Here is a 48,372-nt window from a genome sequence, read left to right on the forward strand (position 1 = left end):
GCCCATGGTCACTATGGAAAAATAAGTAAACCTGGTATAATAGAACTAGTTCCTAACATTATCTATTGACACTTTATTCAAGAAAAATTATACTAATGATGTCAACATAATTGTTAAACAATATTGATCATGTATTGGGTTTTGTAAATGAAAGGGGCTGGAGCGATGGGTTCTTTACGAATCGGATTTATTGGTTTTGGCGAAGCGGCGTTTCATATAAGTGAAGGATTGATCTCCGATGGAATCACATTCTTGAAAGCGTTTGATATTAATGCCGATAAACCCGACATCGGTGAAGTTATAAGAAGCAGAGCGAATGCTATTCGTGTTGCATTGACTTCAACCCTGGAGGAGCTCTTAGAAAACAGCGATATTGTTTTCTGCTCCACCAGCGCTAAATACGCTCTGAGTATCGCAGAACAAGTGAAAACGAACTTGAGAAAAGATCAAATTTATGTGGATCTGAATGCGGCGTCTCCCATGGTCAAAAAGGAAATCGCTTCCGTTCTCAAAAATTCGGATGCTTGGTTTGTAGATGCGGCTGTAATGGAGGCTGTACCGCCGCACCGTCATAAAGTGCCTATTTTGGTTAGCGGAAACGGAGCCGAGAAGTTTTCCGAGCTAATAGCTCCATACGGCATGAACATTACAGTTATTAGTGACGAACCGGGAAGCGCTTCCGCCATCAAAATGTTTAGAAGCATATTTATGAAAGGCTTTACGATGTTATTGCTGGAAACCTTATCAGCGAGTCATGAATTTGGTGTCGAGGACATGGTGCTGAATTCACTGGAGAGAACGCTGCGGAACAAAACCGTTAATGAACTGTCCGATTTGTTGATCACAAGGTCGGCTATCCATGCGGAACGCAGAATAGCTGAGATGAATGAGGTGGTCGATACATTGAACGATATACATATGGATCAAACCATGTCGATGGCTGCCAGGGACAAATTGCAATGGCTTGCCAATATGAAGCTGAATGAGCATTTTAATTATCAGGCCCCGGACCGCTTTATCGATGTCCTTGAGGTATTGAAGAAACCGAGCTCCGTTTGATCCATAGATTAAAGGATTTATTTTCAATAGATAAATACAAAGGCTCCGATGCAACCGCTTGCAAAAATGAACCGGGAGGGTAAAGCATGGCAAAACGATATGATTTGAAAAATGGCATAAATAAGGAAATGTTTAGTCAAGTGAAAGCGAAGCTTGAACAAGGATTATTCCCGCAGTGGATATTAACGGATCCGGATATTTATGATATGGAAGTGGATAAAATTTTCGGATACACCTGGCAATATTTAGGACATGAATCCGAATTAAAGAACACCGGTGATTATGTTACCAGATGGTTGATGGATGATCCCGTATTGCTGGTAAAAAACAAATTAGGTGAAATCAACGTCTTTTTAAATTCTTGTACGCATAGAGGAACCCATTTATGTACGGCCGATTTGGGAAATAAAAAGACGTTTACTTGTCCGTTTCACGGTTGGAGCTTTAATACGGAAGGAGATTTGATAGGCGTAGTTGCAGGCGACAAAGTCTTTGGCAAAAAATTAAATAAGGAAGAATGGTCGCTTCGCAAAATTCCTCGCGTTGAGACGTATAAAGGAATGATTTTCGGTAATTTGGATAAAAATGCCATGCCGTTGGAGGAGTATCTCGGAGAGCTCAAATGGTACTTGGATTTCTTTCTCGCACGCAGTGACGGCGGAATGGAAGTAATCGGCGAGCCACAGCGTTGGGTGGTGAACACCAACTGGAAGCTGACTGCGGAGAACTTTGGAGGGGACCCGTACCATGTAGCCACGACTCATAAATCTACGGTTGAACTGGGGATTAGTCCCAAAGATCCGTTATATTCCGGCTATGGTCATCAGGTTAAGCTGAATCACGGGCATTGTGTCAACGTGAATACGGCCTCGCCTGGCTCCAATATGCCGCCATATCAAGGATTGCCTGAAGAAATGTGGCCGATGTTTGAGAAAAATTTGTCCAAAGAACAATTGGAAATTTACAAGAATACGACCGTTGTGGTTGGTTCGTGCTTCCCTAATCTTTCTTTCCATTGTCCGGTACATGGAAGCGAAGGACACCTGCACAATTATTTGACTTTACGTTTATGGCGTCCAATGGGGCCTGATAAAATTGAAATCTGGTCCTGGTTCTTGATCGATAAGGCTGCGCCTGAGGATTATAAAACAAGCTCGCTCAAAGGCTACATCTCTTCTTTCGGTCCTTCAGGAACCTTAGAGATGGATGATACGGAAATATGGACGCGTGTGGCCCAAGCCAGCAAAGGAAAAATGGCCCGGGATAAGTACTTGAGCTATAATAACCTTCTTAATTATATGATGGGGATGGATGAGGTGCTTCCGGATGAATCATGGCCGGGGCCTGGTGTAGCCTATCCGACATGCTATGTAGATGCCGCATTAAGAGGAATGCATGACTATTGGTTAGAGTTAATGACGACGGAATATGAGGATGATATTTGACTTGTTTCGCGGATGACTACCGAACATGTACAGGAGGCTATTAGTATGAATATGGAATTGCAATACCAGATCACGAATTTCCTTAACCGGGAAGCGCTTTTGCTGGATAACAGGGAATTTGAGAGCTGGTTGGAGCTGTTATCGGACGATATTGTTTATCGAATGCCGGTTCGGGTAACGCGGGAAACCAAAGACGGGTTTGATAAAAATAATGAGATGAGCTATTTCGTAGAGAGCAAAAAATCGTTGACGACACGCGTCAAGCGGTTTAGAACCAGTTCGGCATGGGCCGAGGACCCTCCGCTGCGTACGCGTCACTTTGTAAGTAATATCATCATTGAAGAAGGTAATCCAGGCGAATGGAAAGTAAATAATTATTTTTCCGTCTATCGCAGCAGAGGCGTAGATCATACGGTGGAGCATATTTTTGGCGAACGTTGTGATGTCGTTCGTCAAGTCAACGGGGAATGGAAGCTTGTATCACGAACCATTTATCCGGATCAATCGGTGTTGACTATGATGAATCTCAGTACGTTCTTATGAGCAATCATTGATATGGTTATTTGTTGCAAGGAAGGACTGGCGGGTTTGCGTGCGGCGCAAAGCCGCTTTCCTTTTTACTTTAAGAAATCCATCGTTTGAGGCGTTCCAGGAAAGTTAATAATAAATAAAGGCATCTTGTCTTGACAATTTCATAAAAAAATAATAATTTGTATAATAGGATTGTTCAACTTTTTTGTATATCTAAACTTGAGAACATGGGTAAGAAATGGGGTAATCATATGGGTGGTCAAACTGACATTGCTTTTCAATATATTAAGGAGAAAATTTTAACCGGTTCCTATAAGCCATCTCAAAAATTAACGGAAAACCAGCTGGCGGAAGCCGTAGGCGTCAGCAGAAATACGATCAAAAAAGCGCTTATGATGCTGGAACGGGAAAATTTGGTTGAAGTTGAAAACAACAAAGGGGCCACCATTAAATCCTTTACGCTTGAGGAAGTCATCAATTATATGGAAATACGCGAGGTTCTTGAGGGACTAGTTGCCAAAAGCGCGGCTAAGAACATTAGTGAAAACGACATTAAACAGCTTGAAAGTATTCTTGAGACCATGAATTCACACATTAAAGAGAACCGATTTGAAGAATATTCCTTATTGAACCGTGAATTTCACAATATCATATATAAAGCATCGAAGAACGTTCAAGCGATTGCATTAATCAACACCATTAAAACACAATTAAACCGGATTCACTTCAAAACCATATTAGTTCCGGGAAGAAATCAACAATCGTATATAGAGCATGAGAGAATATTAAAGGCCCTCAAATCGCGTAATGAGAAGGAAGCTGAGGAAGCGATCAAGAACCATGTGGCCAATGTACGTAAAACCATTGCTGAAAACTATCAATATTTACTTTAAGTGCATTCTTCATTAGTTTAAACGCCCTGTTCCAGGGCGTTTTTTTCATGAGCGAAGAACATAACGTAGCGATGAAAAAATTTACCAAACGTAGGCATTGACATACGAAAGTGAAAAAACTATACTGAAAACGTAACCAAAATTGTAGATCAATAAAGAATGCATTTTTGAATTATTATTTTATTCATCTTAAAGGAGGAGAAAAAATGGCAGGAAATAGGGCAGTTGTTTATCAGGGTCCAGGGAAGGTTACGATCGAAGATATTCAATATCCGGATTTAATTCTTAGAGATGGACCAGGAGTAAACCCCAAAAACGTTGGACGCAAGTGTGAACATGGCGTTATCCTTAAGGTTGTCACAACAAATATTTGCGGCAGCGATCAGCACATGGTCCGCGGCCGTACAACAGCCCCTGCCGGTCTCGTCTTGGGACATGAAATCACGGGTGAAGTCATTGAGGCTGGCCGGGATGTAGAGTTTATCAAAAAAGGCGACTTGGTATCGGTTCCTTTTAATATTGCATGCGGTCGTTGCCGCGCTTGTAAAGAACAGCATACGCACGTCTGCTTGAATGTGAATCCGGATCGTCCTGGTTCTGCGTATGGGTACGTGGATATGGGAGGCTGGGTAGGAGGACAATCAGAGTATGTCATGGTGCCTTATGCGGATTTCCAGCTTTTAAAGTTTCCCGATAAAGATCAGGCCATGGATAAAATTCGTGATCTGACGATGCTTTCGGATATTTTTCCGACGGGCTATCATGGAGCGGTATCCGCAGGAGTAAGACCCGGCTCCACAGTTTACGTGGCGGGCGCGGGCCCTGTAGGATTAGCGGCAGCTCATTCAGCACAGCTGCTGGGGGCCGCGGTAGTGATTGTAGGGGACTTGAATTCGGAGCGATTGGAGCAAGCCAGAAGCTTTGGATGTGAGACGGTTGACCTAAGCAAGCATGATAATTTAGGGGAACAAATCGCACAGATTCTTGGTGAGCCGGAAGTTGATTGTGCGATTGATTGCGTAGGATTTGAAGCTCACGGACACGGACCTCAACATTCGGAGGCGCCGGCAACCGTTTTAAACTCGATCATGCAGGTGACGCGGGCAGGAGGTAAGTTGGGAATCCCGGGCTTATATGTGACGGGCGATCCCGGAGCTCAGGATGATGATGCTAAGATAGGAACCCTTAAGATTCGATTTGGATTGGGATGGGCGAAAGCGCATACATTTGTGACAGGGCAAACTCCCGTTATGAGGTACCATCGTGAATTAATGATGTCGATTCTTCATGGCAGGGCGCAAATCGCCAAGGCAGTGAATGCGACGATCATATCGTTGGAGGAAGCCCCTCAAGCCTATGCGGCATTTGATAAGGGAGCAGCAAGGAAATACGTCATTGATCCTCATGGAATTCTTAAGAAATAAAAGAGAAGTGAATTCGTCGTAATGACCTGAAGGTCCTTAACGTCAGCATGGTAGTTTACCAGGCTGACGTTAAACAATATTATGCCGGAAACAGATTCGTGAAAGGGATGAACCCGATCAAAAATTTATGAGCTATTGTATTGACACTTTAAATATGACAATCTATACTTTATTTAAACAATATTGTTAAACAATATTGCATACATACTTTAGGGGTGAATAAGGATGGATTCGTATAATGAGCCGATTAGAGATATCGCGCATCTAGGTCATGTAGAGCTTTTGACACCCAAACCGGAGGAAAGCCTCAAATTTTTTAAGGATATCCTGGGTATGGAAGAAGCGGCGCGTGCGGGACAGTCTGTCTATCTTCGCGGATGGGGACAATACGAAATGTATTGTATGAAATTAACGGAATCGAAACAGCCGGGCATTGGTCATACGGCATTGCGGACTTATTCGCCGCAAGCTCTGGAACGCCGATATGCCGCAATTGAGAAAAGCGGATATGGAATAGGATGGACGGATGGCGATATCGGCCACGGCAGGTCGTATCAGTTTATGGATCCGGATGGTCACAAGTTCGAAATTTATTTTGAATCTGAAAGGTACCAAGCCCCTGAGCATTTACGCCCGGCGTTGAAAAATCAACCGCAAAGATACACGGGTAAGGGTGTAGGCGTGCGTCAGTTGGACCATATCAATTATTTGGCTCAGAAAGTGGAGCCCAACAGTCAGTTTTTGCAGGATGCATTAGGGCTAAGGGTTAGTGAACAAATTGTTTTGGATAATGGCACTCATGCGGGCTCTTGGTTGTATGCCGGACATAAATCCTATGAATTGGTTTATACGCTGGATGCGACTAACAGCAGGGGAAGACTCCATCATATTACGTTTTGTGTGGATTCATGGGATGATCTCATGCGTGCAGCAAATATTTATATGGAGAACGATCTTGTTATTGAAGGCGGTCCGGCCAAGCATGCAATCCAGCAAACTTTATTCTTATATTGCTTTGAACCGGGCGGCAATCGGATAGAGCTGGCCGCTGGCGGATATTTTATTTTTGCCCCGGACCACGAAACGATCACATGGACGCAAGCCGAAAGGGCAAAAGGTCAAGCGTGGAAGACGCCCACCATCCCAAGCTTCCATACCTATGGAACGCCCGTAGTTGAAGAATAGCTTGCCATTCCGTAAGCCTAAGCTGATGAGGATCAATTCTTATTTATCGATAAAGTGAGGTTGAAGAAATGATGGAAATCTATAGTGTTCTCGAGGGTGCCTACGATCTTCATGTGCACACAGGTCCGGACGTATTACCCAGAAAACTGGATGACCTGGAAATGACAGAGCGTATACAGAAGCTGGGTATGAAAGGCTACGGGATCAAATCACATTATTTTTGTACGGCGGAAAGAGCAAAATTAGTGAACAAAGCCTTTCCGGGTATGAACGTTGTAGGTGCCCTGTGTCTGAATAATACGGTTGGGGGATTAAACCCTATCGCTGTCGAGATGGCTGCACTTGACGGAGCAAAGATTATATGGATGCCGACCTTTGATGCTGAGAATGAACAAAAACATTTTCGCACCAGCAAACCGGAAAAATTACCGCATTGGGCCAAGCTTCGGCAGGAATTTGAGCAGCAAGGCAAACCATTGCCCACCATTAACATATTGCAGGATTCCAAATTAAAAAACGAAGTGCACGAAATATTAGACATTATTGCTGCTCATGATTTAATTTTAGCTACGGGTCATTTGGGAAAAGATGAAACCTTCGCTTTAATCAAAGAAGCCAAAAATCATCATGTGAAAAAATTTGTAGTCACTCATCCTAATTTTCCTTCAATTCATTTCTCCAAAGAGGAGCAAAAAGAGCTTGTAGAGCAAGGGGCCATCATGGAGCATTGCTTTACAACGCCTCATTCCAATAAAACAACCTGGGAAGCTGTGTATGAACAAATAAGATACGTAGGCATAGAAAACTGTATTTTATCTACGGATTTAGGTCAGCAAAAAGGGATATATCCGGACGAGGGTTTGCAGATCTTCGTTACGAATTTGGCGAATAATGGGTTTTCCAAGGAAGAAATCAGAAAAATGACAGTGGACAACACCAATTATTTAGTGGAAGGCTAGAAAGGAAGGGCTCAGATGATAGATCACAATGTGAATTTGTTGGTCGTCAGTGCACACGCAGCGGACTTTGTTTGGCGGGGAGGCGGAACCATAGCCAAGTATGTTAAGGGCGGCGCCAATGTCTCCTTGGTCATATTAAGTTATGGTGCAAGAGGTGAATCGAACGATTTATGGGATATGGAAGGTCAGACGATGGACAATGTAAAAGCGGTCCGGCGCAATGAAATTGAGGCTGCGGCTCAATGTCTCGGAGTAGAACAAATCGAAATATGGGATTTCATGGATTATCATATGGAACTCACTTCCGAACGCATGGATCGCATGGTTCAAAAGATCAGGGAGGTTAAGCCTCAGCTTATTTTGACGCATGGACCAAGGGATGCTTTTAACCCTGATCATGAGGCCGTTTCAAAGTTCGTCTTTGATGCCAGCGTCCTCTCCACCTCCAATGGGGTCAGAATGGATGGTTATCCGACCGCAAAGCAAGCAAAGCTATTCGGATTTGAACCTCATCAATCCGAAATCAGCGATTTTAAGCCGGAAGTTATTCTGGATATCACAGACACCTATGAACAAAAAGAGGCGGCAATGAATTGTTTTAAGGCACAGAAGCATTTGATTGATTATTATGGCTGGAAGGCTAAGCTGCGCGGAAACCATGCGCGAAGATGTTCAGGAAATAAAGAGTACAAGGTTGCCGAAGCTTTCAGCCGTTTCTTCCCTTATGTTGGGAGTGAATTTGTATAATGGAGAAATATGTTGTAAAAAACATCAATCGACCGGAACAGCAATGGATAGAGCAATTTAAAAAATTCGATGTTTCAACGGTGTATGAAGCCCAAGGAAGAATAGGCTTGATGAGTCACGATTTGAGGCCCGTTATCCAGGGCGCTTCGATTTGTGGACCCGCTGTTACGGCCGTATGTTATGCCGGGGATAATCTCATGATCCATGCAGCCATTGAAGTATGTCAGCCCGGGGATGTTCTGGTGATTACGACCATCGGTGAAAGCGTATCCGGGATGATCGGTGAACTCATTGTTACAGCTCTACAGAAACGCGGTGTGCAGGGTGTTGTGATCGACGCGGGAATACGGGATGCAGCCCAAATTAGAGCACTCGGCTTTCCTGTTTGGTCTAAAGCCATACACCCGGAAGGAACGACGAAAACACGGGGCGGATGGGTAAACGCTCCTGCCGTTTGCGGCGGGACGATAGTAAATCCAGGGGATCTCGTAATGGCGGATGATGATGGTGTTGTGGTTGTAAAAAATGAAGATGTACAATTCGCGTTAGAAGCCTCTACTCAAAGAATGAAAAAGGAAGAAGTCACCCGAGCTAAAATTGCTAATGGTGAGCTTAGTCTCGATTTTTACTCTTTAAGGGAAACACTGCAACGAGAAAAAGTAGTTTACTACGAGAATGCTGAAAAATTAGCGAAAGATGAATAATATTATATTTTGGGATCAGTAGCCGGCCTCGTTTAGAGGCCTTTTTAAATGCCATGAAAAGTCCCTCCATAAGCACTATTTAGCAGATGGAGCAACCGGCTTCTCTTTAAGGCGGCAGCCCACACGGTTCAAGTCTGGATTCATAACCTGTAAGAAAGCTTGAAGCTTTTTCGTTCCATTAACATATAAATGGGTGAATACTAGTTAAGTAACATACAAAGGTCAGTTTGCCTCAACGGACTGACATTTTCTTATATCGCTTGCTGTAAGCGTGAGGAGCTAACCTGGCGATGAGATGAAAAAGAGATGGCTTTGTGATATAGTTATATCTTACATTCCAGCATGATGATCAGAAATGAATTGAAAGGAGAATTTATATTTATGAAACGATATCATTTTGAATATGAAATTCCTTCAGCTAATAAAAAAGGCACATTCAGTTGGGTGGCAAATACAGAGGATGAGGCAAGAAAAGGTGTTCAAGCTAAAGTAGCTGATTTCGAGTTCATCGAAACGAATGATGTTGTCGTAGGAAAATTGATTGAAGTAAAGGACACCACCGGAAACCAGTATTATGAATGCGAAGGCTGCAGCGCGTGAGATTGAAATAGACGTACTCACGGGTTCAATTTGTTTAAGTAAGAAAAGCAAGGTTCAGTTGTGCTGAGAAAAACTGATCTTGCTTTTCTTTGCCTATGAAGATGAAAGAGGGTTGTGGATGCGAATTAAAGTACAATTGTCTATTGAAGGCGAAGCGGTAAAGGAAGACGAGCTTATTATCCAGGAAAGCAAGCTTGGAGAACTCACAGACGAAGAGATCGAACAAGCTATCGAGATCAATATCCGCAGTTGGGCAGACAAGATGATTAGCATTCATTGGGAAGTACTGGAGGAAGACACAGCCAAGTGACTCTTTACGATAACCCCGGAGACAGAGCTGTTGTCGGGTGAACGTTTCGCTCATCCTGATGCGGGTACGGCCTTACTCAACAACGGCTAAGCAAGAAAAAATGAAATGCCATTCGCTACAGCGCCGCCAGAGGATAATTTTGTAAACTTGAGTGGCTGCGTGCGGAAAGATGACGTTTTTATCTGGGGAGACCTGTGGAATATGCGAAGTAACTTCGTAACCGCAGCCGGAAGGCTGCGCTGAATCCGCAGGAGTCAGCAGACGCCATAGTACGGGAGTCCGGGACGCCGGAAACCGGAAGGGCTGAACTTAAAGGAGAGAAAGAAACCGTTGCGTTCGCACGAAGAGCAAGAATCGGTCATTGGCTTTGTAGATGGGAAGCTTAGACTGAGAGTAAATAGGGATAAGAGCGCGGTAGACTGCCCTTGGAAACGGAAATTTCTCGGCTTTAGTTTTGTAAGCAACAAAGAAGCAACCATTCGCATCGCTCTCAAGAAGATCGAACCGTTCAAGGATCGTATCAAAGAGATCACCTCTAGGACTAGAGGTGTCACGATGGTAAACCGAATTAAGGAACTCAATCGCTACCTGATGGGCTGGATTGGATACTATCGCCTAGCATCTGCTAAGACTCACTGCGTGAGACTCGATGAATGGATCCGCCGTGACTCCGTATGTGTACGTAAAAGCAGTGGAAACTGCCACGCACTAGATTGAGAAACCTGAGAGCCCTAGGCGTTCCGGATTGGGCAGCGAGAATGATGGCCAATTCACGCCGCGGTTACTAGGAGATGTCTCGAAACATTAATAACGCCTTCAACCTTTCCTACTGGAAAGATCAAGGGCTTCTTAGTCTAACATCTCGTTATCTAGAAATTCGTTAACCTTTAGGAACCGCCGTATGCGGACCCGCATGTACGGTGGTGTGAGAGGTCAGGGGCTAGCCGCCCCTATCTACTCGATTAGTATCGGTTATGAGGTTTACTGCCAATCAAGTAACGACAGTGGATTCTAAGCGCTGTCCTGAACTAATTGGTGGAGTTTGCCGCCGCGGGCAAAACGACGGGATCGGCACCGTCGGCGGAGTAGATATCTATAGTGTCCAGGATCACAGGGCAATGATCGCTGCCTGTTATATGGGCATCAATCTGTGCATCTACTAATGAGGAAGCAAGTCTTGATGAAGCGAGAAAGTAATCGATCCGCCACCCGATGTTCCGCTCTCTCACCTTAGGCATTTGAGACCACCAGGTATAGGCATCTATCCGGTCGGGATAGAAATGTCTGAAGGTATCGATAAACCCCGCCGCTAATAATTGGGTCATTTTGGATCGTTCCTCCGGAGTAAATCCGGAGTTGTTACGATTGGATTTGGCATTTTTGAGGTCAATCTCTTGATGCGCCACATTGAGATCTCCGCAGACAATAACAGGCTTATGGGCATCCAGCCGCTGAAGGTAGACTCGAAACCGGTCTTCCCATTCCAGTCTATAATCCAGCCTAGACAGATCACGTTTTGCATTTGGAGTGTATACATTGACAAGATAGAAAGCGTCGAACTCCAAAGTAATGATCCGCCCCTCAGGCTCTTGTTCTTCTTCTAAGCCGTACCGTACGGAAATTGGTTTGATTTTTGTAAATACGGCGGTTCCGGAATACCCTTTTTTAATGGCATAATTCCAATATTGAAAATATTCCGGCCCATAGTCCAGACGAATTTGTCCTTCTTGCAATTTCGTTTCCTGAATACAGAAAATATCTGCGTTTGTTTGTGCGAAATAGTCGTTAAATCCTTTATTTACACATGCTCTTAAACCGTTAACATTCCACGATACCAGCTTCAATGTCATACCTCTCCTTGGTGCATTCGATAGTTTCTTTTATTTCATAGTAGTATATCCTATTTATCCTTGTCATCTTTTTATGAGCAAATCCAATGATTTTCTTCATTTTGTCTATTTCTAAATGTTTTTGTAATATACTTAAGGAAATGGTTGATTAAGGAGTAGCAGAGGAACATGAGATATAACTACTGTCCTAAGTGTGGAGGAATGTTAGGTCTAAATAAAAAAAGGGAAGTATCCAAACCGTACTGTACTTCATGCGGCTTTATCTTTTATCAAAATCCGGCGGTAGGTGTTGCTGCCATTATCATCAGGGATAAAAAAGTATTGCTGGGTCAGCGAAAGGGAAGTTATGAGGGACAGTGGTGTATTCCTTGCGGTTACGTCGAGTGGGATGAGGATGTGTATGAGGCTGCTCAAAGGGAATTCTTAGAAGAAACGGGCTTAAAAATAGAAATTACATCGGTTTACACCGTTCTCTCCAACTTCCATAACCCCAATCAACAAAGCGTTGGTATTTGGTTTCGGGCCAATGAGGTGGAGGGTGAGCTTGCTGCGGGAGATGATCTGAAGGAAGTGGGATTTTTTTCTTACGATGAACGGCCGGCATCAGCCTTTCCTGCAGATCAAAAGGTATTGAAAAAATTAAAGAACGAGCAATTGATTTTTTAAGAAAAATCAATTATGTTTGTTTACAAACAATAAATATATAAAGTATTTATTATATAAATACATTGTTATATACTTATTATAAGAGGCCAAAAGAAGGAGGGGTGTTGACCATATGACGATGACAAAGAGTACGGCTTTGGAACAAATCCAGGCAATATCCGAGGTGTTGAAGCTGCTTGGCGATAAAACAAGGCTGATGATCTTAGCGCTTTTAAAGGAAAGGGAGCTTTGTGTTTGCGAGATCGTCGATGCCATAGGCATGTCACAGCCCGGGATCAGCCAGCATTTGCGAAAATTAAAAGATGGCGGACTGGTCAATGAAAGAAGAAAAGGTCAATGGATTTATTATTCTTTAAAAATGGAAGACAGGCCTTATATTAGAGAGTTATTAAGTTATACTCCCTCATTAAAAGAAATGCTCGAAAAGAAAAATAACTGCTGCGAATAGTCCGGAGGATAACCTATGGCAACGATTTCTCTTATTATTTTTGTACTGACATTAACGTTTGTGATATGGCAGCCGAGAGGCTTAAATATCGGATGGTCTGCAGCCGGCGGCGCCATTCTTGCCTTACTGTTTGGTGTCGTGAGCTTCACCGATGTCGGGACTGTAACGGGGATTGTGTGGAACGCTACCTTAGCCTTTGTCGCCATTATCCTGATTTCACTGGTGCTTGATGAAATTGGTTTTTTTGAATGGGCCGCATTGCATATGGCGCGGCTGGCCCGCGGGAATGGGCTGCTCATGTTTGTGCTTATCATTCTGCTTGGAGCGGCGGTCGCAGCCCTGTTTGCCAATGATGGAGCAGCCCTAATTATTACGCCGATTGTACTGTCAATGGTCCGGGCGCTTCAATTCGATGAAAAAAGGGTGCTGCCATTTATTATGGCAAGTGGTTTCATTGCCGATACGGCATCCCTTCCGCTAGTTGTAAGCAACCTGGTGAATATCGTATCTGCCGATTATTTCGGGATAGGCTTTGCTGAATATGCAAGCCGTATGATCATCCCTAATTTCTTTTCGATTCTCGCAAGTCTTATCGTTTTGTTTCTGTTTTTCCGAAGCAGCATTCCCAAGGCGTACAATCTTACTCAGTTAAAAAAACCTAATGAAGCCATTAAGGATATGAGGCTGTTTAAACTATCTTGGGTAATTTTGGCAGCGCTGCTTGTCGCGTATTTCATCAGTGAGTTTCTCTCCATCCCCGTATCCCTCATTGCCGGAGCTGCAGCCGTTGCGTTTCTTATCTCCGCGAGAAGAAGCCCGGTGATTCATACCTGGAAACTTGTGAAGGGTGCTCCGTGGGCGGTTGTTATTTTTTCCATCGGGATGTATGTGGTTGTTTACGGATTAAGGAACGCAGGGCTTACGGATACATTGGGCAGCGTGATTCAGGCGGTAGCCGACAGGGGGTTATTCGCGGCTGCGATTGGCATGGGATTTATTGCTGCAATATTGTCGTCTGTTATGAATAATATGCCGACAGTCATGATAGATGCGCTCGCAATCCAAGGAACACAAGCACAAGGGGTGATTCGTGAGGCGCTGATCTATGCCAATGTCATTGGTTCGGATTTAGGGCCCAAAATCACACCGATCGGTTCTCTGGCCACTCTGCTTTGGCTGCATGTGCTGGCCCGGAAAGATGTTAACATCTCATGGGGCTATTATTTTAAAATCGGCATCCTATTAACGGTACCGACCTTATTCATTACACTGACGGGTCTTTGTTTATGGCTCTATTTTATTGAGACGGTTCGTGTTAATGAATGGCTGGTTATTGCGGCCTTTACGTTGTTGACTGCTGTTACGGTTATGCTGATGGTCAAGGCGATGTTAAGAAATACACAAGAAAATAGAGGGAGTCAAGGCGCTTGATTGCTTCCTGCACTTGATATCCCAAAGGAGAATTGTACCGTGGAGAAAAAACCATTAGTCTATTTTTTATGTACAGGAAACTCTTGTAGAAGCCAAATGGCAGACGGTTTTTTAAAAGCATTGGGCAGCGATAAATTCGAAGTAAGGAGCGCCGGGCTGGAAGCTCACGGCTTGAATCCCCGCGCGGTTCAGGTGATGAAGGAAGCTGGTGTGGATATCGGCAAACATACCTCTGATGTTATTGATCAAGAGCTTCTAAACCGCGCGGACTACGTTATTACGCTCTGCGGTCATGCCGATGAGCACTGCCCTGTGATCTCAAACCAACATGTTGTCAAGTGGCACTGGGGTTTTGAGGATCCGGCGAAGGCGGCAGGACCTGAAGACGAAATCATGAGCAAGTTCCGCGAAGTCCGCGATTCTATTAAACAGCGCATCGAGCAGTTTGTAAACGAAGGAGAATAGGGAGGACCTTATGCAAAAAAACTACCATAACCTGATTGACGAACAAATCTTCTTTGGCGGTGCAGCGGATGTCAAAGACATGGTGAGCAACGAAGGCGTTGAAGTAATTGTTGATCTGCGCGGGGAGGCCACCGAATGCGCGGATCCTGAGGCCAATGTTGAATGGATTCAAGTACCTCTTGGAGATCAGGCCGAAGCTCCGCAGGAGGAGCTTTTCGATCAGGCGATAAATCACGTTGTCGAGGCTTATAAAAGCGGTAAAAAGGTTGGATTCCACTGCGGCGGGGGCGGCGGACGGGCGGGGGCTGTTGCTGCTGGAACATTAATTAAATTAGGTAAATGCCCAACCCTTGCTGAAGCGGAAGCGATGGCCAAGAGCATTCGTCCGAAAGTAAATATCAAGCCTCCTCAACGTGAGGCGCTTGAGAAAATCTTTAAGAAGTAAATTGGTAATAAAGCAATAAAGGGGGAAGCACTGTTTAAAATATCAGTTCTTCTTTGGTATTTTCACCTAGTAAAAAAATTTTGAACCCCGAGAAATCCTTTGGATAAGGAAGTCGTCAAAGGAATGATCCTTATGACCCCATTCTATATCGAACCGAATAAATCCGATGCCATGAGGCAGACGATGGACCGATACGGACAAGCCGTCAAAGTGCTCGCGGAAAACATGGAACGCTTTTTGCAGATACGAAGGCGGCGTTCGACGGTATTTTGAGCATATCTATCCCGCGGCACTGGCTTGGGACCGCGTACACCCCAACACATCATCGGCCATACGACAATTGCCAGAGCCTTCTTACATACCATAGGATTCGAATTGGAACAAATAAATGAAATCATGTTAATAGAAATGGACCGCCCCTTCCTTTTGAGGGGACGTTTTTTTGCTTTTGCCAAATGAGCAAAAATAGCAAAGTTTTATCGAGAATGACAAAATCCGTTCAAGATTTCATCTGCGATTTGATCTACAATGCAATGGAAACGAAAAACAAGACGAACGGGAGATGAGCCGGTTGAAAAGGTACGTCATTTGCGGAGTAAGCGGCAGGGCGATGAATATGTTTATCGGTCCGATGCTTCAAACGTTCTCAATGCATGTTGAAATCGTGGGACTCCTTGATATAGACCCAAGGCGGTTTGAAGTCTGCTTGGGGAAATATCCTCAGCTAACAGGCGTTAGCGTATACAGCCCGGAGCAATTCGATGATATGGTGAGTGAAACGAAGCCGGATGTGGTGATTGTAGCCGGTGCGGACCATACGCATGAAGCTTATATCGTCAAAGCGCTCGAGCATGATCTGGATGTGATTACGGAAAAGCCTATGGCAACGACCAGTGAAGAGTGCCGGAGAATTCTGGAGGCGGAAGCGAAGAGCAAGGGCAGGGTCAGCGTGACGTTTAATTACCGGTACATGCCGATTCACAGCAAGATCAAGGAGCTTATTCTGGAAGGTAAAATCGGGCGCGTGACCTCCGTTGATTTGAACTGGTACATCGATACTTACCATGGAGCGAGCTATTTCAAACGCTGGAACCGGAAAAGAAGCAACTCGGGAGGCTTGTCCATTCACAAAAGCACGCATCACTTTGATTTGGTGAACTGGTGGATCGACCAGACTCCAATAGAAGCCTTCGCTTACGGGGCCCTGAATTATTACGGTCCCGAAGGAGAGCTGAACCCGAGGAAGGAAGACGGCAGATATTGCGGGACCTGCGAGCTGAAGCGGGATTGCGCCTACTACATGAGATGGTCCAGCAGAAGCCGGGAGGTTGTCATCAAAGATGATCATATCGGCGCGGCTACGCTCGGCAAAGGTCTGAACAGCTACACGAATTATCGTCCGGATGCCTGTATTTTCGATTCGGAGATCGATATTGAGGATACCTACACGGCTGTCGTCAAATACGATAAAGGCACGCTGCTCAGCTACTCAGTCAATTTCTCCGTACCTTATGAAGGCTACCGCTTGGCCATTAACGGGACGAAGGGCCGATTGGAAACTCAGGAATTCCATGTGCCAAGCCGCGTTCCTTTTCCCGTAGCCTTGCAGACGATCGATTATCTCCCTTTATTCGGCTCGAAGGAAACCATCCATGTCGTCTTTACCGAGGGAGGCCACGGGGGAGGAGACCCGTTGATTCTGGAGGACTTGTTCCTGGGACCTGATCCCCGCAGGTCTTACGAAATCTTATCGGGAGCCCGGGCAGGAGCAAATTCGGTATTGGCCGGGGAGGCCGTTTGGAAATCGGTTCAATCCGGCGCGCCGGTTCGCATACAAGAGCTGTTAAGTCCAACATTGGTAAGCCGATAATCAAAGACTCATACGAGGGAGTGAACCTTGTGGAAGCACTGAAATGGGCAATAAACACGGCGGAAACGTTCATGTCAGCTTCTGATCGGGATGGCTATCATCCGGAATTGGCCAAACGATGGGCTTACGTGCCCGGGATGATGCTCTTGTCGATCGGGAGGGTTTGGGAACAAACCGGTGAAGCAAAGTATTTTGACTTTATGAAAAGACATTTGGATTTGTTCGTTGAGCCGGGCGGAACCATTAAAACCTATGTGCTGGAAGAGTATAATCTGGATCAGATCAATCAAGGGAAAGTCCTTTTTCCGTTGTGGTGTCAAACCGGGGAGCCGCAGTATGAGAAGGCGGCGCATCTGCTGGCGGCCCAGCTGAAAGGGCACCCGCGAACAAGTGAGGGCGGATTTTGGCACAAGAAGATTTATCCGTTCCAAATGTGGCTGGATGGACTATACATGTCCTCCCCCTTTCTTGCGCAGTATGCCAAAACGTTCGGACAGCCGGAATGGTTTGACGAAGTCGCCCGGCAGCTTCTGCTGGTGGAGAAACAAACACGTGATCCCAAAACCGGGCTTCTGTATCATGCTTGGGATGAAAGCAGAGAGCAGCGTTGGTGTAATCCGGAAACGGGAAGGTCCCTGCATTTCTGGAGCCGGGCGATGGGCTGGTATGCGATGGCGGTCGCAGATGCGCTGGAGCATTTTCCGGTGGATCACCCCCAGAGAGGCACGATTGCAGGCCTTTTTGAGCGTATGGCCGGTGCTTTGATACAGGTGCAGGAAGCGGAAAGCGGATTATGGTATCAGGTGCTGGATATGGGGGGAAGGGAAGGGAATTACCTGGAAGCCTCAGGTTCGGCCATGTTCACCTATGCCATCGCCAAAGGGGTTCGATTAGGCTATATATCCTCCAAATTTAAACCCGCTGCCGTCAAAGGCTATCAGGGAATACTTGAACGGCTCGTGGAGAAAGAGGATACCGGCGGCGTCCACTTAAATCAGATCTGCCATGGCGCCGGGCTCGGAGGAGCTCCTTATCGTGATGGCAGCTATTCATACTATATCAGTGAAATGGTTGTCCGTGATGCGATGATGGGCGTAGCGCCGTTCATATTAGCCGGAGTGGAGATTCACACGCTCCAGGAGCTGGAGTCCAGGACGCAGCTATCCTCGGTTGGATAGTGCTCAATCCATAAAAACCCGCGAGGCTGTACTTGCGGGTTTACTATTTTTTGTTACGGCTTTACGAGGATTTGATCATTTTTTTGTATTCCATCGGCGACATCATGGCGATTTGCTTAAATTTGCGGTTGAAGTGAGTAATATTGATATATCCAACCTGTTCGGCGATTTCAATGACTTTATGCTGAGTTTCCCGAAGCAGTCTCTGGGCCTCGCGTATGCGCAGCGTGTGAATGTATTCCGTAAAATTAAAGCCGGTATACCGCTTAAACAAACGGCTGAAATGAAAAGGACTGATAAAAAAACGAGCGGCAACCCCTTCCATCGTGAGGGAATGCATAAAATGGACGTTGCAAAATTCGATGATCTCTGACATTTTATGATGTATCGGAATAGGGGACGCCTCCGAGGCTTCCGAAACTTTACGGGAAGCGAACAGCAGCAATTGAACGAGCAGGGTTTCACAGTACAAGGAACGTCCCTGACGGCTGCGATCGGAGTATTCGTTATTCATTTGAAAGATCAGATTTTCGATATAGTTTTGCTCGAGGTTGTTTAACCCGATAACTCTGTTGGCGTTCGAGAACGGAGACAGCAGCATATCCATATGCCGTCCGTGATACTGATCGACAAAGTGGTCTGTAAAATAAACGACAGCCCTTTCATGCTGTTCCCCGCCGGCGATGGTTTTGTGGATGTCATTTTTCTTTATGAAAATCATCGAGCCCTTTTGGACATAGTAAGTCCGGTTCTCAATGTAATAATAACGTTCGCCCGCGAATAAGTAGTAAATTTCATAATGATCATGATAATGAGACTTTCGCATAGCAAAATTTTCGCCCTTGGCAAAACGAACTTGAAAATCTTCATCCATGGCCGTTTCACTCCCTAACCCAAGAATAGCAATCAAGGTAAACGAGTGCAACAAAAAAAGAAAGGGGATTCATAAGAAAGTATAATAAAAAGTTCTCGAGAAAACGCTATCTTTTCTGCTGAGGAGAGATAGCGTTTTGTTGTTTCTCAAAATAATTGAACTATGGTTAATATATATGCCGATTAGATCCAGTCGTCTTAGCTGTGCTTGAACATCTTTTTCTTATTTTTTTCTTTGTATTGCTTCGGTGTCTCCCCCGTTATTTTTTTGAAAAGCATGGTAAAGTAGTTCGAGTTTTCATAGCCGACCTGCTTGGCGACTTCATTGATTTTCAAATCGGTGGTCAATAGTAAAACCTTGGCTTGGCCGATCCGGCAATGGATTAAATAGTTAATGGGGGAGTAGCTTGTTTCATTTTTGAAGATATGAGACATATAATACTGGCTGATATAGAGGCTGTCCGCAATGTCATTTAGCGAGATATTTTTAGTGTAATTTTTATCGATGTATTCCTTGATTTGAAGTGCCAATGAATCGGGGGTACTGTTGGCTGCCGGTCTTTGTTCAGATCTGATGATCCGAATTAAGAGAGTAAGCAAGCAAAAAAGTAAATTCTGACAAATGACATCAAATCCCAGGACTTGGGAGGAAGATTCTTCAAAAATATCCGTAATGTAGCTTTCGATCTTATAGGAATAATCATGGGTGTGAACAATGGGTTCCCGGTCTACCGGAATAAGTTGACCTTCTTGCATTCCCTTGATAAAAAGATTGCCTACACCGCAAAAATACGTTTTGAGAGGATTGGAAGGATTGGAGAATTCCTCATGCACTACCCCTTGGTTATAGACAAGAATATCTCCTTGCTTTGCGTAGTAAGGCTTGTTGTTTACAATAAATGTTCCCTCTCCCTTGCTAATATAAATAATTTCACAAAAATCGTCGTGCTTGTGGCTAGGGAATTTCCATTCGGGTTCATTGGAGACTTGTCCGGCATAGATAAGAATGGGCAGCCTTCCCGGCTTGAATATTTCACTTTCATTAGATTGATAACGGATTAGCTTTTGATCCAAATTCATCCCCCCCTTAAAGTAATCATCTCAGCAAGATTGTAGAGAATTCAAATTAATTTCGCAAGATTGAATATTTTAACTGTGCTTTCCGTTTGTTAAAATGAAAGCGCAATCATCAAACAAAAGGGGTGAACACATAGTGGAGCCGTTTGCTCTAGAGATGAAAAATATGTATAAATCCTTTCCAGGCGTAGTCGCACTCAGCGATGTCACACTCCAGGTCAAAAAAGGTGAAGTGCATGCTTTGATGGGGGAGAACGGAGCGGGGAAGTCGACACTGATGAAAATATTAGCCGGGGTCTATAAGCCGGACCGGGGTGACATTTTTCTCAATGGGCAAAAAGTGGAGTTGAAAAATCCGCTATCTGCTAACCAGCACGGGATTAGCATGATTTATCAGGAGCTAAGCTTTATCCCGGAGTTGACTGTAGCCGAAAATATTTTTCTGGGCAGGGAGCCCAGATATCCTTACACCGATATTGTGAATCGACGCAAATTGATGAAGGATACGGTTCAATTGCTGAATCAGCTGGATATTCATTTGGATCCTGCTCGAAAAATATCTTCGTTAACCATTGCCGAAATGCAAATGGTCGAAATAGCAAAAGCGCTTTCCACAAATTCGGACATTATTGTTATGGATGAGCCTACATCGGCGATTACGGACCGAGAGGTTGAAAAGCTTTTTGAAATCATTAAGATGCTTACCGGACAAGGCAAATCGATTATTTATATTTCTCACAAAATGGATGAAATCTTCGAGATATGCGACTCCATTACGGTTTTAAGGGACGGCTGCTTCATTGACAGCAAGCCAGCAGAAGAATTAGATATTCAAAAGCTGATTAAGCTGATGGTCGGCCGAGATTTGCAGGATATTTATCCCAAAAAACATACCGTACATGAGAGTGTCTACTTTGAAATCAAAAATTTGTCCCGCAAAAATAAATTTCGAAATATTAGTTTTACCGTGAGAAAGGGAGAGATTATCGGTTTATCGGGTCTGGTAGGGGCAGGAAGGACCGAGCTCGCCGAATCGATCTTTGGGGTTCATCCTCCCGATCAGGGAGAAATGGTTTTGGAAGGCCGGCAAGTGTCCGTCCGTTCTCCCAAAGACGCTATAGCCCATCATATCGCATTGGTTACGGAAGACCGAAAGCTGTTCGGTTTAAATTTAAAGGGTTCCGTAAAGGACAACATGTCATTGGTCAGCCTGCGGAATTTCTCCAAGTTGAATCAGATCATTTCTGAGAAAAAAGAAATCAAAGCAGCCGATGAGCAAATTGACCTATTAAAAATTAAAACATCAAGCCGCAATACGATTGTGAATACATTAAGCGGAGGAAATCAGCAAAAAATCGTACTGGCGAAATGGCTTTTGAATGCTCCGAACCTGCTGATACTCGATGAACCGACCCGGGGAATCGATATTGGAGCTAAGTTTGAAATATACAAGATCATTAATGAGTTGGCCGAAAAAGGAAAATCGATCATTGTCATTTCGTCGGAAATGCCGGAATTGCTTGGGTTATGCGACAAAATCATTGTCATGTGTCAGGGCGAGATGACAGGGGAATTTGCAAGGGAGGAATTCAATCAAGAGCATATTATGGCCTGCAGTACCGGACATCTGAAAGGAGAATTAGCTGAATGAACAAAGAACTTGCTTCAACCTACGACTCGATGATCGAGAGTAAGGCCAAAGAAAGAAGCATCACGAAGGAAAATATCTCTCGCTATTTATTTAAATATGGCATTTATGTCGCGTTTATCATTCTTTTTATCGCTTTATCGGTGGTCTCGGACGTATTTTTAACGACGGCGAATCTGTTAAACATCCTTCGTCAAGTCTCGATCATAGGCATCATCGCCGTCGGAATGACCTTCGTTGTCATTACCGGAGGGATTGATCTTTCCGTCGGATCCATCATGGCACTATCGGCGGTCGTTGCCGCAAGCTTCGCTACCGCCCAAGGAGACTATCCTTTATTTGTTGCTTTGGTCATCGGTATGCTGGTCGGTTTGCTTTGCGGTTCTGTTAACGGCCTGATCATCTCGCGATTTCAAGTGGCGCCTTTCATTGTCACATTAGGGATGATGACGGCTGCAAGAGGAGTTTCGATGGTCTATACGAACGGGCGCCCTGTAATCAATCTGAGCGATTCGTACAACGCGATCGGAGGCGGATATTTTCTTGGATTGCCCATACCGGTCATCATCTTCGTCTGTATAGTGCTCATCGGGATCTTCTTCCTCCGGTATACCCGCTTCGGAAGATACGTTTATGCAACCGGCGGGAATGAGCAGTCTACCCAATTATCGGGTATCAGTACGGCTAAAATTAAGTTTGCTGTGTATGCCATTGCCGGTTTGGCCGCCGGAATTGCAGGTATCGTGCTCTCTTCCAGGGTCATGGCAGGCTCTCCCGTATTGGGTCAAGGCTACGAATTGGATGCCATCGCAGCAGTTGTTATTGGAGGAACGAGTCTTTTCGGAGGGATCGGCAGCGTGATGGGGACGGTTATCGGCGTACTCATTATCGGTTTCATGAATAACGGTCTCGATCTTCTCAATGTTTCTTCATATTATCAACAAATTGTCAAGGGCGTCATCATCATACTCGCTGTGCTTCTTGATAAAAAGAATCATTAAAAACATTTAATGGAGGGTTTGGACATGAAAAAATGGGTTGTTGCGATGATGGTATTTCTTATGATGTTTGTTACTGCGTGCGGAAGTGCAGGAAGTGATACACCGGCAAGCGGTGCAAGCTCGGGAGGGCAGGGAGGCTCGGAGAAGAAAATTAAAATCGGCGTTTCCTATCAAAATCTGCAAAACGAGTACATTGTGGCATTCCAGGAATCGCTCAAAGCCCAAGCGCAGGCTGCCGGCGTAGAGCTCATTGAAGCGGATGGTCAAGGAAAAGCCGAAAACCAAATTAATCAGGTCGAAAACTTTATTACTCAACAAGTGGATGTGATCATCCTAAATCCGATCGACAAAAATGCCTGTGCACCGGCGGTTGAGAGGGCTGTAGCTGCAAAAATTCCGCTCATTACCGCCGTAGCCGACGTAGCCAATCAAGATAAAGTAACCGCACACGTCGGATCCAATGATGTGGAAGCCGGTAAAATGGAAATGCAGTTCATGGCTGATGCCCTTCAGGGTAAAGGCAACATCGCCATCATTCACGGACCGAACGGACAGTCGGCCGAAATCAACCGCACCGAAGGAAATTACGAAATTCTGAAAAAGTATCCGGATATTAAGGTCGTCGTGGAGCAGACGGCAAACTGGTCCCGGTCCGAAGCATTGGCATTAACGGAAAACTGGCTCCAATCGCAAAAGCTGGATGCCATTGTTGCACAAAACGATGAGATGGCTCTAGGCGCATTGAAGGCGGTTGAAGCAGCAGGAAAATTAAACGAAATCAAAATTATCGGCATTGACGCGATTCCGGATGCGCTCAAGGCGGTCGAAGAAGGAAAGCTGCTGGCAACGGTATTCCAAGATGCAAAGGGCCAAGGAAAGCTGGCGGTTGAAGTGGCTATGAAAGCGGCTAGGAAAGAACAAGTGGATAAAGTGAATACGGTGGCTTTCCAAATGGTCACTAAAGAAAACCTATCCAAGTTCAAGTAAAGCGTCCTCGTTTAACAAATTCCTGCTTACGGATGCTGCCGAAGGGGATGGATCGATTTGATACGAAATGAAGGACAGTATGATCGGAAGAAAGCATGTCTTCGCTGTGCGGATTGCAGATTAGATACGAATAAGTCTTGTCGTGGAGAAAGGAAGGATCCCTTTGAAGCAAACCATGAAGGCGGCAGTATTGACCAAGCCCGGGGTTATCGAACTCATGGAGCGTCCGGTGCCCATGCCCCGAAGCAATGAGGTGTTGGTTCAAATCAAAGCGGTTGGGCTTTGCGGTTCCGACGTGCACTATTATGAGTATGGAAGAATTGGTCCATATGTCGTGACCCAACCGATGATTTTGGGGCACGAGGCTGCCGGTGTGATTGTAGCCGTAGGAGAGGAGGTGAAAAATACAACCTTAGGGCAGCGGGTCACCATTGAACCTGGGGTGACCTGCGGATTATGCGAGCAATGCAAGTCGGGAAAATACAATTTGTGTCCTGATGTAAAGTTTTTGGCAACGCCTCCTTATGACGGAGCCTTCTGTGAGTATATCGCCATTCGATCGGATATGGTATTCCCCATCCCGGACCACATGACATACGAGCAAGCCGCAATGGTGGAGCCTTTATCCGTCGGGCTGCATGCGACTCAACGGGGAAATCTGAAGCCCGGAGAAACCGTAGTGATTCTCGGACTTGGGCCTATTGGATTGGTGACAGCCATTGCAGCGAAGGCAGCCGGAGCCAAACGCATCATTGGCGTAGATTTGGAGCCTTTTCGCCTCTCGGCTGCTTTGAAATTAGGCGCCACGGAAGTGATCAACGCACGCGAAATGGATGCGGCAGTCACCATCAAGCAAATGACGGGTCAGCGCGGGGCTGATTTGGCGATAGAAACGGCGGGAAACGACAGGGCTTTACAAACAACGTTTGCTTCCGTTAAACGTGGCGGACGAGTGGTCATCGTGGGCTTGCCTCCAAAAGAGGAAGCGGCGCTCAACATTCCGCACATCGTTGATAATGAAATCGATATTTACGGAATTTTCCGCTACCGGAACACGTACAAGACCGGCGTCGATATTTTATCGAGACCCGATATCGATCTTAGCGCTATGATTACGGACCGTATGCCTCTGGAACAGACGCAGAAAGCTTTCGAGAAGGCCATCTCGGAAAAAAGCAGCACGTTGAAAATCATCATTGATCCGTCTTCAATGGATACGCAGAGGAGGAAATGAGACAATGAAAGCTGTTTTATATGAAAGAGCGTTGAATTTCTCTGTTTGCGAGGTGGAAAGTCGCGTTCTCCAGAATCACCAAGTCAAAATCAAGGTACACGCTTGCGGGGTATGCCGAACGGATATTCATCTTCATCACGGTGAATTTATGGCAGGCTTTCCCTTAATCCCCGGTCACGAGTTTGTCGGAGAAATTGTGGAGATCGGCAAGGAGGTCCGCGAACTGAAAATAGGGGATAGGGTATGCGCGGATAATACGGTATTATGCGGCTACTGTTATTATTGCAAGCGCAACGAACCTCTATATTGTGAGAACTTTTATTCTCTTGGCGTAAACGGTCCGGGAGGATTCTCCGAGTATGTGGTTGTCAATCACGATAAAGTGTTTCCGATTGGAGATATGCCTTACGATCAAGCGGTACTGGTAGAACCGACGGCCTGCGCCGTGCATGGTCTGGATGTCATCGATGTGAAAGCCGGAGATGACATTCTTCTGTTCGGCACAGGGCCTACGGGAATCATCCTTGCACAGTTGTTAAAGCATTCCGGAGCGGGTAACGTGGTTGTTGTGGCTTCCGACAGCAGGAAATTGGAAGTGGTCAAATCTTTGGGTGCGGATCATACCGTTCAGATGGATCGCTCGGATTACTCCAAACATCAAGATGAGCTATTTCTGCGTTTCCCCAAAGGGTTTGACATCGTCGTTGATGCTACGGGAGCGAAAGAGGTTATGCAGCAGCTTACTGATTTTGCAAAGTTTGGAGCTAAAATCGTCATTTATGGCGTTGCTTCGGAGCAAGACGAAATTACCGTTAATCCCTATGAAATCTTTCGTAAAGAATTGAAAATTATCGGCTCCTTTGCCCAGACGCATTGTTTTGACCGAGCTTTAAAATTTATTCAACAAGGCATTGTGAAAACAGACCATTTGATCACTCACCGTTATCCGCTTCATCAATTCGCTGAGGCCATTGAACAGGTTGAACACGGAAGAGGGCATATTAAAGTGGTTATTGAATGCCATAAGTGAAGTGCGAATGAACATACACCCTTATGAGGAGGAATTTCAATGAATATCTTGGAAGCCATGGCGAGTTTCGGAGTAGACGACAACACATTGACGGCTGAAGAAAAAAGAAGGCTGGATGAAGACGGATTTGTTGTTTTTCCAAATGTCATCGATCCGGTTTGGCTCGAGGAAATGAGACATTCGTTCGAATACATCGTTCAGAAGGAAGGAGCTTCCGCAGGTAAAGAGGTTCATCAAGAAACAGGTGCACGCCGGCTGGCCGATTTGGTTAATAAAGGATCCGTGTTCGACAGAGTTTATACTCATCCCAAGGTGCTGGCTGCCGTTTATCACGTCATCCAAAGAGAATTCAAGCTTTCTTCCCTCAATGGTCGCGATGCCAAGCCAGGAGAAGGACTTCAGGCGCTGCATGCCGATTGGATGGGGCGGCAGGAGAACGAACCATACCATGTCTGCAACAGTCTGTGGATTTTAGATGATTTTGAAGAGGATAACGGCGCTACTCGCGTGATTCCGGGCTCGCACAAGCACAGCGGACACATCAAGGATCATGTAAAAGACCCGTCTGCTGACCATCCGGGGCAGCAGCTGTTGATTGCTCCGGCCGGAACCGTAGCCGTGTTTAACAGTCATGTGTGGCATGGCGGAACCAAAAATCGAACGAACAAGTTAAGACGGGTTTACCATTGCTATTATACAGCGCGTGAGTATGAGCAGCAACAAGATCAATACGAGTATATCCGACAAACTACTTTTGATCGAATCAGTCCGGCTGCAAGATATATTTTGGATGTGCATTGATGTTGGCTTTGCGGTGGAAGGGTGTTTGGTGCGATGAAACGATACGACTTTATCTTAGACGGTCAGTTGGGAATCAAACTGCCTCAATTGAATTTGGAATGGGAGGAATATACGACAACAGAACGTGCGGATATTGCATTCCAATGGGAGCAAGCCCGCGAAATCATTGCCGGCAGAAGAAAAGAGCTGGAAAGGGTCATCTCCCTTAAACAGCAGCAGCTTATGCAGGAGGATGATTTTGCCGCAGCTTGTCAATTGAATCACGACATATCGGAAATGGCGTTGCTTATCAGCGAACTGAATCTATGGTATCGGGTTTCTTATCCCATGGATACCGGAAATCAACAGCCATCCGTATTTTGGAGCAGAAATCAAAATTTAATAAAGGAGTTGTTTGCATATGGAAACGATTAAAAAAATCGATCAACTCACAGAGGCGTTGCAGGAGCTTGGGGTAACGGATACGACTGTGAACCAGGCAGAAAAACATTCGCTGGATCAAAACGGATATATAGTAGTTCAAGGCTTAATGGAATCCTCTAGACTCGAGGAATTGAGAACGGCATTTGAAAAAATGATGTACAAAGAGGGGTTTGAGGAAGGAAGGGTCGCTCGAGACGATAAGTTTAATTTAGGCGATGAGATTGCCAAAGAGTTTTCTAAAGACAATGTACTGAGACACGGACAGGGAGAGCGGGTATCTTATAATGTGGTCAATAAGGATGCTGCCATGGATGGGGTGTACATTCATCCCAAAACGGTTGCGGCAGCGCATTATTTGTTGGGCCAAGAACTCAAGCTTTCTTCCTTGACGGCAAGGGAAGCCATCCAAGGCGAAGGAGGCGGGGCTCTTCAGTCAGTTGAAGGGGTAAAAGCGATATGGCTTCTGGACGATTTCCACGAAGATATTCAGGGGACGATCCGGATCATTCCTGGCAGCCATAAGAAAGATGGGGAACCGACAGATGAAGCCAAGGCGAAATCTATTGCTATCGCTGCTCCGGCCGGGTCCGTCTGTGTGCTTGCACCAGGGCTTTGGTTCAGCGAGACGGAAAATAAAACCGGAGGCAACCGAAGAGTGCTGCACTGCGACTATATCGAACGAAATCGGCAGCCTCGGTTGAATCAGTTGGAATATCTTAGAAGAACAACATATAAGCGTCTTTCGCCTGCAGCCAAATATATTCTCAATGTATAAAATGTCTAACTTATAAAATTCGGAGAAAGCCTAATGAATATTGGTATTTTTAAACAAGGGAAGTTGCCCATGCTCATGTATACCGGGCAGGTCATCAATGAACCAAACTGGAAATTCCCTAATCATAAGCATGACGATTTATGCGAAATTATTTACGTAAGGGATGGAGAAGGCACCTTCATTATTAATAACCAGACCTACACGGTAACCAAAGGCGATATTTTGATTTACAATGCGGGTGTGCATCATGAGGAATACTCTAATCCGCAGAATTCGCTGAAAACCTATTTTTGCGGCCTTACTCACCTTCTGATTGAGGGACTGGAAGAGAATCATCTTGTCCCGCCGGGGGTGAGTCCGGTCATTCATTCCCGCAAATATGTGATTAAAATTGAAAATATGATTTCGGAAATGTTTGAGGAATCTTCCTCGCAGGTTCTAGGATACGACACCTTATGCCAGAATCTGCTGGCTTCATTAGTGACATTGATTTATAGGATGATACAGACACAGGAACAAGAGAGTTCGCTCTCCGATCATCATTCCATGCCAATCAAGAAGTTCCTTGATAAGCACTATACGAAGAAGAGCTCGTTAAACGACATTTCAGATCAATTCTATATCAGCAGGGAGTATATATCGCGCATTTTCAAAAGCAATACCCAGTGTTTTCCAATCGGATATTTGCTTCAATGCCAGATTCAGGAGGCCAAAAGGCTTCTTAGCACGACAAATTTAGAGATTCATGAAATATCACAGAAAGTCGGATACGAGAATGCCCATTATTTTTCCATGTTGTTTGAGAAAGCGACGGGTGAAACACCCGATAGATTCAGAATGTCCTGTCATAAGGGCTAAAGGAGAGAAGGAATGCCGATGCAGCCTAGATTCAATCGTTTGTTTGGTTCAGATGGAAAATGCTTCGACGTAGCCATCGATCACGGTTTATTTAATGAAGCTTCTTTTTTATCGGGAATAGAACATATGCAAAAAGCGATCGAAACGATCGTTCATGCGAATCCTGATGCGATCCAGTTGAGTTCGGGGCAAGCGGCATGGCTGCAGAACGTTCCCGGTAAGGCCAAGCCGTCGCTGGTGCTGCGGACAGATATCGCCAATGTCTACGGGAAGACGCTGTCTTCTCACTTGTTCAGTCAGTTAATCTCGGACCCTGTAGGCCGGGCTGTCGCGTTAGACGCCGCATGTGTTGTCGTGAATTTGCTATTGCTGCCGAATCAACCGGAGCTGTATCACCAATGCGTGAAGAATGTCGCGTTATTAAAGCCCGAATGTGAAAAATATGGAATGCCTCTTATGGTGGAACCGCTCGTGATGCTTCCCAATGAGAAGCACGGCGGCTACATGGTAGATGGGGACCTGAATAAAATCGTTCCGCTCGTAAGGCAAGCCGTAGAGCTTGGAGCGGATATTGTTAAAGCGGATCCTTGCGACCATCTGGAGGATTATCACAAGGTCGTTGAAGCAGCGTCCGGCAAACCCGTGCTGCCCCGTGGAGGCGGAAGAGCGACGGATGAAGAGATCGTTACCCGTACCTATACCTTATTGCAGCAGGGAGCTTCGGGGATTGTCTATGGTCGCAACGTGATCCAGCATGTCCGTCCAGATCGAATGACGAAGGCATTAATGTCAATCGTACATGAGGCTGCCAAACCCGAAGAGGCCTTAGCGATATTGAGAGGGGATTAATTCATGGCCAAGCAAGTTATCCGCTTTGGGGTTATCGGTTGCGGTTTAATGGGCAAAGAATTCGCGAGTGCCGTTTCCCGCTGGTGTCACTTGCAAGATGTGAATTTTAAACCCATCATTACCGCAGTTTGCGATGCCAATGCAGAAGCTTTCGTATGGTTTGTGAATCATGTGTCTACGGTCAAGAAGGCGACGACGGATTATCGTGAATTACTGGATGATCCCGGGATTGATGCGATCTACTGCGCCGTACCTCATCATCTGCACGCTCAGATGTATGTCGATATTATCCGTGCCGGCAAGCATTTGCTCGGAGAGAAGCCTTTTGGCATCGATATGGAGGCCAATCGCTTCATTCTGGATGAGGTAGCTAAACACCCGGATGTGTTGGTTCGGTGTTCATCGGAATTTCCATTTTATCCGGGGGCCTATCGGATCGGACAATGGATTCAAGAGGAAAGGTTCGGGAGCATCATCGAAGTGGAAGCCGGATTTTGGCATAGCAGCGATCTCGATCCGAACAAACCGATCAACTGGAAGCGCCGAACGGCAACAAACGGCGAATATGGCTGCATGGGTGACTTAGGAATGCACGTCATGCATATGCCGCTCCGCTTCGGTTGGCAGCCTGCGAATGTCAGAGCGCTGCTGTCAAAGGTAGTTAAGGAGCGTCCCGACTCGAAGGGGCAAATGGTGCCTTGCGAAACGTGGGACAATGCCATTTTGTCCTGTGAGGTCAAGACGGAGAACCAGCACTTTCCGATGCAGCTCTCCACGAAAAGAATTGCGCCCGGCCACGCGAACACCTGGTTTATCCGGATCATCGGGACGGCCTGTTCTGCCGAGTATTCCACCCGGCAGCCTAAACGCTTGGCTTGGCTCCCGTATATACCGGGAGGCGAACAGGCCTGGCATGTCGTCGATACACCGTATCAATCCGCTTATGCAACCATTACGGGAGGTATTTTCGAATTCGGCTTTTCCGATTCGATTTTACAAATGTGGGCGGCCTTCTGCGATGAAATCGTTAACGGCTCTTCGATGCAGCAGCCTTTTCACTGTGCGACGCCGGCGGAAGCATTTCTCAGCCATGAGGTGTTTACTGCAGCTTTGAAATCCGAGCGTCAAGGTGAAACGATAAACCTGAGCTGGAGGGATTCCATTGCTTGCCGTTGATGGAGGCGTCATTGTAGCCGGGCATATCTGTCTTGATGTCATCCCGGATCTGGGACCGGGCGTGCTTTCCCAGGTGCTTGAACCCGGCTGTCTGGTCAATGTAGGAAAAGCTGTAACCACAACAGGGGGTTGTGTTTCCAATACGGGAATCGCGCTGCATAAGCTCGGAGTTCCCACGCGTCTGATGGGGAAAGTGGGCGACGATTTGTTCGGAAGAGGCATTTTGGATGCTCTTCGACAACACGGTGCTGGTCTGGCCGACAGCATGATCATCAGCGAAGGCGCCCAAACCTCCTACAGCATTGTCATCAGTCCTGAGGGATCGGACCGTATTTTTCTTCACCATTCGGGCGCCAACGATACGTTTGCGGCATCGGATATAGATCATGGCTTATTGGCTTCCGCCCGGTTGTTTCATTTTGGTTACCCCCCTCTGATGAAAAATATGTATAGGAGGGAGGGGAAGGAATTGGCGGCCATGCTGGCGGGCATCAAAGAGCATGGGCTGACCGTTTCAATGGATATGTCCAGACCCGATCCCCATTCTGAAGCAGGTAACGTACAGTGGGGGGAAGTTCTCGCTAAAACACTTCCATATGTTGATATATTTATGCCGAGTATGGAAGAAATCATGTGGATGCTGCGCCGGAAGCAGATGGAAGAGTGGAGCGTAACCGGATGTGGATGGGAAGCCCATATCCATGGGGATTTACTGCGTGAATTGTCAGGGGAGCTGCTGGACATGGGCGCGGCCGTGGTCGGAATGAAATTGGGAGATCAAGGTCTTTATGTGCGAACCACCGGTGATCTCGCAAGATTGACTAATATCGGCAAATGTAAACTAACCGATCCCGAACAATGGATAGACAGGGAGATTTTGGCCCCATGCTTTCAGGTTGCGGTGAAAGGCACGACGGGAGCGGGGGACTGCACGATTGCCGGCTTCCTGAGCGGATTGATTTGCATGCAATCCCTGGAAAAGGCGATGACTACGGCAGTGGGAGTAGGAGCCTGCAATGTAGAGGCTGTGGATGCGACAAGCGGTATTCCTGGGCTGTATGAGGTTCTTCTTCGCATATCCAAAGGTTGGGAGCGGCTTCCTGTCGCGATTTCTCTCCCTGCATGGTACTGGGACCAAACGGCTAGTTTATGGAGAAGTCCAAAGGATAAGAGAAGCAATATCCATGACGGCATACCTGAAGATCAGGTGAAAAGATGAATAAATGAAAAGAGGAGGCTTGTTCAATTGACGAAAAAAAACACGTTCATACGTGACACGTTTGATAAAGGCGAAGGAATCCTTCGATTGATTCCTAATTTCGTACCGCGCCGATTTGCTCAGGCGGGGCGCCGTTTGCGGCTTCATCCCGATGATTATTACGCTTTGGGAACCAAGCGAGGCTCGATCAAGGAACGGTGGTTCTCCTCTGTCATTGCTGCCATGAACGGACCGCTCGCGCCGCCGGATGAAGGAATGAGCTACGTAGCCGCATCGGAAGAGTCTAAACAAAAATTTTTGTTCAAGGAAGCAGTTGAAGTGCTAGGAGCGGACATTATCGGTCAAACGTTGTTTGACCAGTATGGGACTTGGCCGATGTACTCCAAGTTTTTCGATTTTGAGACGCCGTTGTTTCATCACCTGCACTTGACCGACCATGCAGCCAGTCAGGTAGGTAGAATGGGAAAGCCGGAGGCTTATTACTTCCCTCCTCAATTAAACAACCATCCCGGGCAATTTCCCGTTACCTATTTCGGTTATGACCCGGATGTTACAAAGGAGCAGGTAAGAGATCGATTGTTGAACTATGAATCCGGGGACAATCGAATTACCGAATTGTCGCGAGCATACCGTATTGAGCTTGGTACCGGCTGGTATACCCCACCGGGAGTTGTACACGCGCCTGGATCGTATTTGACCTATGAACCGCAGTGGAACAGCGACGTCAACTCCGTACATGAGAATATCGTGTCGGGCGAAGTGTACCCTTATGAATTTCTGGTGGAGAATTGCCCGGAAGACAAAAAAAAGGACATCGACTATATTTTCGGCCTACTGGATTGGGAGAAAAATGTGGATCCGCACTATAAGAAACATTATTTCCGTCCACCGATCATTTGTTCGGAGTCCGAAGCCCACATCGAAAAATGGATTACCTATGGAAACGAATATTTCGGAGCGAAGGAACTGACGATCATGCCGGGACAGAGCGTTGTGGTCAAAGACGGTGCGGCCTACGGATGCATTATGATCCAGGGGCACGGCAAATTCGGAGTTTATGATGCGGAAGCCGCCATCATGCTGCGGTTCGGCCAATGGAGTGCCGACGAATTTTTTGTCAGTGAGGCGGCGGCTCAAAAAGGGGTTACCATTACCAATCACAGCCGTCATGAACCGATCGTATTGCTCAAGCATTTTGGACCGAACCATCCGGAAATGCCCTAAATCGGAAAGGAGATCATATGAATGAAACTGCAAAACTATGAAATGAAAAATGAAAAAATCAAATCCGCCTTTCTGGAGTTGAAGAAGAACCATCCGGATAAAATGAAACGCCGGCTGAACCTGTCATGGAGCAACTGGGGTTTTGGCATGGAATCGCTGGAGGAGACGGCTGCGCGTTTACACGAGGCGGGGATTGAATATATTGAACTGCACGGGAATCACTACGGTCCTGATTTGGGTTATAAGACCAACGAAACGCTGGACATTTTAGGTACTTATAATATTAAAGTAGGCGGGGTTTGCGGGATGTTTTCTGCTGATTGCGACATGGCCAGCAACCGGTCCGTTCATCGGCAGGCGGCCATTGATTACATTAAACGTGAACTGGAATTTACGGCCGCGGTCGGCGGACAGTATTTGTTGGTCGTCCCGGGTGCCGTCGGACGGCCTCATGCTTATGACGACACTGAATTTGAACGCAGCGTAGAGACTTTATTGATTACGGCCGATTTGTTTACGAAGCATTCGATTAAAGGCGCGATTGAGCCGATCCGCTCGGCTGAAGTTTCTTTGGTACATACGATCGCCGATGCCAAAAAATATATTGAAGCCGTCAATCATCCGGGCATTCGCCATATCAATGCCGACGTCTATCACATGCAGTCTGAAGAACGTCATATCGGTGAGGCACTGTTGGATGCAGGCGAAATGCTGGTGAATTTACACATGGCGGACAGTAACCGGATGGCGCTGGGTGAAGGAGCGCTGGATTTGGATACCATCATTATGGCTCTTTATCTGTTGGAGTACAACCGCGAGGGCCGTTATGTATCTCCGGAACCTCTCGGCCCCGGCGGAGACCCGTATCCGGCGATGTACGGTAAACCGGACAAGGACATATTGGATCACTTGGTCACACAAACAGCAGCCTATTTTCGCGAAAGGGAAGAGGCACTGCTCGGATAATAGGGCAAGACTGAAACCGGAGGCACTTTTTATTCGGAAAGGTGGGATTTCGTATGCTGCAGGAGCTTAAAGAAATGGTGTTGGAAGCCAATTTGCAATTGCCGAAGGCCGGTCTGGTTACAATGACATGGGGCAATGCAAGCGGAATCGACCGCGATGAGGGTTTATTGGTAATCAAGCCCAGCGGTGTACCCTATGAGGAATTAAAGCTTAATGATTTAGTGGTGCTGGATCTCGAGGGGAATGTAGTGGAAGGCCGGTTGCAGCCTTCCTCGGATATGCCGACGCATTTGGCTCTTTATCAAGCGTTTTCGGACATAGGCGGTGTGGTGCATACCCATTCTCCGTGGGCTACGATCTGGGCTCAAGCTGGAAAAAATATCCCGGCGCTGGGCACGACACATGCCGATTATTTCTACGGGGACATCCCTTGCGCACGGCCTATGACGAAAGCGGAGATACAAGGCGATTATGAGCTCGAAACGGGAAATGTCATTATTGAAACCTTTCGGCATATGGACCCGATGCAGGTTCCCGGCGTACTGGTACATTGTCATGCGCCATTCAGTTGGGGAGCGGACCCGTTAAAAGCGGTTTACCATGCGGTTGTGATAGAAGAAGTGGCGAAGATGGCATATCATACCTTTAGTCTAAACCCTCGGAGCGCCTCAATGGATCAAGTACTGCTGGACAGGCATTTTTTAAGAAAACACGGGGCGAATGCATACTATGGACAGCATTGACGAAAACGCTACGGGAGGGTTAAAGCATGAGTGAAAAATATGCGATTGGTGTGGATTACGGTACCGAATCCGGACGTGCGGTGCTTGTGGATTTGTCTAATGGAACGGAAGTGTCGGAACATGTGACGATTTACCCGCACGGTGTGATTGACGAGCGTCTTCCCTATTCCGGACTTCCATTGGAGAACGACTGGGCGCTCCAGCACCCTGGAGATTATATCGAAGTATTGAAGCGATCGATACCCGCTGTCATGAGGGAATCTGGAGTTCATCCGGCTGATGTCGTCGGAATTGGCATTGATTTTACCGCATGTACAATGCTTCCGGTGGACGTGGACGGCGAGCCGTTGTGCTTTCATCCGGAGCTTCGGAACGATCCGCACAGCTGGGTAAAGCTATGGAAGCATCATGCCGCTCAGGATGAAGCAAACCGGATCAACGACATCGCGGCGAAGCGGGGGGAGGCGTTTCTTACACGCTATGGGGGAAAGATTTCGTCTGAATGGATGATCGCAAAAATTTGGCAAATCTTGAATGAATCCCCCGACATGTTTGAACGAACGGACCGGTTTCTTGAGGCGACGGACTGGGTGGTTTCTCAAATGACTGGGAATATCGTTAGAAACAGCTGTACGGCGGGATATAAATCGATCTGGCATAAACAGGATGGTTATCCGAGCTCCGAATTTTTCAAAGCGCTTGATCCAAGGCTGGAGAGCTTGACCGAGACGAAGCTGCGAGGGGAAATTGCTCCTCTAGGAACGAAGGCCGGAGAATTAACCGTGCAAATGGCAAAGCTGATGGGACTAATGCCGGGCACGGCCGTTGCCGTAGGAAATGTCGATGCCCACGCGGCCGTACCGGGTGTTGGTGTTGTTACACCCGGTACATTGGTCATGGCTATGGGGACATCCATCTGCCATATGCTGCTTGGTTCGGAGGAGAAACAAGTGGAAGGGATGTGCGGAGTCGTCGAGGACGGCATTATTCCCGGATATTTTGGGTATGAAGCGGGTCAATCGGCTGTTGGAGATATTTTTGCGTGGTATGTGGACGAAGCGGTTCCAGCCTATGTAAAAGAGGCGGCAGAAAAAGAGGGGGTCAGCGTTCATGTTTGGTTGGAGCAGCGCGCTTCCGCTTACAAACCGGGACAAACTGGCCTGTTGGCGCTTGATTGGTGGAACGGAAATCGTTCTACTCTGGTAGACGCTGATCTAACAGGCCTGCTGATGGGATGCACATTGTTAACGAAGCCGGAGGAGATTTACCGTACTCTGCTGGAGGCGACGGCATTTGGAACCCGAAAGATTGTGGACGCCTTTCATGAACACGGCGTGAAGGTAAAAGAATTGTATGCATGCGGAGGACTGCCGCAAAAAAATCGGCTTTTGATGCAAATTTATGCGGATGTCACGAACCGGGTGATTAAAATCGCGGATTCCAAGCAGACACCTGCTTTAGGGGCCGCCATGTTCGGTGCGGTTGCAGCCGGTTCGGTAAAGGGCGGGTACGACTCGATTGTGGAAGCGGCACAAAAGATGGCGCGGGTCAAAGAAGAAGTGTTTCGGCCGATTGCCGACCATGCAGCCGTCTATGATCAGCTGTATAAGGAATACTCCAGGCTCTACGATTATTTCGGTCGTGGAGAGAACAACGTGATGAAACGATTAAAATCGATCAAGGATGGAGCTTAAATGAGAAGGGCGGGTAACTTAATACCTGCTCTTTTTTAGATACATTGCTTTATTTTCTTATCATGATGTAACCGGGTCTCATTTAGGAAGTATTTGATGGATTCACAATAAAATAAATCTATTGCCATGAATGCGGTTGCATGATAGACTAGGAAGCGTAATATTTGTCGAATTTGTTAACGCGATGATTAACGAGAATATGAATGATGTACAACATTTTCCGGAATAGCTTGATTGGTTAACAGCGACCCCTGTTCAACGTTAAGCCGTCCACGGAAACATATCTAATCATAAGCTGGTTTTAACGTAGCGCTCCTGCGGTTATACTAGCGTCACAATTCCTGTCTAATGCTCATGCCATTCAAGGACAGGTGTTTGTGATGCTTTTTATTTTTACATCTCAGAGAAATTAAAAGAAAAGGGTGTAGTGTATGGGGAAAATTAAAAATCGTTGGTTAATTGCGGCATCGGCCGTAGGGATCCACATTTCCATCGGATCCGTCTATGCGTGGAGCAACTTTACCAATCCGCTGATCCAACAGTTCGGCTGGACAGCAAGTCAAGTACAGTTTACATTTAGCTTGGCCATATTGTTTTTAGGATTATCAGCCGCTTTCATGGGTCATTTTGTGGAGAAACACGGACCCCGTAAGGCCGGTTTGGTTGCCGCCACCTTTTTTGGTATAGGCACCTTCGGTTCCGGTTTTGCGGTGAATATGGAATCGCTCAACCTGTTGTACCTGTTTTATGGCGTTCTCGGCGGTATTGGCTTGGGCGTTGGCTATATTGCGCCTGTATCCACGTTGGTTAAGTGGTTCCCGGATCGCCGGGGCTTGGCTACCGGTCTGGCCATTATGGGATTCGGATTTGCGGCTGCGATCAGCAGTCCGATTATGAACTCCTTAATTCAATCGTTGGGAACAGCCATGACGTTTTATATCCTGGGTGCCGCCTATTTTATCGTCATGCTGGTGTCCTCCTTGTACCTTGAGAAGCCGCCTGCCAACTGGATGCCGGCAGGATTTCAGCAGAAAATGGAAGCTTCGAAGTCTCGTTATACCGATCTCTCGCAGCTTACCGCCAATGAATCGATTAAGACCTCCCGTTTTTATTATTTGTGGCTTATGCTGTTCATTAACGTGACATGCGGAATCGCCATTCTGTCCGCGGCTAAGCCGCTTGCCCAGGAGAGCATCGGGCTGACAGCGGGGGAAGCGGCAGCTCTGGTTGGAATTCTGGGTCTTTTTAATGGTTTTGGACGTATCGGTTGGGCATCGATCTCAGACTACATCGGCCGTCCTAACACGTACACGACGTTTTTCGTTTTGCAGATCATCCTGTTTGCACTGCTGCCTCATACCACAGGAGCTCTATTATTCCAAATCATGCTGGCTGTCATCTATACCTGCTATGGCGGAGGCTTTGCCTCAATTCCTGCGTATATCGGCGATTTGTTCGGAACCAAGCAGTTCGGAGCGATCCATGGGTATATTTTAACGGCTTGGGCAGCAGCCGGTTTGGCGGGTCCAATGTTTGCCGCATGGATGAAGGATACGACAGGAAGCTATGCGAACAGCTTGACCTTTTTTGCCGGCTTGTTCGTTGTCGCACTCATTGTTTCTCTCTTGATTCGCAGAGACATCCGTAAATTGAGGGAGCAAGCGGCTTTGAATCAAGCGCGTCAAGCTTCTTAAGGAAGAGCAGAACGAACTGATTTTTAATTATCATATTTTTAAAAAAAGAGACAAGCCGTCCGGTGGTTGATTGCCGGACGGCTTTTTTGTTATGTAATAATCATGATGACACCTGTATTATTGATACAGCTTTCTTATTGTTATATAAAAAATATAATAAATACTTTTCTGTTGCATATATATAGATACTGTTATATAATAAATAAAAAATTATCGATACTGTAATATTATAAAAACCATTTGAAGGGAGCGGTAGCAATGAATAGTACAGCCTTGTCCATGGAGTTTAAAACACGAGAGATTCGGAAATTGCGTGTATTTCAATCCGAAAAAAAAGAAACAAGAACAACAGCGGGCACTGAACACAATGAGCTTGGAGAAACCGTTTTTTATGAGTTATCCCCGGTACACATGGCTTTGTATTATGCAGCATTCGATCCGGATACGGATGGTCAATAAAAGAACTTATACTACAGATTAAAGTCCGCCAATCCACAGGCGGACTTTTTTATGTCTTCATTTAAATATTATATAACAGAAAAAAATAACAAAAACAGTATTGAACAATTTTAATTTATGTGTTATAAAATATATATAAATTAAACAACTGTACTATAACAAATCAAAAGGAGCTGAATTACAATGGATTGTCCGACGTGTTGCGGAACAGGAGAACTGGAAGGGATAAGCTTCAGTGATGAGAAACAGCATACGCAAGAAGAGCCGCATTTAGGGGAGAGGGCGTCCTGGCCGTACGCTTGTCCGATGTGCGGAGGCAGCGGATATCTAGAGGAAGCCTTGTAACGCCGATTTTTGCAAGATTCGAAACCGTTTACTTTATTCCAAATAAGGGAGAGTTGATTCAGATGAGTAACAGACAACTTCAACAGGAGCAATTACAGTCGAGCTGGAATTCAAAGCGATTTGAAGGAGTTACGCGGCCGTATACCGCAGAGGATGTGATTCGTCTTCGGGGTTCCGTACGAATTGAGCATACGTTGGCCGCTCGTGGAGCCAAGAAGCTGTGGGAGCTGGTCAATACGGAAGATTTCGTTCCGGCACTTGGAGCATTAACCGGAAATCAAGCCGTTCAACAAGCGAAGGCTGGACTTAAGGCCGTTTATCTAAGCGGTTGGCAGGTAGCAGCCGATGCGAATTTATCAGGTCATATGTATCCCGATCAAAGTCTGTACCCGGCCAACAGTGTTCCTCAGGTCGTGAAACGGATTAATCAAGCGCTGCAGCGGGCAGATCAAATCCAGCACTCCGAGGGCAATGGAAATATCGATTTCTTCTTGCCGATCGTGGCCGATGCGGAAGCCGGCTTCGGAGGACCACTGAACGTTTTCGAATTAATGAAAGGGATGATCGAAGCGGGAGCGGCGGCTGTACATTTTGAAGACCAGCTTTCCTCCGAAAAGAAATGCGGCCACTTAGGCGGGAAGGTACTGCTGCCGACACAGCAAGCGGTTCGCAACTTAATCGCTGCCAGGCTTGCTGCCGATGTCATGGGAGTGGAGACGCTCCTGATTGCAAGAACGGATGCGAATGCCGCCCGATTGATCACAAGCGACATTGATGAGAACGACCGACCCTTCCTTACAGGTGAGCGTTCTCCCGAGGGCTTCTTCTATGTCAATGACGGGCTGGATCAAGCGATTTCCCGCGGTCTTGCTTATGCTCCATACGCGGATATGATCTGGTGTGAGACATCCGAACCGAATCTTGAGGAGGCACGGCGGTTCGCAGAAGCTATCCATGCCAAATTTCCGGGGAAATTGCTTGCTTATAACTGCTCCCCATCCTTCAACTGGAAGAAAAAATTGGATGAGGAAACCACGGCTAAATTCCAGCAGGAGCTTGGGAAAATGGGCTATAAGTTCCAATTCGTTACCTTGGCAGGGTTCCATGCGCTGAATCACAGTATGTTTGAGCTGGCTTACGACTACAAAGACCGCGGCATGGCTGCGTACTCCGAGTTCCAGCAGCTTGAATTTGCCAGCGAGTCCAAAGGCTATGAAGCGACACGTCATCAGCGCGAGGTAGGTACGGGATACTTCGACGAAGTATCGCAGGTGATTGCGGGCGGAACCTCCTCCACTACGGCCCTGACAGGCTCGACCGAGGAAGAGCAATTCACTCATTAAGTGTAAAGCTAAAGCACCCTTCCTGCAGCGAATTCATTTGTCTCGGTGTGCTTACCGGAAATAAAAGATGATTCATTTATTGGCATAAGGGTAAATAAGACATGCACCACTAAAACCCAATAAGGAGTGATTCAGAATGGCACAAAACAACCGTGATGGGAAAATGAGCCGCGAAGAAGCACGTAAGGGTGGAGAAGAGACTTCCAGAACCCATGACCGCGAGTTCTATCAGGAAATCGGGCAAAAGGGAGGGGAGTCTCGGGGTGATCAAGGCAGAAACCGGGATTCTAACCGGGGAGATGACGGGGATGACGAGAAAATGAGCCGGGAGGAAGCGGGACGTAAGGGCGGCGAATCCCGTTCGCGAAACCGCGATCGCTCCTAAAGATAGCATGATGAGGGAGAACTTGACCGCAAAGGCGGCCTGTCATCCCTAAGACGATCGTATGGGGCCTTGGCTTGCAAGGAGCCGATACTCTCCAAACGAACGAATGAAAAAAGTTGAACAGCGAACATAAGAATAAGGTCAGGCCGTTCCTCACGGAACGCCTGACCTTATGGCATGGATAAGAAACTTCAAGCAATATCGTCCCTAAGCTCCTCCCTATACGCCGCCAGCGATTCGTCAATGATCGTCTGCATGAAGACGGGGTCAAAGTCAGGCAGCGCCGCCTCCGCATAACGCCATGCATTCACTTCGATCCTCAAGGCGATCTGCGCTTGCTCCCGCCGGGTCGGAGCTTCATCAAGCCGCAGAGACAGGGAGGCCAGCTCCCTATCTTCCGCATGACCCAGCTCATGAGCGCAGACCACCACCGCATACTCCTCCAGCCGATCCAGTGAGCCGAAGAGCCGTAAACACTGCCGGGCGATCGGATCTTTATATATCGTAACCTCGTGCGCCGCCATCCGGTATTTCCCGCCTACCATCCGGCCGCCGGGAAAATCGTTCTCGATAACCACCTCGGCCTGGCTGTCCGTCCGCTGCTTCAGGAGGCGTACCACCCGCTCAAAAAGTTCGTCTTCTATTGCCGTTCACCTGTCCTTTGAGAAGGTTCTCGTTGCTTACTACATTAATATACGAACGATATTGCTTGGATGTTGCGTTTTTTTTGTGATTTTTGAATAATGCAGGGAGAGGCAACCCTATTTTCATCGAACCAGGTCTTGATAAATTTGGAGGTGCTGTTTTTTTTCATTGAGCTATTATATAATTGGTTAAATATTATATAACGGTTCAGCGAGGTGCGGATAATGAGCTTGGACAACTCGGAACTCAATACGAAGCATGAACAAATAACCAAATACATTGAGTCTTTAAGCGTAGGCACGAAGCTGTCCGTTCGTAAAATCGCTCAAGAGCTGGAAGTCAGCGAAGGAACCGCATACCGGGCTATCAAGGAAGCGGAAAATACCGGCCTGGTCAGCACCAAACGGCGAATCGGTACGATCCGGGTAGAAAAAAAAGAAGAGCAGCAAATCGATAAGCTTACCTTTTCGGAAATCGTCAAGGTGGTGGAAGGCGTAGTGCTTGGCGGGTCCGCGGGAATCCATAAGACATTGAACAAATTTGTCATCGGCGCCATGCAGCTTGAAGCGATGCTGAAATACATTGAACCGGGAAATCTTCTTATCGTCGGAAATCGTGTACAGGCTCATATGTGTGCGCTTAGCCAAGGCTCCGGCGTTTTGATTACGGGAGGCTTTGATACAACCCCTGAGGTGAAGAAGCTTGCAGACGAGCTGGAGCTGCCGATCATCGGAAGCAGCTATGATACGTTTACCGTTGCGGCCATGATTAACCGGGCCATTGAGGATCGATTAATCAAGAAGCAGATCTTGATCGTAGAAGACATTATTCGAAAGGATACACCGGTATACTCCTTAATGGCGACCAATACGGTTAAGGATATGGAAAAGCTGGTTGAGCAAACGTCACATACCCGCTATCCCGTGGTGGATGAAGAACGGAAGCCGATCGGCATCATTACAACCAAAGACATCATCGGCGCCAAACCTGACCAGCCGATCGTAGAATTGATGACGTTGAATCCGCTGGTGATCAGTACCAAGACGTCTGTAGCGTCTGCAGGTCATACGATGGTGTGGGAGGGCATCGAGCTGCTTCCGGTCATTGATCAGGATCGGAAGATGATTGGGGTCATCAGCCGCAAGGATGTCATGAAAGCGATGCAATATATGCAAAAGCAGCCTCAAAATGCGGAAACCTTTGAAGTTCAAATCAGTGCCGGATTTGAAGAGCTGCGGAATGCGGAAGGAAAGCTTTATTTTAGAGGCGCGGTGACGCCCCAAATGACCAATTACGAGGGAATGGTGTCGGAAGGGGTTCTGACGACCCTGATGATTCGGGCCGCCTACCGTACGGTTCAGGAGCGTAAAAAGGGAGACTTGATCATAGACAGCTCCTCCAGTTATTTTCTCGTGGCATTACAAATCGACGATGTGATCGAAATCGTTCCTACGATTATCGAATTAAGCCGAAGATTTTGCAAGCTCGATTTGGAAGTCATGTGTAACGGCGTTCGGGTGGCGAGATCTATGGTAACGGCACGAATATTGCAATAACAGCTGATATGGAGGACCGTTCCCGTGATAAACATTGGCTTTGGCGCCGCGGCGCACATTAGCCAATGTTTTTTAGATGGATTGGGGACCAGGCTAAGAGTGCCGGGGCTGCTATATTAAACTTAAGAGATGAAGTTGTTCGAAGGTGCGTGAACCTATGCTGCAGTTATCCGTCGATATGCTGGAACGCGTTGGATTCTTGATCGCGTTGGCCTTTGTTTTCTCACGCAGCCGCTGGATGAGAAGCTATATGAATTATCAGGGGGACAAGTCCTACCAGTGGCGGTTCCTTCTTTTTTTTAGCGTCTACGCGATTCTTGGCACGTATTCCGGTGTAAGCGTTTCAAATTATACATATCAGCCTGCTCCGTGGATCGGCGAGGTGAGCCCGACGGCAGCCATAGCGAATTCCCGGACCGTTGGAGTGGTCATTGCCGGTTTGCTTGGCGGGGTGAAAAGCGGCCTGGTCGTCGGAGCGGTCGCCGGATTGCACAGGTACAGTCTGGGCGGGTTTGTAGCGGTAGCCTGTATGATTGCCCCGATTCTTCAAGGGATTTTGGCCGGTCTTTGCCGGAATGCGCTCAAAAGACGCTTCCGCAAGTTTTCATCGATGCAGCTTGCGTTCACCGTCGGTTTTTTTGCCGAAGCTCTGCAAATGGCGCTGATTCTCATACTGGCCAAGCCATGGAATGAAGCTGTAGGCTTGGTATCGCTGATCGGCTTTCCTCAAGTATTCGCTAACAGCGTAGGCGTCGCTCTATATTTTGCATTGTATAACACTTTGGTTCGCGAAGAAGAACGAGTCGGCATGGAGCATGCCCATAAAGCTTTGCAAATCGCCGACATGACGATGCCGCTGTGGCGGTTGGAATTCGATAAAGCGGTTCGCGAAATCGCCAAGGTGCTCAACGAGGAGACCAAAGCTGTCGGTGTGTTTTTCAGCAAAAACGGCTTGGATTGGGTAGCGGAGGGAAGAAAAACCGGATTTTGGATCGATTTGTATATTGAAATCCAAAATAAAAAGCCGATCGGCCAATTTCGTTTGTTTTTCGAGCGTTTAGATCAGGAAGACCACCCTTCCCGGAGGCGAATGCTGGCCTCTCTGGCCGGGCTGCTATCCCAGCAGTATGCCTTTGTTGAAACCCAGAGGCAGGCACAGCTGCTTGCAGACGCGGAAATCCGTTCTCTGCAGGCCCAGATGAATCCGCATTTTCTTTTTAACGTGCTCAATACGGTAAAATCGTTTATCCGAACGAAGCCGGAGGAGGCCCGTCAGATGGTCATGCACTTGTCCCGGTTTTTGCGCAAAAACATGAGCAACGGCAATCAAAGACTGGTTCCGATCCGCGATGAGCTTGAGCTGGTCATGTCCTACCTGAACTTGATCAAAGCGAGACTAGGGGATCAAATGGAATTTTTCACCGATATCGATGAACGTGCTTTGGATCGTCAGATTCCTCCTTTTACGATTCAGCCTCTTGTCGAGAATGCGATCGTGCATGGAATAGCGGGCGCCGGCAGACCCGGGGTGATTCGGGTTTTTGTCAAGGAGGAGCAGGACGGAGAGGAGCTTCATACGAGGATTTCCATTGAAGATAACGGGGTAGGCATGAAAGTAGCGGAATTACATCATCATGAGGAGCACGCGGGCATGGCATTGCGCAATATCGAGCAGCGTCTTAGTTATCATTATGGACAGGAACGACCTCTTGAAATTGACAGCAAGCCGGGAGAAGGCACAAAGATCAGCTTTTGGGTGAGGTGAAGAATGATGGGTTGGCATATTGTGATTGCTGACGACGAGGCTCCGGCAAGGGAGGAGCTTGTCTATTTATTGGAACAGATCGATAGTGTGGAAAAGGTGACGCAGGCCAACTGCGGAATGGATGCGATCAAAAAGGTAAAAGAGCATGCTCCGGATGTCCTTTTTCTGGATATGAACATGCCGGATCTCAACGGGCTTCAAGTGGCCGAAATTGTCGGCGAGATGAATCCGCAGATGAAGATCGTCTTTTCCACCGCTTATGATCAATATGCGGTCGATGCATTCAAGCTGAGGGCTTTTCACTATATACTCAAGCCATATGATGAAGAAGATTTGAACATGGTTTTCCGGGAGCTTGGAAAAAAACGCATGGAGAACGTTTCGTCGGGCCCGGCAGCCCCTGCGCCCTTGAAACTGGCCCTTGAAGTGGAGGAAGGCATCAAGTATGTATCTCCTAAAGATATTGTATTTATCAGCAAAGAAGGAAAATATGTACAGGTTCACATTCAGGATAGGGCCTATGGGGTCTCCTATACGTTGTCGGAGCTGGAGCAAAAGCTGGAGCCGTTCGGCTTCTTCCGCTGCCACAAAAGCTTTCTTGTGAATCTGGGGTTCATTGTCGAGCTGAAAACGTGGGTTAACGGCGCTTATGATTTGCTGATGGATGATGCGAACCGGAGCAGTATACCAGTCAGCAGAAACTATGTGAAAGCCTTACGTTTGAAGCTGGAAATCTGACATCATGCATCGGTAATTTCACATGTTGCGTTCCAGGCGTTTCGCACAAATTCCAAACGGTTTATACTGATTGCAAGCGCTGTCAGATATAAATCATTTGGGGTATCTCATGGGGACAAAAGGCCGATACAGCATGGCTCCTTTGCATCTCCTATGATGATTGTGCGCAAAAAGAAAACGCTTACCGGGAGTGTGACATGATGAAAAACAAATTCGTTTCGTATGTGGTATGGGCGGTTATTGCGCTCTTAGGGGCGGCAGGCTTTGCCATGATTGCGCTTGCGAACGGCGAGAGCATCTCGGCGGCTTGGTTGATCATAGCCGCGATCTGTACCTATGCGTTTGGCTACCGGTTTTACAGCCGGTTTATCGCAAGGAAAATTTATGAATTAAACGACGATCGGGCGACCCCTGCTCACGTCCACAATGATGGCAAAGACTTCGTTCCAACGAATAAATACGTTCTCTTTGGCCACCATTTTGCGGCCATTGCCGGGGCGGGACCGCTGGTTGGGCCGATCTTGGCCGCCCAAATGGGATATTTGCCAAGTATTTTGTGGATTATCATCGGGGCGGTTCTTGCCGGATGTGTGCAAGATTTTGTAACGCTTGTCGGTTCCATGCGCAGAGACGGGAAATCGCTCGGTCAAATGGCCAAAGACGAGGTGGGCAAATTCGCCGGAACGTTGGCCTCCATCGCAACGCTGGCGATCCTGATCATTATCGTCGCGGTGCTTGGGCTTGTTGTCGTCAAGGCGCTGGCAGAGTCCCCATGGGGAATGTTTACGATTGTGATGACGATGCCGATCGCCATATTTATGGGCTTTTACATGCGCTTTATCCGGCCGGGTAAAGTGATTGAAGGATCGATTATCGGGTTTGTTTTATTGATGGTCGCATTGTGGGCGGGGCAGTATGTAGCGCAAAGCGCAACGCTGGCCAAAATGTTTACCTTCACGGCTCCGCAAATCGCCATCATGATGGTGGTGTACGGATTGATTGCATCGATTTTACCGGTTTGGGTGCTCCTTGCACCGCGTGATTATTTGAGCTCCTTCTTGAAAATCGGCGTCATTATTTTGCTTGCCGGGGGGATCCTGATTACGCTGCCGGAGCTGCAGATGCCTGCGGTAACCAAGTTTATCGACGGATCCGGTCCTGTTTTTTCCGGTAATTTATTCCCGTTCTTATTTATTACCATTGCTTGCGGAGCCGTATCAGGATTCCATTCCCTGATTTCGTCGGGTACAACCCCGAAGCTGATCGAAAGAGAAAGCCACGCGCCTTTTATCGGGTATGCCGGCATGGCTGCCGAGTCGTTCGTTGCCGTAATGGCATTAATCGCAGCTTGCGCCTTAGAGCCGGGCATTTATTTCGCAATGAACTCTTCACCGGCTGTCATCGGTACGGATGCGGCGGCAGCGGCGGCCAAAATCTCGTCATGGGGCTTCACGGTTACACCGGAGCAAATTACGAATACCGCAAAAGAAATCGGTGAGCATACCATTCTTTCGCGAACGGGTGGAGCGCCGACGCTTGCCGTAGGAATGGCCGAGATCTTTTCCACGTTCCTGGCCGGCGCCAAAGCGTTCTGGTATCATTTTGCGATTTTGTTTGAAGCCGTGTTTATTTTGACGGCCGTTGATGCCGGGACCCGGGTAGGCCGGTTTATGCTGCAGGATTTGGTCGGCAACTTCTATAAGCCCTTCGCGCAAACTCAAGTATTCAAATACAATGTTGTCGCTTCTGTTATTGTCTGCGCGGCTTGGGGATATTTCTTGTATCAAGGAGCCATCGATCCTTTCGGGGGCATCAACTCCTTATGGGCTTTATTCGGTATCGCGAATCAGATGCTGGCGGCCATCGCTTTGGCTGTAGCGGCAACGATTATGATTAAAATGGGCAAGGCCCGTTACGCTTGGGTCGGGATCGTTCCGTTTGTTTTCCTGTCCGTGACGACATTGACCGCGGGATTCCAAAAAGTGTTCTCCGAAAAGGCGAACATCGGATTTTTGGCGGCTGCCAAAAAATATCAAGAGGGAATTGACAGCGGCCAAGTGATTGCTCCGGCCAAAAATATGGATGTCATGCAGCAAATTGTGACGAACAACTATGTAGATGCCATTCTCACCATCTTCTTCGGTATCGTGGTCATTCTGATGATTATCGAGTCTTTGCGGGTATGGTACAAAATTTTGGTTCAAAAGCAAGAGATCAAGCTGCAGGAAGCGCCGTTTGTCAAATCTACATTCGGAGCGTGATAACGATGGTGAAAATTACAAGGTTTGCGAACAAAGCCAAAGCAACGATTAAGGTTATTTTCAACATTCCCGATTATGAAAAGTATGTAAAGCATCAGCAGTCCTGCCATCCGGATCAAACGCTCTTGACGGAGAAGGAGTTCTACATGCTGTCCTTAAAAGAACGCTACGAAAGCGGTAAAGTCAATCGCTGTTGTTAAATTAAACAGTAAGAAGCGGAAGCAGTACGGTGTATTAAGCCGTGCTGCTTTTTTGTTTTTTCTATGTAGGGCTTGCTGAACGAATCAAAAGTCCGACAGCCACAAGGGTTTAGGACCTCTTTTGTCGAATTCAAGTGCAAGGAAAACAGGGACTTACCCGCGAAAAACCTTGCACATGGAGGCGTCCGAATTG

The 48,372-nt window shown here is 46.8% G+C and carries 49 protein-coding genes and 1 pseudogene; 46 read left to right on the forward strand and 4 right to left on the reverse strand.

The genetic code is table 11. The features are described 5' to 3' along the window. The first annotated feature begins 165 nt into the window (after positions 1 to 165). The 12 genes and pseudogenes from ACZYR9_RS04920 to ACZYR9_RS04975 form a co-directional block, all read left to right on the forward strand. On the forward strand, positions 166 to 1,059 hold the full coding sequence (locus tag ACZYR9_RS04920) for an NAD(P)-dependent oxidoreductase (protein WP_488977347.1): 894 nt from the start codon (positions 166 to 168) through the stop codon (positions 1,057 to 1,059). 86 nt (positions 1,060 to 1,145) lie between these two features. Then, a complete protein-coding gene (locus ACZYR9_RS04925; RefSeq protein ID WP_488977348.1) occupies positions 1,146 to 2,504 on the forward strand; it encodes an aromatic ring-hydroxylating oxygenase subunit alpha in 1,359 nt (452 codons plus the stop codon). 45 nt (positions 2,505 to 2,549) lie between these two features. Then, positions 2,550 to 3,047: an aromatic-ring-hydroxylating dioxygenase subunit beta gene (locus ACZYR9_RS04930; RefSeq protein ID WP_488977349.1), complete on the forward strand. Its 498-nt coding sequence runs from the start codon at positions 2,550 to 2,552 to the stop codon at positions 3,045 to 3,047. A 239-nt stretch (positions 3,048 to 3,286) separates the two neighbouring features. Further along, positions 3,287 to 3,928, forward strand: coding sequence for a GntR family transcriptional regulator (locus ACZYR9_RS04935; RefSeq protein WP_488977350.1), 642 nt, complete (start codon positions 3,287 to 3,289; stop codon positions 3,926 to 3,928). A 206-nt stretch (positions 3,929 to 4,134) separates the two neighbouring features. Beyond that, positions 4,135 to 5,352 carry a formaldehyde dehydrogenase, glutathione-independent gene (gene fdhA, locus ACZYR9_RS04940; RefSeq protein ID WP_488977351.1) on the forward strand — a complete coding sequence of 406 codons (1,218 nt, stop codon included), beginning with the start codon at positions 4,135 to 4,137 and terminating at the stop codon, positions 5,350 to 5,352. A gap of 225 nt (positions 5,353 to 5,577) precedes the next feature. Further along, a complete protein-coding gene (locus ACZYR9_RS04945; protein WP_488977352.1) occupies positions 5,578 to 6,537 on the forward strand; it encodes a catechol 2,3-dioxygenase in 960 nt (319 codons plus the stop codon). 71 nt (positions 6,538 to 6,608) lie between these two features. Next, positions 6,609 to 7,496, forward strand: coding sequence for a DUF6282 family protein (locus ACZYR9_RS04950; protein WP_488977404.1), 888 nt, complete (start codon positions 6,609 to 6,611; stop codon positions 7,494 to 7,496). A 15-nt stretch (positions 7,497 to 7,511) separates the two neighbouring features. Beyond that, entirely contained in the window at positions 7,512 to 8,243 is a 732-nt protein-coding gene (locus tag ACZYR9_RS04955) for a PIG-L deacetylase family protein (protein WP_488977353.1), read from the forward strand. Beyond that, a complete protein-coding gene (locus ACZYR9_RS04960; protein ID WP_488977354.1) occupies positions 8,243 to 8,947 on the forward strand; it encodes a 4-carboxy-4-hydroxy-2-oxoadipate aldolase/oxaloacetate decarboxylase in 705 nt (234 codons plus the stop codon). Before ACZYR9_RS04955 ends, ACZYR9_RS04960 begins: the two co-directional genes overlap by 1 nt. A gap of 381 nt (positions 8,948 to 9,328) precedes the next feature. Then, a complete protein-coding gene (locus ACZYR9_RS04965; RefSeq protein WP_488977355.1) occupies positions 9,329 to 9,547 on the forward strand; it encodes a hypothetical protein in 219 nt (72 codons plus the stop codon). A 118-nt stretch (positions 9,548 to 9,665) separates the two neighbouring features. Further along, on the forward strand, positions 9,666 to 9,857 hold the full coding sequence (locus tag ACZYR9_RS04970) for a hypothetical protein (RefSeq protein WP_488977356.1): 192 nt from the start codon (positions 9,666 to 9,668) through the stop codon (positions 9,855 to 9,857). 351 nt (positions 9,858 to 10,208) lie between these two features. Continuing rightward, positions 10,209 to 10,741, forward strand: a pseudogene (locus tag ACZYR9_RS04975) (group II intron maturase-specific domain-containing protein); the annotation flags it as partial. Positions 10,742 to 10,885: 144 nt separating this feature from the next. On the opposite strand, the gene ACZYR9_RS04980 reads toward ACZYR9_RS04975, so the two are convergent. Further along, positions 10,886 to 11,701 carry an exodeoxyribonuclease III gene (locus ACZYR9_RS04980; RefSeq protein WP_488977357.1) on the reverse strand — a complete coding sequence of 272 codons (816 nt, stop codon included), beginning with the start codon at positions 11,699 to 11,701 and terminating at the stop codon, positions 10,886 to 10,888. 174 nt (positions 11,702 to 11,875) lie between these two features. Here ACZYR9_RS04980 and ACZYR9_RS04985 point away from each other — a divergent pair, with 174 nt between their 5' ends. From ACZYR9_RS04985 to ACZYR9_RS05020, 8 genes are all read left to right on the forward strand, one after another. Then, complete coding sequence (locus ACZYR9_RS04985) at positions 11,876 to 12,373, forward strand: NUDIX domain-containing protein (protein WP_488977358.1); 498 nt, start codon at positions 11,876 to 11,878, stop codon at positions 12,371 to 12,373. Between the two features lie 136 nt (positions 12,374 to 12,509). After that, positions 12,510 to 12,821, forward strand: coding sequence for an ArsR/SmtB family transcription factor (locus ACZYR9_RS04990; RefSeq protein ID WP_488977405.1), 312 nt, complete (start codon positions 12,510 to 12,512; stop codon positions 12,819 to 12,821). Positions 12,822 to 12,836: 15 nt separating this feature from the next. Then, the gene (locus ACZYR9_RS04995; protein WP_488977359.1) at positions 12,837 to 14,252 is read left to right on the forward strand and encodes an arsenic transporter; all 1,416 of its coding nucleotides are present in this window, start codon (positions 12,837 to 12,839) and stop codon (positions 14,250 to 14,252) included. Positions 14,253 to 14,291: 39 nt separating this feature from the next. Further along, positions 14,292 to 14,717 carry an arsenate reductase (thioredoxin) gene (gene arsC / locus ACZYR9_RS05000; RefSeq protein ID WP_488977360.1) on the forward strand — a complete coding sequence of 142 codons (426 nt, stop codon included), beginning with the start codon at positions 14,292 to 14,294 and terminating at the stop codon, positions 14,715 to 14,717. Positions 14,718 to 14,727: 10 nt separating this feature from the next. Beyond that, entirely contained in the window at positions 14,728 to 15,162 is a 435-nt protein-coding gene (locus ACZYR9_RS05005) for a protein-tyrosine phosphatase family protein (protein ID WP_488977361.1), read from the forward strand. A 132-nt stretch (positions 15,163 to 15,294) separates the two neighbouring features. After that, a complete protein-coding gene (locus tag ACZYR9_RS05010) occupies positions 15,295 to 15,435 on the forward strand; it encodes a hypothetical protein (protein ID WP_488977362.1) in 141 nt (46 codons plus the stop codon). 289 nt (positions 15,436 to 15,724) lie between these two features. Then, positions 15,725 to 17,032, forward strand: a complete 1,308-nt coding sequence (locus ACZYR9_RS05015; protein ID WP_488977363.1) for a Gfo/Idh/MocA family protein — start codon at positions 15,725 to 15,727, stop codon at positions 17,030 to 17,032. Positions 17,033 to 17,103: 71 nt separating this feature from the next. Next, positions 17,104 to 18,210, forward strand: coding sequence for a glycoside hydrolase family 88/105 protein (locus tag ACZYR9_RS05020; protein WP_488977406.1), 1,107 nt, complete (start codon positions 17,104 to 17,106; stop codon positions 18,208 to 18,210). 61 nt (positions 18,211 to 18,271) lie between these two features. On the opposite strand, the gene ACZYR9_RS05025 is transcribed toward ACZYR9_RS05020, so the two are convergent. Continuing rightward, positions 18,272 to 19,084, reverse strand: a complete 813-nt coding sequence (locus ACZYR9_RS05025) for a helix-turn-helix transcriptional regulator (protein ID WP_488977364.1) — start codon at positions 19,082 to 19,084, stop codon at positions 18,272 to 18,274. Positions 19,085 to 19,281: 197 nt separating this feature from the next. Then, the gene (locus ACZYR9_RS05030; protein ID WP_488977365.1) at positions 19,282 to 20,157 is read right to left on the reverse strand and encodes an AraC family transcriptional regulator; all 876 of its coding nucleotides are present in this window, start codon (positions 20,155 to 20,157) and stop codon (positions 19,282 to 19,284) included. A 139-nt stretch (positions 20,158 to 20,296) separates the two neighbouring features. Here ACZYR9_RS05030 and ACZYR9_RS05035 point away from each other — a divergent pair, with 139 nt between their 5' ends. The 21 genes from ACZYR9_RS05035 (at position 20,297) to ACZYR9_RS05135 (ending at position 41,014) form a co-directional block, all read left to right on the forward strand. Beyond that, positions 20,297 to 21,811: a sugar ABC transporter ATP-binding protein gene (locus tag ACZYR9_RS05035; RefSeq protein WP_488977366.1), complete on the forward strand. Its 1,515-nt coding sequence runs from the start codon at positions 20,297 to 20,299 to the stop codon at positions 21,809 to 21,811. Further along, positions 21,808 to 22,809 (forward strand): ABC transporter permease, encoded by a 1,002-nt coding sequence (locus tag ACZYR9_RS05040; protein ID WP_488977367.1) that lies wholly within the window; start codon positions 21,808 to 21,810, stop codon positions 22,807 to 22,809. The genes ACZYR9_RS05035 and ACZYR9_RS05040 overlap by 4 nt, the downstream gene beginning before the upstream one ends. A 24-nt stretch (positions 22,810 to 22,833) precedes the next feature. Beyond that, positions 22,834 to 23,796 carry a substrate-binding domain-containing protein gene (locus ACZYR9_RS05045; protein WP_488977368.1) on the forward strand — a complete coding sequence of 321 codons (963 nt, stop codon included), beginning with the start codon at positions 22,834 to 22,836 and terminating at the stop codon, positions 23,794 to 23,796. Between the two features lie 163 nt (positions 23,797 to 23,959). Next, complete coding sequence (locus tag ACZYR9_RS05050) at positions 23,960 to 25,030, forward strand: NAD(P)-dependent alcohol dehydrogenase (RefSeq protein ID WP_488977369.1); 1,071 nt, start codon at positions 23,960 to 23,962, stop codon at positions 25,028 to 25,030. Positions 25,031 to 25,034: 4 nt separating this feature from the next. Further along, positions 25,035 to 26,060: a zinc-dependent alcohol dehydrogenase family protein gene (locus tag ACZYR9_RS05055; RefSeq protein ID WP_488977370.1), complete on the forward strand. Its 1,026-nt coding sequence runs from the start codon at positions 25,035 to 25,037 to the stop codon at positions 26,058 to 26,060. Between the two features lie 39 nt (positions 26,061 to 26,099). Further along, positions 26,100 to 26,861, forward strand: a complete 762-nt coding sequence (locus ACZYR9_RS05060; RefSeq protein ID WP_488977371.1) for a phytanoyl-CoA dioxygenase family protein — start codon at positions 26,100 to 26,102, stop codon at positions 26,859 to 26,861. A 33-nt stretch (positions 26,862 to 26,894) separates the two neighbouring features. Beyond that, positions 26,895 to 27,275, forward strand: a complete 381-nt coding sequence (locus ACZYR9_RS05065) for a MerR family transcriptional regulator (protein ID WP_488977372.1) — start codon at positions 26,895 to 26,897, stop codon at positions 27,273 to 27,275. After that, entirely contained in the window at positions 27,262 to 28,059 is a 798-nt protein-coding gene (locus ACZYR9_RS05070; RefSeq protein ID WP_488977373.1) for a phytanoyl-CoA dioxygenase family protein, read from the forward strand. The genes ACZYR9_RS05065 and ACZYR9_RS05070 overlap by 14 nt, the downstream gene beginning before the upstream one ends. Before the next feature lie 33 nt (positions 28,060 to 28,092). Next, the gene (locus tag ACZYR9_RS05075; RefSeq protein WP_488977374.1) at positions 28,093 to 28,917 is read left to right on the forward strand and encodes an AraC family transcriptional regulator; all 825 of its coding nucleotides are present in this window, start codon (positions 28,093 to 28,095) and stop codon (positions 28,915 to 28,917) included. An 18-nt stretch (positions 28,918 to 28,935) separates the two neighbouring features. Next, the gene (locus ACZYR9_RS05080) at positions 28,936 to 29,766 is read left to right on the forward strand and encodes a class I fructose-bisphosphate aldolase (RefSeq protein ID WP_488977375.1); all 831 of its coding nucleotides are present in this window, start codon (positions 28,936 to 28,938) and stop codon (positions 29,764 to 29,766) included. Between the two features lie 3 nt (positions 29,767 to 29,769). Further along, a complete protein-coding gene (locus tag ACZYR9_RS05085) occupies positions 29,770 to 30,942 on the forward strand; it encodes a Gfo/Idh/MocA family protein (RefSeq protein ID WP_488977376.1) in 1,173 nt (390 codons plus the stop codon). Further along, entirely contained in the window at positions 30,929 to 32,161 is a 1,233-nt protein-coding gene (locus tag ACZYR9_RS05090) for a carbohydrate kinase family protein (protein WP_488977377.1), read from the forward strand. The genes ACZYR9_RS05085 and ACZYR9_RS05090 overlap by 14 nt, the downstream gene beginning before the upstream one ends. 27 nt (positions 32,162 to 32,188) lie before the next feature. Continuing rightward, positions 32,189 to 33,385, forward strand: coding sequence for a hypothetical protein (locus tag ACZYR9_RS05095; RefSeq protein ID WP_488977378.1), 1,197 nt, complete (start codon positions 32,189 to 32,191; stop codon positions 33,383 to 33,385). A 21-nt stretch (positions 33,386 to 33,406) separates the two neighbouring features. Next, a complete protein-coding gene (locus ACZYR9_RS05100) occupies positions 33,407 to 34,351 on the forward strand; it encodes a sugar phosphate isomerase/epimerase family protein (protein WP_488977379.1) in 945 nt (314 codons plus the stop codon). 53 nt (positions 34,352 to 34,404) lie between these two features. Continuing rightward, on the forward strand, positions 34,405 to 35,094 hold the full coding sequence (gene araD, locus ACZYR9_RS05105; RefSeq protein WP_488977380.1) for an L-ribulose-5-phosphate 4-epimerase: 690 nt from the start codon (positions 34,405 to 34,407) through the stop codon (positions 35,092 to 35,094). Positions 35,095 to 35,120: 26 nt separating this feature from the next. Next, entirely contained in the window at positions 35,121 to 36,788 is a 1,668-nt protein-coding gene (locus ACZYR9_RS05110) for a ribulokinase (protein ID WP_488977381.1), read from the forward strand. A gap of 431 nt (positions 36,789 to 37,219) precedes the next feature. Further along, on the forward strand, positions 37,220 to 38,482 hold the full coding sequence (locus tag ACZYR9_RS05115; protein ID WP_488977382.1) for an L-lactate MFS transporter: 1,263 nt from the start codon (positions 37,220 to 37,222) through the stop codon (positions 38,480 to 38,482). Between the two features lie 258 nt (positions 38,483 to 38,740). Beyond that, positions 38,741 to 38,941, forward strand: coding sequence for a hypothetical protein (locus ACZYR9_RS05120; protein ID WP_488977383.1), 201 nt, complete (start codon positions 38,741 to 38,743; stop codon positions 38,939 to 38,941). Between the two features lie 183 nt (positions 38,942 to 39,124). Next, positions 39,125 to 39,286 carry a hypothetical protein gene (locus tag ACZYR9_RS05125; protein ID WP_488977384.1) on the forward strand — a complete coding sequence of 54 codons (162 nt, stop codon included), beginning with the start codon at positions 39,125 to 39,127 and terminating at the stop codon, positions 39,284 to 39,286. A gap of 62 nt (positions 39,287 to 39,348) precedes the next feature. Continuing rightward, entirely contained in the window at positions 39,349 to 40,629 is a 1,281-nt protein-coding gene (aceA, locus tag ACZYR9_RS05130) for an isocitrate lyase (RefSeq protein WP_488977385.1), read from the forward strand. A 136-nt stretch (positions 40,630 to 40,765) separates the two neighbouring features. After that, positions 40,766 to 41,014, forward strand: a complete 249-nt coding sequence (locus tag ACZYR9_RS05135; RefSeq protein ID WP_488977386.1) for a KGG domain-containing protein — start codon at positions 40,766 to 40,768, stop codon at positions 41,012 to 41,014. 191 nt (positions 41,015 to 41,205) lie between these two features. Here the strand turns inward: ACZYR9_RS05135 and ACZYR9_RS05140 are convergent, their stop codons facing one another. Next, positions 41,206 to 41,634, reverse strand: coding sequence for a hypothetical protein (locus ACZYR9_RS05140; protein ID WP_488977387.1), 429 nt, complete (start codon positions 41,632 to 41,634; stop codon positions 41,206 to 41,208). Positions 41,635 to 41,883: 249 nt separating this feature from the next. Here ACZYR9_RS05140 and ACZYR9_RS05145 point away from each other — a divergent pair, with 249 nt between their 5' ends. The 5 genes from ACZYR9_RS05145 (at position 41,884) to ACZYR9_RS05165 (ending at position 48,179) form a co-directional block, all read left to right on the forward strand. Beyond that, entirely contained in the window at positions 41,884 to 43,215 is a 1,332-nt protein-coding gene (locus ACZYR9_RS05145; protein ID WP_488977388.1) for a DRTGG domain-containing protein, read from the forward strand. A gap of 157 nt (positions 43,216 to 43,372) precedes the next feature. Beyond that, on the forward strand, positions 43,373 to 44,980 hold the full coding sequence (locus ACZYR9_RS05150) for a LytS/YhcK type 5TM receptor domain-containing protein (RefSeq protein WP_488977389.1): 1,608 nt from the start codon (positions 43,373 to 43,375) through the stop codon (positions 44,978 to 44,980). 3 nt (positions 44,981 to 44,983) lie between these two features. Continuing rightward, positions 44,984 to 45,718, forward strand: coding sequence for a LytR/AlgR family response regulator transcription factor (locus ACZYR9_RS05155; RefSeq protein WP_488977390.1), 735 nt, complete (start codon positions 44,984 to 44,986; stop codon positions 45,716 to 45,718). Positions 45,719 to 45,918: 200 nt separating this feature from the next. Continuing rightward, the gene (locus tag ACZYR9_RS05160) at positions 45,919 to 47,979 is read left to right on the forward strand and encodes a carbon starvation CstA family protein (protein ID WP_488977407.1); all 2,061 of its coding nucleotides are present in this window, start codon (positions 45,919 to 45,921) and stop codon (positions 47,977 to 47,979) included. A gap of 5 nt (positions 47,980 to 47,984) precedes the next feature. Continuing rightward, complete coding sequence (locus ACZYR9_RS05165) at positions 47,985 to 48,179, forward strand: CstA-like transporter-associated (seleno)protein (protein WP_488977391.1); 195 nt, start codon at positions 47,985 to 47,987, stop codon at positions 48,177 to 48,179. Positions 48,180 to 48,372 lie beyond the last annotated feature (193 nt).

The organism is Paenibacillus sp. F024 (assembly GCF_057814255.1).

Coding starts and splice junctions, on each gene's coding strand:
- ACZYR9_RS04925 (WP_488977348.1), top strand. CDS start 1,146: ATGGCAAAACGATATGATTTGAAAAATGGCATAAATAAGGAAATGTTT.
- ACZYR9_RS05120 (WP_488977383.1), top strand. CDS start 38,741: ATGAATAGTACAGCCTTGTCCATGGAGTTTAAAACACGAGAGATTCGG.
- ACZYR9_RS04920 (WP_488977347.1), top strand. CDS start 166: ATGGGTTCTTTACGAATCGGATTTATTGGTTTTGGCGAAGCGGCGTTT.
- ACZYR9_RS04935 (WP_488977350.1), top strand. CDS start 3,287: ATGGGTGGTCAAACTGACATTGCTTTTCAATATATTAAGGAGAAAATT.
- ACZYR9_RS04950 (WP_488977404.1), top strand. CDS start 6,609: ATGGAAATCTATAGTGTTCTCGAGGGTGCCTACGATCTTCATGTGCAC.
- ACZYR9_RS05075 (WP_488977374.1), top strand. CDS start 28,093: ATGAATATTGGTATTTTTAAACAAGGGAAGTTGCCCATGCTCATGTAT.
- ACZYR9_RS05085 (WP_488977376.1), top strand. CDS start 29,770: ATGGCCAAGCAAGTTATCCGCTTTGGGGTTATCGGTTGCGGTTTAATG.
- ACZYR9_RS05020 (WP_488977406.1), top strand. CDS start 17,104: ATGTCAGCTTCTGATCGGGATGGCTATCATCCGGAATTGGCCAAACGA.
- ACZYR9_RS05015 (WP_488977363.1), top strand. CDS start 15,725: ATGAGCCGGTTGAAAAGGTACGTCATTTGCGGAGTAAGCGGCAGGGCG.
- ACZYR9_RS05135 (WP_488977386.1), top strand. CDS start 40,766: ATGGCACAAAACAACCGTGATGGGAAAATGAGCCGCGAAGAAGCACGT.
- ACZYR9_RS05125 (WP_488977384.1), top strand. CDS start 39,125: ATGGATTGTCCGACGTGTTGCGGAACAGGAGAACTGGAAGGGATAAGC.
- ACZYR9_RS04955 (WP_488977353.1), top strand. CDS start 7,512: ATGATAGATCACAATGTGAATTTGTTGGTCGTCAGTGCACACGCAGCG.
- ACZYR9_RS05145 (WP_488977388.1), top strand. CDS start 41,884: ATGAGCTTGGACAACTCGGAACTCAATACGAAGCATGAACAAATAACC.
- ACZYR9_RS05160 (WP_488977407.1), top strand. CDS start 45,919: ATGAAAAACAAATTCGTTTCGTATGTGGTATGGGCGGTTATTGCGCTC.
- ACZYR9_RS05060 (WP_488977371.1), top strand. CDS start 26,100: ATGAATATCTTGGAAGCCATGGCGAGTTTCGGAGTAGACGACAACACA.
- aceA (WP_488977385.1), top strand. CDS start 39,349: ATGAGTAACAGACAACTTCAACAGGAGCAATTACAGTCGAGCTGGAAT.
- ACZYR9_RS04930 (WP_488977349.1), top strand. CDS start 2,550: ATGAATATGGAATTGCAATACCAGATCACGAATTTCCTTAACCGGGAA.
- ACZYR9_RS04960 (WP_488977354.1), top strand. CDS start 8,243: ATGGAGAAATATGTTGTAAAAAACATCAATCGACCGGAACAGCAATGG.
- ACZYR9_RS05155 (WP_488977390.1), top strand. CDS start 44,984: ATGATGGGTTGGCATATTGTGATTGCTGACGACGAGGCTCCGGCAAGG.
- ACZYR9_RS05065 (WP_488977372.1), top strand. CDS start 26,895: ATGAAACGATACGACTTTATCTTAGACGGTCAGTTGGGAATCAAACTG.
- ACZYR9_RS04970 (WP_488977356.1), top strand. CDS start 9,666: ATGCGAATTAAAGTACAATTGTCTATTGAAGGCGAAGCGGTAAAGGAA.
- ACZYR9_RS05055 (WP_488977370.1), top strand. CDS start 25,035: ATGAAAGCTGTTTTATATGAAAGAGCGTTGAATTTCTCTGTTTGCGAG.
- ACZYR9_RS05110 (WP_488977381.1), top strand. CDS start 35,121: ATGAGTGAAAAATATGCGATTGGTGTGGATTACGGTACCGAATCCGGA.
- fdhA (WP_488977351.1), top strand. CDS start 4,135: ATGGCAGGAAATAGGGCAGTTGTTTATCAGGGTCCAGGGAAGGTTACG.
- ACZYR9_RS05010 (WP_488977362.1), top strand. CDS start 15,295: ATGACCCCATTCTATATCGAACCGAATAAATCCGATGCCATGAGGCAG.
- ACZYR9_RS05040 (WP_488977367.1), top strand. CDS start 21,808: ATGAACAAAGAACTTGCTTCAACCTACGACTCGATGATCGAGAGTAAG.
- ACZYR9_RS05100 (WP_488977379.1), top strand. CDS start 33,407: ATGAAACTGCAAAACTATGAAATGAAAAATGAAAAAATCAAATCCGCC.
- ACZYR9_RS04945 (WP_488977352.1), top strand. CDS start 5,578: ATGGATTCGTATAATGAGCCGATTAGAGATATCGCGCATCTAGGTCAT.
- ACZYR9_RS05115 (WP_488977382.1), top strand. CDS start 37,220: ATGGGGAAAATTAAAAATCGTTGGTTAATTGCGGCATCGGCCGTAGGG.
- ACZYR9_RS05080 (WP_488977375.1), top strand. CDS start 28,936: ATGCAGCCTAGATTCAATCGTTTGTTTGGTTCAGATGGAAAATGCTTC.
- ACZYR9_RS05025 (WP_488977364.1), bottom strand. CDS start 19,084: ATGGATGAAGATTTTCAAGTTCGTTTTGCCAAGGGCGAAAATTTTGCT.
- ACZYR9_RS05005 (WP_488977361.1), top strand. CDS start 14,728: ATGCAAAAAAACTACCATAACCTGATTGACGAACAAATCTTCTTTGGC.
- ACZYR9_RS04965 (WP_488977355.1), top strand. CDS start 9,329: ATGAAACGATATCATTTTGAATATGAAATTCCTTCAGCTAATAAAAAA.
- ACZYR9_RS04995 (WP_488977359.1), top strand. CDS start 12,837: ATGGCAACGATTTCTCTTATTATTTTTGTACTGACATTAACGTTTGTG.
- ACZYR9_RS05045 (WP_488977368.1), top strand. CDS start 22,834: ATGAAAAAATGGGTTGTTGCGATGATGGTATTTCTTATGATGTTTGTT.
- ACZYR9_RS04985 (WP_488977358.1), top strand. CDS start 11,876: ATGAGATATAACTACTGTCCTAAGTGTGGAGGAATGTTAGGTCTAAAT.
- ACZYR9_RS05165 (WP_488977391.1), top strand. CDS start 47,985: ATGGTGAAAATTACAAGGTTTGCGAACAAAGCCAAAGCAACGATTAAG.
- ACZYR9_RS05070 (WP_488977373.1), top strand. CDS start 27,262: ATGGAAACGATTAAAAAAATCGATCAACTCACAGAGGCGTTGCAGGAG.
- araD (WP_488977380.1), top strand. CDS start 34,405: ATGCTGCAGGAGCTTAAAGAAATGGTGTTGGAAGCCAATTTGCAATTG.
- ACZYR9_RS05150 (WP_488977389.1), top strand. CDS start 43,373: ATGCTGCAGTTATCCGTCGATATGCTGGAACGCGTTGGATTCTTGATC.